Annotated in this window: 51 protein-coding genes, 1 pseudogene and 1 other annotated feature (1 of these 53 running past the window's edge); of the genes and pseudogenes, 40 read left to right on the top strand and 12 right to left on the bottom strand. The window is 47.5% G+C overall.

What is annotated here, in order from left to right; all coding sequences use genetic code 11:
• From RWO08_RS08540 to RWO08_RS08505, 8 genes are all read left to right on the top strand, one after another.
• Positions 1-660, top strand: partial view of an ABC transporter permease gene (locus RWO08_RS08540; protein WP_070756093.1) — the 3' portion only. The gene continues 324 nt to the left of window position 1, outside the view; only the last 660 of its 984 coding nucleotides appear in the window; the start codon falls outside the window, past its left edge; the stop codon is at positions 658-660.
• A 95-nt stretch (positions 661-755) separates the two neighbouring features.
• Positions 756-1817, top strand: coding sequence for an ABC transporter substrate-binding protein (locus RWO08_RS08535; protein WP_070756092.1), 1062 nt, complete (start codon positions 756-758; stop codon positions 1815-1817).
• 34 nt (positions 1818-1851) lie between these two features.
• Positions 1852-3342, top strand: coding sequence for a rhamnulokinase family protein (locus RWO08_RS08530; RefSeq protein WP_314211804.1), 1491 nt, complete (start codon positions 1852-1854; stop codon positions 3340-3342).
• Positions 3343-3771, top strand: coding sequence for an RbsD/FucU domain-containing protein (locus RWO08_RS08525; RefSeq protein ID WP_314211803.1), 429 nt, complete (start codon positions 3343-3345; stop codon positions 3769-3771).
• 33 nt (positions 3772-3804) lie between these two features.
• Positions 3805-4956, top strand: coding sequence for an iron-containing alcohol dehydrogenase (locus tag RWO08_RS08520; protein WP_306486543.1), 1152 nt, complete (start codon positions 3805-3807; stop codon positions 4954-4956).
• A gap of 160 nt (positions 4957-5116) precedes the next feature.
• Positions 5117-5344, top strand: a binding site (T-box leader).
• Positions 5345-5410: 66 nt separating this feature from the next.
• Complete coding sequence (locus tag RWO08_RS08515) at positions 5411-6265, top strand: MetQ/NlpA family ABC transporter substrate-binding protein (protein WP_291454005.1); 855 nt, start codon at positions 5411-5413, stop codon at positions 6263-6265.
• Positions 6265-6978: a 5'-methylthioadenosine/S-adenosylhomocysteine nucleosidase gene (gene mtnN, locus RWO08_RS08510; protein ID WP_291427569.1), complete on the top strand. Its 714-nt coding sequence runs from the start codon at positions 6265-6267 to the stop codon at positions 6976-6978. Before RWO08_RS08515 ends, mtnN begins: the two co-directional genes overlap by 1 nt.
• Positions 6979-7293: 315 nt before the next feature.
• Complete coding sequence (locus RWO08_RS08505; protein WP_314211802.1) at positions 7294-14724, top strand: Cna B-type domain-containing protein; 7431 nt, start codon at positions 7294-7296, stop codon at positions 14722-14724.
• A gap of 198 nt (positions 14725-14922) precedes the next feature.
• Here RWO08_RS08505 and RWO08_RS08500 read toward each other — a convergent pair whose 3' ends face one another.
• Complete coding sequence (locus RWO08_RS08500) at positions 14923-15405, bottom strand: low molecular weight protein-tyrosine-phosphatase (RefSeq protein WP_291454002.1); 483 nt, start codon at positions 15403-15405, stop codon at positions 14923-14925.
• A 12-nt stretch (positions 15406-15417) separates the two neighbouring features.
• Positions 15418-16278, bottom strand: a complete 861-nt coding sequence (locus RWO08_RS08495; protein ID WP_291454001.1) for a patatin family protein — start codon at positions 16276-16278, stop codon at positions 15418-15420.
• A gap of 284 nt (positions 16279-16562) precedes the next feature.
• On the opposite strand from RWO08_RS08495, the gene RWO08_RS08490 reads away from it, so the two are divergent.
• The 4 genes from RWO08_RS08490 to RWO08_RS08475 all read left to right on the top strand — a co-directional run bounded on the left by RWO08_RS08490 (position 16563) and on the right by RWO08_RS08475 (position 20593).
• Positions 16563-17681, top strand: a complete 1119-nt coding sequence (locus RWO08_RS08490) for an AAA family ATPase (protein ID WP_314211801.1) — start codon at positions 16563-16565, stop codon at positions 17679-17681.
• 3 nt (positions 17682-17684) lie between these two features.
• Positions 17685-18521 (top strand): nicotinamide riboside transporter PnuC, encoded by an 837-nt coding sequence (gene pnuC / locus RWO08_RS08485; RefSeq protein ID WP_314211800.1) that lies wholly within the window; start codon positions 17685-17687, stop codon positions 18519-18521.
• 11 nt (positions 18522-18532) lie between these two features.
• The gene (locus tag RWO08_RS08480) at positions 18533-19357 is read left to right on the top strand and encodes an NUDIX hydrolase (RefSeq protein WP_314211799.1); all 825 of its coding nucleotides are present in this window, start codon (positions 18533-18535) and stop codon (positions 19355-19357) included.
• A 696-nt stretch (positions 19358-20053) separates the two neighbouring features.
• Positions 20054-20593 (top strand): hypothetical protein, encoded by a 540-nt coding sequence (locus RWO08_RS08475; protein ID WP_314211798.1) that lies wholly within the window; start codon positions 20054-20056, stop codon positions 20591-20593.
• A gap of 48 nt (positions 20594-20641) precedes the next feature.
• On the opposite strand, the gene RWO08_RS08470 is transcribed toward RWO08_RS08475, so the two are convergent.
• From RWO08_RS08470 to RWO08_RS08455, 4 genes are read right to left on the bottom strand one after another with little or no spacing between them, the layout of a single operon-like run.
• On the bottom strand, positions 20642-21055 hold the full coding sequence (locus tag RWO08_RS08470) for a DUF3021 domain-containing protein (RefSeq protein WP_314211797.1): 414 nt from the start codon (positions 21053-21055) through the stop codon (positions 20642-20644).
• A 1-nt stretch (position 21056) separates the two neighbouring features.
• The gene (locus tag RWO08_RS08465) at positions 21057-21527 is read right to left on the bottom strand and encodes a LytTR family DNA-binding domain-containing protein (RefSeq protein WP_314211796.1); all 471 of its coding nucleotides are present in this window, start codon (positions 21525-21527) and stop codon (positions 21057-21059) included.
• Positions 21528-21562: 35 nt separating this feature from the next.
• Positions 21563-22432, bottom strand: coding sequence for an ABC transporter permease (locus tag RWO08_RS08460; RefSeq protein ID WP_314211795.1), 870 nt, complete (start codon positions 22430-22432; stop codon positions 21563-21565).
• Between the two features lies 1 nt (position 22433).
• Positions 22434-23321 (bottom strand): ABC transporter ATP-binding protein, encoded by an 888-nt coding sequence (locus RWO08_RS08455; protein WP_314211794.1) that lies wholly within the window; start codon positions 23319-23321, stop codon positions 22434-22436.
• Positions 23322-23662: 341 nt separating this feature from the next.
• On the opposite strand from RWO08_RS08455, the gene RWO08_RS08450 reads away from it, so the two are divergent.
• The 8 genes from RWO08_RS08450 (at position 23663) to RWO08_RS08415 (ending at position 31024) form a co-directional block, all read left to right on the top strand.
• Entirely contained in the window at positions 23663-24319 is a 657-nt protein-coding gene (locus RWO08_RS08450) for a CpXC domain-containing protein (protein WP_314211793.1), read from the top strand.
• Between the two features lie 9 nt (positions 24320-24328).
• Positions 24329-24664, top strand: coding sequence for a nucleotide pyrophosphohydrolase (locus tag RWO08_RS08445; protein WP_070756074.1), 336 nt, complete (start codon positions 24329-24331; stop codon positions 24662-24664).
• A 144-nt stretch (positions 24665-24808) separates the two neighbouring features.
• Complete coding sequence (gene dltA / locus RWO08_RS08440) at positions 24809-26317, top strand: D-alanine--poly(phosphoribitol) ligase subunit DltA (RefSeq protein ID WP_314211792.1); 1509 nt, start codon at positions 24809-24811, stop codon at positions 26315-26317.
• Positions 26314-27468: a D-alanyl-lipoteichoic acid biosynthesis protein DltB gene (gene dltB / locus RWO08_RS08435; RefSeq protein ID WP_314211791.1), complete on the top strand. Its 1155-nt coding sequence runs from the start codon at positions 26314-26316 to the stop codon at positions 27466-27468. Before dltA ends, dltB begins: the two co-directional genes overlap by 4 nt.
• Before the next feature lie 10 nt (positions 27469-27478).
• Entirely contained in the window at positions 27479-27718 is a 240-nt protein-coding gene (gene dltC, locus RWO08_RS08430; protein ID WP_070756071.1) for a D-alanine--poly(phosphoribitol) ligase subunit 2, read from the top strand.
• Complete coding sequence (dltD, locus tag RWO08_RS08425) at positions 27715-28875, top strand: D-alanyl-lipoteichoic acid biosynthesis protein DltD (RefSeq protein ID WP_314211790.1); 1161 nt, start codon at positions 27715-27717, stop codon at positions 28873-28875. Before dltC ends, dltD begins: the two co-directional genes overlap by 4 nt.
• Positions 28859-29002 carry a hypothetical protein gene (locus RWO08_RS08420; protein ID WP_314211789.1) on the top strand — a complete coding sequence of 48 codons (144 nt, stop codon included), beginning with the start codon at positions 28859-28861 and terminating at the stop codon, positions 29000-29002. The genes dltD and RWO08_RS08420 overlap by 17 nt, the downstream gene beginning before the upstream one ends.
• Before the next feature lie 117 nt (positions 29003-29119).
• On the top strand, positions 29120-31024 hold the full coding sequence (locus RWO08_RS08415; RefSeq protein WP_314211788.1) for a M13 family metallopeptidase: 1905 nt from the start codon (positions 29120-29122) through the stop codon (positions 31022-31024).
• Positions 31025-31087: 63 nt separating this feature from the next.
• On the opposite strand, the gene RWO08_RS08410 is transcribed toward RWO08_RS08415, so the two are convergent.
• From RWO08_RS08410 to RWO08_RS08400, 3 genes are read right to left on the bottom strand one after another with little or no spacing between them, the layout of a single operon-like run.
• The gene (locus RWO08_RS08410) at positions 31088-32086 is read right to left on the bottom strand and encodes a nucleoid-associated protein (protein ID WP_291453960.1); all 999 of its coding nucleotides are present in this window, start codon (positions 32084-32086) and stop codon (positions 31088-31090) included.
• Between the two features lie 60 nt (positions 32087-32146).
• Complete coding sequence (locus tag RWO08_RS08405; protein ID WP_314211787.1) at positions 32147-33313, bottom strand: carbamoyl phosphate synthase large subunit; 1167 nt, start codon at positions 33311-33313, stop codon at positions 32147-32149.
• A gap of 40 nt (positions 33314-33353) precedes the next feature.
• Complete coding sequence (locus RWO08_RS08400) at positions 33354-34184, bottom strand: alpha/beta hydrolase (RefSeq protein WP_070756066.1); 831 nt, start codon at positions 34182-34184, stop codon at positions 33354-33356.
• A gap of 268 nt (positions 34185-34452) precedes the next feature.
• Here RWO08_RS08400 and RWO08_RS08395 point away from each other — a divergent pair, with 268 nt between their 5' ends.
• The 9 genes from RWO08_RS08395 (at position 34453) to RWO08_RS08355 (ending at position 43443) form a co-directional block, all read left to right on the top strand.
• Positions 34453-35301, top strand: coding sequence for a VOC family protein (locus tag RWO08_RS08395; protein WP_314211786.1), 849 nt, complete (start codon positions 34453-34455; stop codon positions 35299-35301).
• A 55-nt stretch (positions 35302-35356) separates the two neighbouring features.
• Positions 35357-35806, top strand: coding sequence for a DUF3290 family protein (locus RWO08_RS08390; RefSeq protein WP_291427590.1), 450 nt, complete (start codon positions 35357-35359; stop codon positions 35804-35806).
• Complete coding sequence (locus RWO08_RS08385; protein WP_070756063.1) at positions 35803-36435, top strand: DUF421 domain-containing protein; 633 nt, start codon at positions 35803-35805, stop codon at positions 36433-36435. Before RWO08_RS08390 ends, RWO08_RS08385 begins: the two co-directional genes overlap by 4 nt.
• A gap of 2 nt (positions 36436-36437) precedes the next feature.
• On the top strand, positions 36438-37154 hold the full coding sequence (locus tag RWO08_RS08380) for a pseudouridine synthase (protein ID WP_311466557.1): 717 nt from the start codon (positions 36438-36440) through the stop codon (positions 37152-37154).
• A gap of 105 nt (positions 37155-37259) precedes the next feature.
• On the top strand, positions 37260-39260 hold the full coding sequence (locus tag RWO08_RS08375) for an NAD(P)/FAD-dependent oxidoreductase (RefSeq protein WP_314211785.1): 2001 nt from the start codon (positions 37260-37262) through the stop codon (positions 39258-39260).
• 88 nt (positions 39261-39348) lie between these two features.
• Positions 39349-40326: a polyprenyl synthetase family protein gene (locus RWO08_RS08370; protein WP_314211784.1), complete on the top strand. Its 978-nt coding sequence runs from the start codon at positions 39349-39351 to the stop codon at positions 40324-40326.
• Between the two features lie 79 nt (positions 40327-40405).
• Positions 40406-41251 (top strand): FMN-binding protein, encoded by an 846-nt coding sequence (locus RWO08_RS08365; RefSeq protein WP_268444628.1) that lies wholly within the window; start codon positions 40406-40408, stop codon positions 41249-41251.
• Positions 41252-41381: 130 nt separating this feature from the next.
• Complete coding sequence (locus RWO08_RS08360) at positions 41382-42506, top strand: FAD:protein FMN transferase (RefSeq protein WP_314211783.1); 1125 nt, start codon at positions 41382-41384, stop codon at positions 42504-42506.
• The gene (locus tag RWO08_RS08355; RefSeq protein ID WP_399495947.1) at positions 42478-43443 is read left to right on the top strand and encodes a UbiA family prenyltransferase; all 966 of its coding nucleotides are present in this window, start codon (positions 42478-42480) and stop codon (positions 43441-43443) included. The genes RWO08_RS08360 and RWO08_RS08355 overlap by 29 nt, the downstream gene beginning before the upstream one ends.
• A gap of 127 nt (positions 43444-43570) precedes the next feature.
• Here RWO08_RS08355 and RWO08_RS08350 read toward each other — a convergent pair whose 3' ends face one another.
• A complete protein-coding gene (locus RWO08_RS08350; RefSeq protein ID WP_314211782.1) occupies positions 43571-44308 on the bottom strand; it encodes a MerR family transcriptional regulator in 738 nt (245 codons plus the stop codon).
• Positions 44309-44471: 163 nt separating this feature from the next.
• Here RWO08_RS08350 and RWO08_RS08345 point away from each other — a divergent pair, with 163 nt between their 5' ends.
• Both RWO08_RS08345 and RWO08_RS08340 read left to right on the top strand, forming a co-directional pair.
• On the top strand, positions 44472-45362 hold the full coding sequence (locus RWO08_RS08345; RefSeq protein WP_314211781.1) for a YafY family protein: 891 nt from the start codon (positions 44472-44474) through the stop codon (positions 45360-45362).
• A 62-nt stretch (positions 45363-45424) separates the two neighbouring features.
• A complete protein-coding gene (locus RWO08_RS08340) occupies positions 45425-46060 on the top strand; it encodes a GyrI-like domain-containing protein (RefSeq protein ID WP_314211780.1) in 636 nt (211 codons plus the stop codon).
• Positions 46061-46110: 50 nt separating this feature from the next.
• Here RWO08_RS08340 and RWO08_RS08335 read toward each other — a convergent pair whose 3' ends face one another.
• Positions 46111-47037 carry a hypothetical protein gene (locus RWO08_RS08335; protein WP_314211779.1) on the bottom strand — a complete coding sequence of 309 codons (927 nt, stop codon included), beginning with the start codon at positions 47035-47037 and terminating at the stop codon, positions 46111-46113.
• 120 nt (positions 47038-47157) lie between these two features.
• Positions 47158-48057: a hypothetical protein gene (locus RWO08_RS08330; protein ID WP_314211778.1), complete on the bottom strand. Its 900-nt coding sequence runs from the start codon at positions 48055-48057 to the stop codon at positions 47158-47160.
• A 133-nt stretch (positions 48058-48190) separates the two neighbouring features.
• Here RWO08_RS08330 and murF point away from each other — a divergent pair, with 133 nt between their 5' ends.
• From murF to RWO08_RS08285, 9 genes and pseudogenes are all read left to right on the top strand, one after another.
• Positions 48191-49594, top strand: coding sequence for a UDP-N-acetylmuramoyl-tripeptide--D-alanyl-D-alanine ligase (murF, locus tag RWO08_RS08325; RefSeq protein WP_314211777.1), 1404 nt, complete (start codon positions 48191-48193; stop codon positions 49592-49594).
• A gap of 397 nt (positions 49595-49991) precedes the next feature.
• Positions 49992-51878 (top strand): hypothetical protein, encoded by a 1887-nt coding sequence (locus tag RWO08_RS08320; RefSeq protein ID WP_314211776.1) that lies wholly within the window; start codon positions 49992-49994, stop codon positions 51876-51878.
• Positions 51875-52504: an ATP-binding cassette domain-containing protein gene (locus tag RWO08_RS08315; protein ID WP_291427602.1), complete on the top strand. Its 630-nt coding sequence runs from the start codon at positions 51875-51877 to the stop codon at positions 52502-52504. The genes RWO08_RS08320 and RWO08_RS08315 overlap by 4 nt, the downstream gene beginning before the upstream one ends.
• Positions 52505-52774: 270 nt before the next feature.
• Positions 52775-54331: a DEAD/DEAH box helicase gene (locus tag RWO08_RS08310; protein ID WP_314211775.1), complete on the top strand. Its 1557-nt coding sequence runs from the start codon at positions 52775-52777 to the stop codon at positions 54329-54331.
• Positions 54332-54354: 23 nt separating this feature from the next.
• Positions 54355-54759: a holo-ACP synthase gene (gene acpS, locus RWO08_RS08305; protein ID WP_314211774.1), complete on the top strand. Its 405-nt coding sequence runs from the start codon at positions 54355-54357 to the stop codon at positions 54757-54759.
• A gap of 21 nt (positions 54760-54780) precedes the next feature.
• Positions 54781-55944 carry an alanine racemase gene (gene alr / locus RWO08_RS08300; RefSeq protein WP_314211773.1) on the top strand — a complete coding sequence of 388 codons (1164 nt, stop codon included), beginning with the start codon at positions 54781-54783 and terminating at the stop codon, positions 55942-55944.
• Between the two features lies 1 nt (position 55945).
• Positions 55946-56608, top strand: coding sequence for an MBL fold metallo-hydrolase (locus tag RWO08_RS08295; RefSeq protein WP_070756043.1), 663 nt, complete (start codon positions 55946-55948; stop codon positions 56606-56608).
• 132 nt (positions 56609-56740) lie between these two features.
• Positions 56741-57247: pseudogene (locus RWO08_RS08290) on the top strand (endonuclease); the annotation flags it as partial.
• Between the two features lie 115 nt (positions 57248-57362).
• The coding region (locus RWO08_RS08285; protein WP_314211772.1) for a CopY/TcrY family copper transport repressor at positions 57363-57671 on the top strand (309 nt) is incomplete at its 3' end.

Below are 57671 nucleotides of genomic sequence, written 5' to 3'. Positions count from 1 at the left end.
GGGGGTGTATTCGGTTTATTTAACGGGATTCTGATTGCCAAATTCGGTTTGCCACCATTTATTGCGACCTTAGGTACCATGATGATTTCACGGGGGCTTTCTTCTATCGTCTCCAACGTTCAGAGTGTGACCTTCCCATTACGGGGTACAGGCGAAGGCTGGTACAAGGACTTGTTCCGGACCAAGGAAAACTTCCCAACTGGTTTGATTGTCCTCATTATCATCGCCATCATCGCTGCCATTGTCCTTAATAAGACTAAGATTGGGCGTTATATCTTCGCCATCGGGTCTAACAAGGAAGCAACCCGCTTATCTGGGGTTAACGTCATTAAATGGGAAGCCATGGCTTATGTCATCAGTGGTCTCTTCGCAGGTCTAGCAGGGATTGCCTATGCAGCGACTTATTCTACTATCTTACCAGGTACCGGGAACGGGATGGAACTTGATGCCATCGCCGGTGTCGTGGTCGGGGGTACTTCCTTGGCCGGTGGGGTCGGGTCAGTACTTGGGACCATTATTGGGGTCTTCATTATGTCAGTCCTCAAGATTGGTTTGCCATATATCGACTTACAACCACACTACCAATTATTCATTACTGGTTTCGTCGTGATTATCGCAGTCTACTCCGATATCTTGATTCGTCAAAACAAGAAAAAATAGGATCAAGGGGTCAGATGGCTATGGCCTAGTCGTTATGAGGGATTGAGGTCATGGGTCACAACTCTAAAATACACAAAAAAAAGGAGCAACCTATTATGAAAAAGTCATTTAAACTTGCTATCGCAGCTTTTGCATCCTTATTAACCTTAGGGGGCGTTTCTAGCACTGCTTTCGTAGCACATGCTGAAGAAACCCGCGTAGAAGTTATCGCCAAAGGTTTCCAACATGACTTCTGGAAAGCTGTTAACAAAGGGGCTGAAAAAGCTGCTAGCGAATTAGGTGCTAAGATCAACTTCGTTGGGCCACAAAACGAAACAGCGATTGCAGAACAATTGGAACAATTGAACAACGCCATTAACAAGAACCCTAAAGCCATTGCTTTAGCAGCTTTGGATACAGAAGCTGAATTAGATGCTATCAACATGGCGCTCAGCAAAAACATTCCAATCATTGGGTTTGACTCTGGGGTTCCAGGGGCACCAGAAGGGGCGATTAAGGCAACTGCTTCAACTGACAACCACGCAGCAGGTGGGAATGCAGCTGAACACCTCTTCCCAATGTTAGAAGGTAAGGTCAAAGACAAACCAGTTCGTATTGGGGTTATCTCTCAAGAAGCCAACTCACTCTCTATCACGCAACGTACTTCTGGTTTCATCGACAAGATGGTCGAACTCTTTGAGAAGAAGGGTGTTAAAGTAGCCGTTGTAGGTCACGACAAGTTCAAGAACAATGTAGCGGAAGCAGATGCTAAAGTCATTATCGAAGTACGCGTGCCTGCTCAAGTAGATGATGCGGCTGGTAAGACAGAAGCGTCTACTGTCTTAGAAAAAGAAGACACTATTGCGATCTACGGTTCTAACGAATTCGCAGCTAAGGCCATCATCAACGCTAACGGTGGGTTCTCTGAATCTAAATTAGGGGCAGACAAGATCTTAGCAGTTGGTTTTGACTCTGGGGCCCTCCAACAAGATGCTATCCGTAAAGGTATCTTCGTTGGTTCTGTTACCCAAGACCCAATCCAAATCGGTTACCAAGCAGTGAAATTAGCGGTTGAAGCAGCTCAAGGTAAAGAAGTAAAAGACGTGGATACTGGGTCCAAGTGGTATGACGCTAAGAACATCGACTCTGATGAAATCAAAGCCCTCTTATATGAATAAGAAAACCATGTAAACTCTAGTGGAGGCGAATGCCATGACGCGCATGAAACTTTTGGCCATTGACCTGGGGGCGAGCTCAGGTCGCGTAATGCAAGCCATTTATGATGGACAGACCCTCCAACTCACTGAGGTGCACCGGTTCGCTAACGAACCGGTCAGCCTCAATGATGGCTTGTACTGGAATATTTTACACTTACAAAACGAAATCAAACGCGGCATCAAGAAGGCGACCCAAGTTGATGACATTCCTATTCGTTCTATTTCAGTGGATACTTGGGGTGTCGACTATGCCTACTTGGATCAAGCGGGAGATATGATTTACCTGCCACACTGCTATCGTGATAACCGCATGGGTTCCTATGAAGCAGACTTCTATCAAGCCATGGCGCCAGAAAAGCTCTTTGACTTGACGGGGGTACAGCCAGCGACCATTAACTCGGTCCTCCAACTCTATGCAGACTTGCGGGAAAAACCACATCTCAAGCAAATCGCCCAAAAGGTCCTCTTTATGCCGGATTTGATTAACTATCTACTCAGTGGAGTAGCAGCAACGGAGTATACCATTGCTAGCACCTCAGGTTTGTTATCATCCAGTCACCCGGGTAGTTTTGAAGACAAGGTCTTAGACAGCTTGGGGATTCCTAAGGAGTGGTTCGGTCAGGTGATTAAAGGCGGGCGCATCTTGCGCCAATTGTCGCCACGCATTACTCAAGAGCTCAAGATTGAGCCTTTTGACGTGATCGCAGGGGCGGGCCATGACACAGCGGCGGCTGTGCTGGCTATTCCTTATGCCAGTGACCAACCAACGGCCTTTATCTCTTGTGGGACCTGGTCCTTGGTAGGCTTGGAGTCGGATCAACCGGTCTTGAGTGAAGCTGCTTATAAAGCTGGCCTAACCAATGAAGGTTGCTTCGACGGTCGTTATCGTCTGCTTAAGAACACCACCGGCTTGTGGATTCTGCAAGAACTCCAACGTGACTGGCGCTTGCAGGGTGAGGAATTGTCCTTCGCTCAAATGGCCGAACTAGCTCAAGCAGTGACCGACAACCAAACCTGGATTAATCCAAATGATGCGATTTTTGCTTCGCCTCATGATATGGAAGCTAAGATTAAGGAACGTTGTCGTCTGACCAACCAAGCGGTTCCTCAAACCAAGGGACATGTGGTCAGAGTAGTCTTAGAAAGTTTGGCCCTTGCTTATCGGCAGACCTTGGATCAGTTGGAGCAACTGACTGGTCAAAGTATTAACGCCATTCATATGGTGGGCGGCGGGATTCAAAATCGCTTGCTCTGCCAGTTAACGGCTAACTTCTCCGGGCGTCCTGTCCGGACGGGGCCAATTGAGGGCAGTGCCTTGGGCAATATCTTAGCCCAACTCTTAACCTTGGGTGAGATTAAGACCCGCCATGAGGCCCAAACCTTAATTAAAAACAGTGAAACAACACATGATTATGAGGTAGCGGACTTGCCCAATCGTGACCAAATCTATGCTCGCTACCTGGAATTGGCGAAAGGTGGTCAATAAATGCTTAAACATATACCAGCCATTTTGAGTCCAGACTTAGTCAAATATTTGATGGAGATGGGTCATGGTGACGAATTAGTCATTGCGGACGCCAACTTCCCGGCTCATCGCTTGGGCCAGCGCGTCATTCACGCGGATGGTCATGGGGTCCCAGAACTTTTGGATGCCATTCTGACCCTCCTGCCTTTGGATCCTTACAGTGATTACCAAGCAGGTCTAATGCAGGTGGTGCCAGGGGACCCAACGGTTCCGGTCATCTGGGAGGAATACAAGGCCATCCTAGACCGTCAGACTCAAGACCAAGGCTATCAAATCAAAGAAATTGAGCGGTTTGCCTTCTATGAACAAGCCAAAGATGCTTATCTCGTGATCCAAAGCGGGGAGACCGCCCTATACGGCAATATCATTTTGAAAAAAGGCGTGCTCTAGCCACGTCATAAATTGCAATAGGAGTGAACAATTATGTCAACATTTTATGTACCAGCTATTAACTTAATCGGTAAAGGGGTGATTAATGAAGTTGGCTCTTACGTCAAAGAATTAGGCTACAAGAAAGCTCTCTTAGTAACGGATACCTTCATTGCTTCTAGCGATATCTTACCTAAGGTGACTAAACCTTTAGACGCAGAAGGAATCAACTATGTAGTCTTCTCAGATGTCGATCCTAACCCTTCATGTAAGAATGTCTTGGATGGTCTCAAGGCCTTGCAAGAAAACAACTGTGACTTCATTATTTCACTCGGTGGTGGTTCACCACAAGACGCAGCGAGCTGTATCTCGGTTATGGCAACCAATGGTGGTAAGCCTCAAGACTACGAAGGCTTGCACAAATCAGCTAAGAAAGGTTTGCCAGTTGTGGCGATCAACACAACGGCTGGGACTTCTGCTGAAATTACCATTAACTATGTCATTACCGACGAAGAACGTAAGGTTAAAATGGTCATGGTTGACAAGAATAGTTTGGCGCTGATCTCTGTTAACGACCCTGAATTAATGGTATCTAAACCAGCAGCTCTAACGGCTGCAACCGGTATGGATGCCTTAACTCACGCGGTAGAAGCCTTGGTAACACCGGGTGCTTATGGCGTCACCAAGAAACTTTCTATCGGGGCAATCGAATTGATTAAGGAATTCTTGCCACGGGCAGTGAAGGATGGGCATGATATCGAAGCTCGTGAAGGCATGGTCAATGCTATCTTCTTAGGTGGTATGTCCTTCAACAACGCTGGTTTAGGTTATGTCCACTCAATGGCTCACCAACTAGGGGCAGTCTATCATTTACCACACGGTGTCTGCTGTGCCATGTTATTACCAGTGATCGAACGTGAAAATGCTAAGCGCGTACCAGCTGCCTTCCGTGATGTGGCCAAAGCTTTAGGGTTACAAGTTGAAGGCAAGTCAGACCAAGAGTGTGCGGATTATGCCATTAGCGAAATCGAAAAATTGTCTGAAACAGTGGGTATTCCTAAGAAGTTAACCGAACTAGGTATTGAAGAAAAAGACTTCGACTTCGAATATCTATCCAAGAATGCCATGATTGATGCCTGCGCACCAGGTAACCCATTCACCCCAACCTTGGAAGAAACCATTGCCTTCTATAAGGAACTCTTCTAGGACCTAACTAAATAAAGATTGACAAGCACCCTATGGCCAAGTTGGGGTGCTTGTTTTAGTTTATGGAGCGGTTATAATTTTTTCCTATAACACATGCTAGATTTTTCGTCTAACAGCATAGCTTGACCCTGGCTTAGGACTTAGGTATAGTGAAAACATAGGAAACACGTTGAAGAGAAGAGTAGGGATGAATCCTTGTCTAGAGAGCTTGTAGCGGGTGGAAGCAAGCCTAGGAGCTCCTTACAAATGGTCTCAGAGTGGGCGCTTGGCTTAAACCAGCGCACGGGGGCACCCGTTACCATGGCAGAGTCCTTACGGACTTACAGAGGCTTTGTCGGTGACGGCAGGGTGAATGAAGGTGGTACCACGAGTGACGCTCGTCCTTTTCCCTAGGGGAGGACGGGCTTTTTTTGTCTTCTCCCGTCAAAAATCAGCCATCAAAGGAGAATCACATATGTCCATTAAAAGTTTTGCCAAGAAAGTTACCCTTACCACACTTGCTGCCCTTAGCTTATTTGGTGCGGCCCTGCCTGCATCTGCTGCGACTAAGGTCACGGTCAGCAGTATTGGCTCTGACTACGATGTTTGGAAGTTCATTGCTGAGTCAGAAGAAGCCAAGAAAGCAGGCCTAGAGATTGAGGTCAAAGAAATTGATGGGGGCTTGCCACTTAACAAGTCTGTAGCGGATGGTATCGTGGATGCCAATGCCTTCCAGTCTTTGGGCTACTTAGACGCCTTCAACAAGGAATCTGACAATGCTTTGGTACCGATTGGGACCACCTATATCGAGCCAATGGGGATTTATTCTAAGAAATACAAGAAGATTGAGGAAGTCAAGGAAGGGGCCGTGGTGGCCTTGGCTGATAACCCAGCCAACACTACTCGGGCTTTGCGCTTGCTAGAGTCTGCTGGTCTGATCAAGCTCAAACCTGACTTTGATGATGGCGTGGGGACACCCGATGATGTCATCGAAAACCCTAAGAAGCTAGAATTTAAGTTAATTGATGACACCACAGCGGTTCGTGTCTTAGACGATGTGGACCTCTCCATTATCGGTAACACCATTGCTTTGGAAGGCGGCCTTAACGTTCTCAAGGATGCCATCTACAAGGAAGAAATCAACGACTCAACCAAGTCACGCATTAACGTGATCGCCGTCAAGAAAGGCCGCGAAAAAGACGAGAATCTACTTAAACTAGTGGAACTCTACCACACGCCTAAGGTCCAAGAATTCATCAAGGAAAAATTCGAGGGTACCAAGGTAGAAGTGAAAAAAGACATTAAAGATGTCTGGAAGGAAGCTGAATAATGAAAGTAGCCATCGTAGCGGCCATGCAGGAAGAGTTGGCGCCTTTCCGCCAACATTTTGGGGCCAAGCAGCTAGTCTTTGAACAGGCTAAGACTCGCATAGAAGCGGTCAACCCACCTGAAGGGACCGGGATTAGTCAGCTCTACTTAGTAGAGTCTGGTATTGGTAAGGCTAATGCTGCCGCCTGCGCTGCCTGGCTCTTAAGCCAAGTAGGGCCAGACCTAGTCATTAATACTGGGTCGACGGGTTGCTTTGAGCCAAGCGTGGCCTTAGGTGACGTAGTCATAAGTGACCGTTTCGTTTATAGTGATGTAGATGCTACAGGCTTCAATTACGCTTGGGGGCAGGTGCCACAAATGCCAGCCCATTACCCGGTCGCAGCTGATTTGCTGACTAATCTTCTGGCTCATTTCCAAGGGGCAGGCAAGTCCTATCAGGTTCATGTGGGCACCATTGCGACGTCAGATTCATTTATGAGCGATCCTCAGAGGGTAGCGGAAATCCTGGAACGGCAACCAGGCCTCCTAGCTTCTGATATGGAAAGTGCCGCCCTAGCTCAGGTCCTAGCAAGTTCAGCTTGTCAGGTTCTCAACATTCGGGGCATCTCAGATCATGTTGGCGCCCAGGCCCCTCAACTCTTCAAGGATAGCCTGGCACTAGCTGCTCAGAACGCTTTTGATGCGGTACTGACCGTCCTTACACAAATAATTTAAGAAAAATTGCGGGGCGACTAGCCCCGTTTTTTTGTAGGCATTATTTGTATGGATAAACGCTATGTTTCTTGCTTTTATTGGGAACTATAAGAGAAAAATAACAAGAAAAAACAGTGAGTATGTGGTGTTCATTCACGATTCACTTGTCCACACTATTACTATCATCACAATATCATAACAATCCGCCAAAATTAGTAGCGAATATTGCTTTCGGAATTTTAATATAAGCTATTGGAAATGCCGTTATGATGGTGTATAATGAGTTGTCGATAGAATTTTTTGTTCGTAATGATTCTGAAAGAAAGGAAGGATTTAATGAAATTGACAAGTCAGTTCATGCGTAAGTTTTACCAACTGATGGCAGTAGTCCTCTTAGTTTTAGGCGCGCTTTTTCCAACAGTAGTTACTTATGCACAAGAAGTAAGCACTGAGGATAGCACTACGACCCCTATCGTAGCTCCAGCAAACTCAGAAGAAAGCAAAGTGGAGGAGGTGACTCCAACTCCAGCGCCAGACAAGCAAGAACCTGCAGTTTCAGCTCAGGAAGAATCCAGTCAGGAATCTAGCAGTGAGTCAGGTTCTACAAAATTGCGTTCTGCGGAAGTTAACGGTGTCTTGAAAATGACCCTTAACAACAACACAGGGACGGATGCTAAGTACACGACCAGTTCCCACGTTGGGGAAGTATCAGTCGATGGATCAGGACTCAATGATACCTTAGAGGGAGCCTTTGTTGAGATTCGCGTACCAGCCAAGTATGTTGAAACAATGGCAGCGACTGCGGGCGGTATCGCTAAAGAAGCAGGGGTCTTAACTCAAGATGGTGAGAACTATGTGTTAAAAGTTGCGCTTAATAATATTGAGCGAACTACATCAGGTTCTTTCCCCTTTAGTATTAAGTTTAAGGATCGCCTGACGCCAGATGGTTATAGCGTCCAACCGCGAGTAGCCGTTCGGCAAGCAGACAATCGAGTGGTTGCGGGCCCATCCTCTGACTTGACCTTTAATGTCAAAGCAGATAAACCGCAACTCCAAAAGTTGGTTAAAGCTAACACTTTGGACATGTTCGTCCAACAAGATATCTATGGTGGGGAAACGGATGGCGGAGACTATCTCAATGATAAAGCATCTGACGTGCCATTCTATTTCTTCCTATCACCTCAAGGCATTACCAACCAAACTATCCAAGAGTATCGGGCTAATCAGACCTACCGGTCCTACGAGACCATTGTCATCAAGGATACCTTGCCTACCTATGAGGGCGTCGGTGGTCAAACGCTGACAGCTACCTTCGACCCAGCCAAAAACCCAGGTTGGACCAACAATGGTGATGGCACGGTTTCTTATACTGTAACCAACCCAGACCCAGCTTCTGGTGGGGCAGAGACGACCTTACGGAATGTTCGTCTACGCTTGTCATTCCCTAATGCCAAGTTTAAAAATGGTAATAAGCAAATCGTCCACAGTAATAATGTAGAATTGACCATGACCCCTTACCAAAAAGGGCCGTCAGAACCCGATACTGTCTTGACAGACGATGTGCCTTTCACCTTGACCAGTGAGTTGGTTCCTGCTGGTATGTTCCGGAAGATTGCCAATAATAGTGGTCGGATTCGCTTGCAGCCTCAGGCTAACCACTTAGTGGAAGCATTCTGGAGCTTAGCCTTCCGGAATACTTCGGCTCTGCCTGTGTCGCAACTAGTAATGGAAGATACTCAATTAGATGAACGTATGTATCCATATAGCTTGACCGTTAGTGGGACTTTGAACATCCCACTAGACATTTATGCGGTGGCTGAAGATGGCAGTGAGACCTATATAGACACGCTATCTCGAACAAAACGTTCCATTGAGAACATTGATTCCCAGGCTTGGGCCCAAGTCCAAGAACAGGTAGCCAAGGTTCAAAGTGGCGAAATTGAAGATACTCAAGCCGTAGCTGCTACCCGTAAATATAAGGGGATTCGGATTAAGCTGCCTGCTGGTCAGAAACACATGCCAACCACAGGTTTTGCTTTGCAATACCGGACTCGTCTCTTAGATCCTTATAATACTAAGGCCCTGACAGAGAATAAGTTCTATAACAACGTAGCTACCCTAGATATCGCTTTAGAGACGGAAGACGGCTCTGAAGTCAAACCAAAGCAATTAAGTGCTAACGCCCGGATGATGGCTGATACATTGGAAGAAACCGTACAATTCAACAAGACCACTAAAGTTAACCAAACAGGTACGCTAGGTGAGCAAGTTGTCTACCGTCTGGTCTTCTCTAACTTCGTAGTGTCACCAGCCCGTGCCTACCGCAATGCTAAGTTCATTGATATCTTGCCTCAAGGGGTGACCTTTAAGAGTGCTACTGAAGAATTAGCGGCAGACAAGGGCAAGATTAAGAATGTTGAAGTCGTTGAAAACTATAATGGCTCAGGTCGTACCGCCGTCATTATTGACCTAGGAACTATTCCAGCCTTCTCTGATGTTAAGCCTAACTTCCCAATTTTAGTGGAAGGGACCATTAATGAAGGGGCGATTCCAACTAAAATTCAAACACCTACTAATAATGAAGATAACCACGCTTACTTTGTCTCTGATGAGTATGATCCACTTCCAGATGGGGTAAAATCAACAACATTAGTAGATAATAAGTTCAATATTCAAGTTGATGGTAAGACACCGGCTCAGTTAGTGGGGGCTACTTCACAAACTACGGTTAACCTTCCATCTGAAATTGCTTCTACCAAGTACATCCGTAAGGCAGGCGAAAGCTTCCATACAAACCCAGTCTTAACCGATTATGATGAAGCTTTTGATTATCGCTTGCAGACTCGGAACTTCTCTGTCTTACCGATGAAACACTTTGTCTTGTATGACCGTCTACCATATAGCGGGGATGTTAATACAAGTAAATTCTCTAACCTGCTAACAGGACCACTCAATGTTCCTGCCAAGTACACTGTCTACTACCATACTGCGGCTGACATGACTAAGAATGCAGCTCAAGAAGTAGGGCGTGACGGTTGGATGACAGCAGATCAGGTAGCTGATTTTACCCAAGTAACAGCTATCAAGATTGTCTTGAACCAAGGCCAAGAGGTTGAGCCAGGTGAAATCATTAACTTCGATGTGCCAATGAAGGCGCCAGCTTATACTAATGGCTACATTAATCGTGAGAAGGCAACTAACTTCTTCTCTACTAACCGGGACGCGAATGACTTGACCAGCTTTGGTGATACCAATGCGGTAGTCAACCAATTGCCTCACTATATCCCGGTTGCCAAGAAGTGGATTAATGATAAGAACCTAGACCAAGTAGTCTTTGAACTCTTCCGTAAAAGTAGCGAACGGGATGTCTTGGCTACCCTGACCCTTAATGAAGCCAATAATTGGCAAGGGGTCTTCAAACGTCTAGCAAATGGTGAGCTCTTAGACCCTGAGGTCACAGACTACGATGTCCGTGAGGTTCTACCAGAACGATATAGCCTTGACTATACTGTCATGTCAATCAATGACCCAAGCAAACCTGCTGAAGGTGAAGACGAGCATACTTACACCATTATTAATGAACGTAAGGTACGTACCTACTATGTTAGAAAGGAATGGGAAGATGATAATAACCGTCTAGGCAAACGGAAGCCAATTAAGGTGCAACTCAAGCAAGACGGCCAAAATTATCGTGACCCACTAGACATCACCGAAGATGATAAGTGGAAGATCAGCATTTCAGATGTACCTTCAGTTAATAATGGACGTCCTTATATCTATAGCGCAGACGAAGTAGAAGTGCCTGCAGGTTACTATAAGGAAGTTAAATCTGAAGGAAATACGACGGTTATTACTAACAAATTGCCAATTCCAAGTGGAAAAGATGTAACCTCTGAAGGTATTCAGGGAGCTAGCCAAACCGGCACACCGACCTACACGCCAGGGACCGTCACTATCGATGGTAGTCCCGTTACAGTCGATTTGAAGCCTAACAGTTACCGTTTAGTTGTAGGGGGTCAAGTGATTGAGCAGACGACTACACCGGCCATGAAGAATGGTCAAGAAGTCGGGACCTACACTCTTGATCAAGCAAGTGGCAAAGTAACCTTCCAACCGAAGAAAGACTTTACCGGTCAGCCTGATCCAGTAACTGTCCAGGTAGAAGATGAAAATGGTACGCCAGCCACCGCAACTTACACACCAAATGTACTAGGCGTTAAACCAAGTGCACAGGATGCTGAAACAACCGACATTCAAGGTAAAGAACAAGTAGGACAATTAACCTTTACCCCAGGGAAGACGGCGGTAGATGGCCAAGATTATACTGTGCCTATTGCGGCTAACTCTCTCCAATTCTTGGTAGATGGTCAAGCTTCAACTGAAACGACCATCCCTGCCAAAGATGCTAACGGTAAAGAAATTGGGACCTACACCCTTAACCAAAATGGTCAGGTAACCTTCCAACCTAATAAGGACTTTGTAGGTGACCCAGTACCAGTTCAAGTCCAAGCCAAGGATGAGAACGGAACGCCTGCAGTGGCAACTTACACGCCACATGTTACAGGCGTAAAACCAGTCGGGGTACCTGCGACCTCAACCGGTATTCGTGGCGCTAGCCAAAGCAAGCAAGTAACCTTCCAACCAGGCCATGCAGATGTGCCAATGGATGATCAGGTGCCTGCTAAACTTAAGAATGACCAAGGTCAATTGGTCGAAAGCCTCAAGGTAGAAAACCAAGGGACTTACACTGTGGCAGCTGATGGAACAGTTACTTTCCTTCCTGAGAAGAACTTCGTGGGTCAAGCTAAAGCCGTGACCGTCGTCCGTGTAGATAAGAACGGAACGCCAGCTGAAGCGACCTACACCCCAACCGTTGTCGATGCAACCCCAACTTCAACCAATGCTGAAACCACTGATATACAAGGTCAAGTCCAAGAAGGGACTGTAAGCTTCGCACCAGGCCAAGCACAAATTGACGGCCAAGCTGTCACGGTGCCACTGGTAGAGAACAGCCTAGTCTTTGTAGTTGATGGTCAAGTGGTTCAAGAAAAAGAAATTGATGCTAAGGATACCAATGGTAAAACTATCGGGACCTACAAGCTCAACTCTGAAACAGGTCAAGTGACCTTCACACCGCATAAGGATTATGTCGGCACTCCAGTTCCAGCTACTATCCAAGCGCATGACACCAATGAGGTAACGGTCACCGCCACTTATCAACCTCATGTAACGGGCGTGACGCCTTCTGGTAAGGACGTTAGCTCAAGTGGCCTCCAAGGGGCTAGCCAAACTGGTCAACCTGTCTTTACGCCAGGGGATACCAAGGTGCCAATCACCATTAATGATGAGCAACCTGCACAATTCTTTGTAGGTGGCCAAGCAGTGACTGAAACTAGCCTGCCAGCTATGCGAAATGGCGTGGAAGTCGGGACCTACACCTTAGATCCTAAGACAGGACAAGTAACCTTCCAACCTAAAGCGGATTTCGTAGGGACACCAGATCCTGTGACGGTTCAAGTTAAGGATGCCAACGGGACTCCGGCAAGAGCTAACTACACGCCAACCGTCTTGCCAACTAGCCGTCAAGGCCTTGATAAAGTAAGTCAAGATATCCAAGGTAAGGCTCAAACTGGCCAGCCAGAATTCACCTACAACCCAGACCCTAACAATGGTGGGGCGGATCAAGCTATCCAAGTTTCTGCACAAAACCCAGCTAAATTTGTGGTTGATGGTGCAGTCTCAGATGCTAGCCAAATCGACGCCAAGGACAAGGACGGCAAGGTCATCGGGACCTATACACTCACTCCTGAGACAGGCTTGATTACCTTCCAACCTAACAAGGACTTTGTAGGGACAGCTCAACCAGCTACTATCCAAGTACTAGACCCTAACGGGGTAGCCGTTTCTGCTACCTACACGCCAACAGTGACACCTGTTACGCCAACAGGAACTAGCGTCACTTCAGAAGGCTTGCAAGGTCAAACCCAAACAGGTACGCCAAGCTTTGAAGCGGGCCATGCAGATGTGCCAATCACCATTAATGATGAGCAACCTGCTCGCTTGGTAGATCCTACAACAGGTCAAGCAGTCAATGACACCAGCTTACCAGCTGTCAAGGACGGCAAGACCGTCGGGACCTACACTATCGATCCTAAGACTGGGACCGTCACCTTCCAACCTAACAAGGACTTTGTTGGTAGCCCAGATCCAATCCAAGTGGAGGTCAAAGACGCTAACGGCACGCCAGCCAAGGCCAGCTACACCCCAACCGTTACAGCCGTTGTACCACGTGGTGATAATCAAACCACGACCGACATTCAAGGTAAGACCCAATCTGCTACCCTCGTCTTTACGCCAGGGTCAGACAAGGTACCAATGGATGACACGGTAGCTGCTACTTTCGAAGATGGTTCTACTGAGAAGAAGGTAGAAGGGCAAGGAACTTACACGGTTGCCAAAGATGGCACTGTGACCTTCGTACCTGAAAAATCCTTCGTCGGGACAGCAGACCCAGTAACAATTAAACGTCAAGACGTCAACGGGACAGTAGCGACTGCTACTTATACCCCAATCGTAACAGCTGTTACTCCAAGTGGTAGCCCAGCAACTTCAAGTGGCTTACAAGGAGCAAGTCAAACTGGCACTCCAAGCTTCACACCAGGACACCCTGACGTGCCAATCAAGATTGATGCAGATCAACCAGCTCAATTTGTAGTAGCAGGCAAAGCAGTCACCGAAACTAGCATTCCAGCTACTAAGGATGGTCAAGAAGTCGGGACCTACACCTTGGACCCACTGACTGGTACGGTCACCTTCCAACCTAAGAAAGACTTCGTAGGAGTTCCAGATCCAGTTACTGTTCAAGCCAAGGACGCTAACGGTACCCCAGCGACTGCTACTTATACGCCAAGTGTAACGGGCGTAACGCCAAGTGGTAACCAGGTAGAGTCTTATGGTCTCAAGGGTCAGATTCAAACGGGCAAGCCAAGCTTCACACCTGGTGACAGCCAAGTGCCAATTGATATGGATGCGGACCCAACCTTCGAAGACGGCAGTAAGAGAGTGACCCTTAAGGGGCAAGGATCTTATGTCCTAGCCAATGATGGGACGGTTACCTTCTTGCCAGAACCAGAATTTGTTGGGACAGCGACCTCAATTGTAGTGGTTCGAGTTGATATCAATGGGTCTCCAGCTAAGGGGACTTACACACCACATGTCTTAGACATCGTGCCAAATCACGCCAAATCGGAAGACGTGCAAGGTAAGACTCAGTCTGCTACGGTAGGTGCGACTGACCAAACAAGTGGTCAAGACCTTGTGCCAAGTGCTAGTCGCCCAGCTCGCTTGGTAGATCCATTTACCAAAGAAGCAACAGATGCCAAAACTATTCCAGCACTAGACGATAATGGTAAAGAAATTGGTAGCTATACATTAGACCCATTAACCGGTCTTGTAACCTTCCAACCAAATAAAGATTTCGTAGGCCAACCACAAGGGGCTGCGGTAGTCTTCCAACATGAATCAGGGCTTAGCGTAATTGCGCGTTATCAACCGTATGTAACGCCAAATCCAGATTCCAATGATTCAGGCTCTAGTGTCAGCGAGCAATCTGCTGATGCAAGTCAACCAAATGAGCGCGGCAAGCGCCCAGGCAACCACTTGCCTAAGACCGGGGAAAGTAATGCTTCCTTCTGGTTAGCAACTAGCCTCGTGACATTAGCATTGACACTTGTTTTCTTTGGACGCAAGGTTAAGGCTGAAAACTAGAACTTCCAATAGGAAGTAATCAAATAGGGCGAGCCCCTTTCCTGATAGACAGGAAAGGGGCTCGCTTTTTGTTATAAAAAAGCCCTAGAAGGACTTTCTGGGCAAGCAACCAAGCGCTAGAGTGAATCTGTCGGCTTACAGAAACACCACTAGGAGGTTGACTGCCCAGGCAAGTCCTACTAGGGAAAGAAATCAATATTAAATCGAAGGCGCTTCTTGATTAAAACTATGGCGGGATTGAATGTGAGCCAAGAGTGCTTGGCAACCGCGATAGATTTCAGAAAAAGCTGTATCAAAGTCTTCAGTGTACCAAGGGTCAGCAATCTGAGTTTCTTCTCCGGCATAGTGCAAGAGCATATTGACTTCGCCACTAGGGCGAGCACCAATCAGATAATTGATGGCCCGTAAGTTAGGTTCATCCATACCAATGATATAGTCAGCCTTGATATCTTCAATATCTAGTTGTCGTGCAACGTGTTTTGGGGTAGGAATTCCTAAGGCTTGAAGACGCTCATTGGCACCTTCATGAATCGTTTTTCCAATTTCCCAAGGACTAGTTGCAGCAGAATCGATTGTTATTTGGTCGCTTAGACCGGCTTCTGCCACCAAGTGGCTGAAGATGGCTTCTGCCATTGGTGAACGGCAGATATTACCCAAGCAAACAAATATAACTTTAACCATAAATATCTCCTTTTACGTTTGTAAGTAAATTTTGAGGGGATTTATTTGGTTTTGTCCATCTTGTCGACCTAAGTTGTAGAGTGACTCTAAAACGGCGATGTCACTTTCAAATCTGCCAACTTTAAGGTGGGCAGATGGGCGGATGGCGAATAATTCGCCTTGTGCTTCCAAGCTTTCAATTTGATTCAAGGTCTGATTATAGCGGATGTTACGCTCTTTCAGGGCTTGGACAAAAGCAGGGAAGCGGTGGTAGAACATTGAATAAAATGGGTTCGAGTGAGTGGATTTGCGGTAAGAATCGGGTCTGGTAAGGACCACAATCAACTTATCAACACCCAGTTGGCGCGCATAATGGACTGGGATGCTATCACTAATACCACCGTCGAGGTAGGCGCCACCACTTAAACAAGGGCTAGCGTCTAACTGAATCATTTTAGAGACGAAGGGTAGGGCGGAACTGGCTCTTAGAACTTCCATTTGAGTAAATACGTCCTCGATTAGGGCGTATTCAGCTCTCCCACTGGCTACATGGGTGACCACTGCATGAAAACGGGCCTGGGAAGCTTTAAAGTGTTCGTTATCGAAAGGATCCAGGATCATAGGGACTTGGTAGTAGGCGAATTCCTTGTTGACATAGTTACCAGTCTTGAGCCAAGAGCTTAGACTCATATAACGTTTGTCGCCAAGATAGCGTCGATTATAACGCCATGCCCGACCAATTTGACCACTGAGATAATTAGCCCCGAAAAGGGCCCCTGCTGAAACAGCCACAATCTCATCTACTGGGATTTGGGCTGTCATTAGACTATCTAGGACACCGGCTGTGTATAAACCGCGCATCCCACCGCCTTCGAAGACCATGCCTATCCGCATACTTTGCCTCCTTTATGGGAAGGTGTCACCATCTTGATTAGGGACAAGACATGACACACCTACGAGCCTAAAGTGATTCATGTCACTATTGTATAATAAATTGATTCAGAAATAAAGCGACTTTTCTGAAAAACAGTAGACATTATGTTTCAATTGTGTTATATTTAAATTAAGTTAGCCTCTGACTTAATTAATCTTTCTTTTTAGTGCTAGTGAGGGTCTGACTTAATTTAAGCCTTTAATAAAGTTAATATCTAACTTTATAGGCCAAAAGAGGTTAGAGAATGGTAAAACGAAAGAAGTTAGAGAATGTGACGTCCCTTGGTATCGTCTTTGGGACTTTCGCCCCGCTACACGTTGGGCATATTGATATTATTAACCAGGCCAAGCGCCACAATGATGGGGTCCTAACCATCGTATCAGGTTATGACGGGGATCGAGGGGATCTAATCGGGCTGAGTCTACGCAAGAGATTCCGTTATACGCGTGAGACTTTCCGCTATGATGACTTGGTCATTGTCGATAAGCTAGACGAGAATCATATTCCGGCCTATCCTAATGGTTGGGTAGAGTGGCTAGCTAAGCTTGATGAGTCCATTGCCCAGTATGTGGTCTTTAGTGGTCAAGCTAAGATTGTGGTCTACTGTGGCGAGACAGAGTATAAGGACAAGATCAATGAATTGCGCCCTGACTGGGAAGTGGTTCTGGTAGACCGGTCTTTAATTAAGATTTCAGGGACTATGATTCGGAGTAATCCGCGGATGCACTGGCATCAGATTGCCAAACCATTCCGCCGCTTCTTCTCGACTAATGTCCTCATTGCAGGCTCAGCTTCCAACGGTAAGACAACCTTGGCGCGGGATTTATCACGCCTCTTCGGTTGCCCTTGGTCGCCAGAATATGCCCGTGAGTACCAGGAACGCTATAATGTCCTAGATGATGAATTGGACAAGAACGACTACACCTATCTCTTTACCGGCCAGTTCCGTCAGACTTCGGACTTGATTGATTCGCCAGCTAATAATGGTCTGATTATCGCCGATACCAACTCGACCATTACTATGGCCTATGCGGAGTACTACCTCAAGGACAGCCTGTCTGAGGAAGATTTCCAAGCCTTGACCGACGTTTACCAGTCCATGATTGAGAAGGAAAAGTGGGATAAGATTTTCGTTGTCCTACCACAATCTAACTATGTGGACGACGGGGTTCGGGACATGACCATGGCGGATGAAGAAACCCGTGATGCCTTCACCTCCCTAACCATCCAACTCTTTGAAGAAGCGGGATTGGCTGACAAGATTGTCTACTTGGGGAATCCTAATCCAGGCCAGACCTTCTTCGAGAGTCTCTACGAAACAGCCAAAATTGAAATTGCAAGCCTATTGAATCAGGAGGTATAGAACATGTCAATTGTTGAAAATTTTAAGACCAAGTGGACCAAGCTCCACGATTACTGCACATCAGGCTATAAGGTAACAGGGCGCAACCTCAAAACCTTGGCCGGCGACACCAAGAAATTAGGCTTTGCTGGCGTGGTTAAGGCCATCTATGAGGACCTAGTAGTGGGCCGTACCCAACTGGAATGGGCTTATTTAATCATTATGTCCATTGTGCCAATTATTGTCGCTTTGCGCGACCCAGATTCAACCTTGCTAGGCTTTATCGCTTCTATTACAGGGGTTATTAACGTTATTCTGGTAGCTGAGGGCCGCAAATCTAACTACTTCTTTGGTGTCATTACGACCAGTATTTACTTATTTTTAGCTATCGGTAATGGATTCTATGGTGAGGTTTTAACAAATGCCTACTTCGTAGTTATGCAACCGATTGGCCTTTATGTCTGGCTTATGGCAGACCGTAAGCGTCAAGAAGAAATCCATCAAGTAGAAGACACACCTACTAATGTCAAGTCCCGTCGCATGGGCTTGGTGGATTGGATTATTGCCTTAGCTCAAACCGCAATTGTTTGGCTTCTCATGGGCTTAGCCTATAAGTCTATCGGTGCTAATCGACCTTTCCGTGACTCTGTGACTGATGGGACCAATGTGGTGGGTCAGAAGTTAATGACCGAGCTCTATGCCGAACAATGGCTCTTCTGGATTGCTACCAATCTCTTCTCCATTTACCTCTGGTGGGGCACTGATGGCTCCGTCGATATTGTGGTCATGTACCTGCTCTTCACAGTAAACAGTATTGTCGGCATGTATCGTTGGATTCAACAGGCTCAGGCTAATCAATAAGGAGGGACTTCATGCCTGAATTTAAGGACCCTCAAGCCGAAAAGCACTATTATGAGACTAAGGCCAGCCAGGAAGAATTTTTGACCTGGTACCAAAAACAGGAATTTCCCAACTATCCCAAACCAGCCTTAACAGTAGACAATGTCATTTTGCGTTGGTATCAGGCCGACCCAGAGGAGGCGCCTCAACTACAATTGCTCTTAATCAAGCGCAAGGCCCATCCTTTCTTGGGTCACTATGCCTTGCCGGGTGGCTTTGTCGAGCCAGACGAAGATACCACTCAGGCTACCATTCGTGAGGTGCTAGAGGAAACCCATATTGCCTTGGATCCGCTGCGAATTGAACAGTTGGAGACCTTTGCCAGTCCAGGTCGCGATCCGCGGGCCTGGGTGGTCTCGGTGGCCCATATCGTCTACCTGCCCTATGATAGCGGCCAGGAGGCAGTGGCAGGGGATGATGCCAGCGCCATTTGCTGGGCTAATCTCTCGGTGACCGAGTCAGGAGCTCTCCTACTAGTGGACAGTGAGAGCCAAGACTTCATTCATGACTTGGCCTTCGACCACGAGCTGATTATCACCAAGGCAGTGAGACGTCTATCAAATAAACTGGAGTACCATCCGACGGTTCTATCGCTTCTGCCAAGCACTTTCACCATTAAGGATGTGCGGGCCATCTTCGATGTCTTCAATCATCCCCAATTCCGCCATGTGGGCATGACGGCCTTCCGATTGCGTCAAGAGAAGTATCTGACCTTCCTGGAATTTGGCCATGCGGGTGCCGGTAAACGGGGGCGTAGTCACAAAACCTACACCTATCAACTCAATCCATTTTATTAGCAAGAAAAGACTGCCTGAGGCGGTCTTTTTTTTGCGTCTTCTTCTTGCTAGAAAGAGGCGATTAGAGTAGAATAAGCCTATGTGAAAGGAGAGTGGAGCTTGCTATGAAGAGATTAAGCCTAGATTTGCGGGTTAGCCATATTTTTGGGGTGCGGTTTTTGTCCGTCTTGGTCTTGCTGCTAGTCTTTATGTCCTTAGTGGGCTGGGGGCTACTTTCCTTATATACGCTCTCCCCCAAAAGCTGGCAGCCAGTCTTAAGCGTATGTTTGTATCTTGCCTGGCCCTTTATAGCGGCTCCTCTGGTTCGGTGGTCCTATGACAAAATCTGGCTCCGACCGGTTACCATACGCGATATCGGCAGTCAAATTGCCATTAAGGTTGGCCACCGAGAGAAGTGTCATGATTGGGCCGACCTGCGCAAGGTCAAGGTGTCGACTGAAGGGCAAAGTAGATACTATGCTTCCCCCATCATGAGTCTAAATCTGGTGCTGATTTTCAAAGGACGGACTTATCGCCTAGGGACGGATGATCATATAGAAGACTTGAGAAGCCTAGAACGGTACTGCCAGAGTAAAATAAGGAATAGACGCAAAAAGTCTAAGAAGGCCAAATAGACATTTGGAAGCAAGTCAGCCACTTGCTTCAAAGATTGAACTAGAGTAGAATAAGCCTAGATGAAAGGACGGCGACTCAGACATGGAGACAAATCAAGAAAACAAAGAGCTAGCATTCAGCAAGGTCTTGCGGGTTAGCCATGTCTATGGCGTGCGTTTTTGGTCCATTGTGGGGCTGATTCTGGTCTTTATGTCCTTGCTAGGCTGGGGGCTACTTTCCCTACTCGATTGGCTCTGGCAAAGGACGCCAGAAGGCGCTCATGAAGCCTTATTGCTATTAGTCTTCGTCATTTGGCTTTTAGGCTCATCTGCTTTAGTTCAGTGGGCCTATGAGAAAATCTGGCGCCGTCCAGTTGTCATACGAGACTTGGGTAGCCAAGTTGCCATTAGCGTGGGGGAGCGCGAGGATCGTCATTCCTGGTCGGATTTAGTCAAGGTCAAGATGCACCGTTATCGTGTGGGCCGCACAGGCCAGACGCGGGTCAAGAGCTTGAATTTGGTCCTGACCTTCCAAGGCAGAAGCTACCGCCTAGGGACGGATGAGCATCAACGCCAGCTAGAGAATTTGCAAAATTATTGCCAGCGCAAAATCTTGCAAAATGGCTCCGACTACTATCAATAAAAAAACAAGCCCTCCTTAGGATTTCCTAGGGAGGGCTTATTTTACTAGCTAGTGAGACTTTTGACGTCGTTTTTGAATCAGATGGTTGGTGGCCGCCACATCCAAGCGACGATGCCAAATCATACCTTGCCAGATTAGGATGTAGATGACTAGGACCACCCCTACAAAAGGAAGTAAATCCTGCCAAGAAAAGCTAATCCAGCCATTGTAGAGGGCCGTGATACCGACAATGATTAGGATAGAAGCGAAATGAAGAAGCAAGGCCAAGGTCAGGTTATGATCTTCTTCCCACTCCCGATAGTGGAGGGTGACAAGGCCGATGAGACCACTCATCATGAGCACGGTGACGACTTCGGCAGGTCTAATGGCGCTGGTCCGAAGGAAGACCAAGGTACAGAGCAGATAGGTGAGTGAGCCAATCAGAAGGCCATTGACGAAGGCTAAGGTATGTGTTTTTAACATCTTATATCCCTCCCATGCCTAGCGTTTGCTTGAGTGCTGGCAGGTATTTGCGGCTAACGCCAAGTTTGATTTTGTGGGTCAGGATGGCCACCATATTGCCAGAAAAACCCATTTCAAGCGTGTGCAGATGGTTGATATTGAGCAGGGCGCTCTTAGATACTTGGACAAAGTCTCGCCCGTCTAAACGTTCCAACATCTTATTGAGCTGGCCTTTGACTAGGTAAGTAGCCTCCTGGGTATAGACGGTCAACTCATTCTGATAGACTTCCATAGCAATCAAATCTTGACTAGCCACCATGATGGTCTTGTCATCGACTAGGAGCGGAAGCCGAGTGAGGCCAGAAGAGGCATTTTGATTTTCTTCCAAAAGCTGCAGGACTTGCAGAGCCTCCGCGTTAAGATTAGCCGCTTCCACCGTCACATTGACCGTATCAGGGGCGAGTTGGGGATTGGGCTCAAATCGTATATTCACAGGGACTTCCTCCTAAAACAGTGTCTTCCCCCTTATTATAGACTATGTAAGGCTAGTTTGCGACTGAATTTGCCTAAGATTGGCATGAGAATGAGGAAGAGGAGGCCAAAGCCTAAGAGAATGAGGACTTCCTGGCTAGCGCTGGTTAAGAAACCAACATCCAAGCCGACACCGGTATGGCGCAAGATTTGTTGTAACATGAAGTCAGGCACTTGCTGGGTCATGGCTTCTTGCGTTGGTGCTAGGAGAATGTGACGGAAAAGGGAGGAGAAGTAAGGGGCGGGTGTGACTTGAATGACCCAACGACTTGCTTGTGGTAAGAGACCTAGCGGTAGGTAGACGCCAGCGAAGAAGCCAAGGGAAGTGGATAGTAATAACATGACATGGCCGAAGCTGGTCACACTTCTGACAAAGCCAAAGAGTAAGACATTGAAGCTAGTCCAAACCAGGGCTGACAAGACCATAGCGCCCAAGAGTTGAAGTAATTGCAGGCCTGATAGGGTCATGCCCGCCGTTAGCGCGTAGTAGGTAAATAATAAGCTTAGGGAAAGAACCTGCATAATCAAACTGATTAGGGCACTGGCTAGGAAGTAGCCAAATTGCATTTGATTATAACTTAAATCGGTCAGGAGGAAGTCGGCTAGGACGCCTTTTTCTTTATCTTCAACCATTGGGCTAAGACCTGCTGCGCTAGTAGTAGCCCCGACGATGGCTAAGATTCCTCCTAAGAGCCAGTAATCCAAGAAGGTATTAACGCCAGGTAATTGTGGCCATGAAGAAGCCATGTTGTCCTTGAGGAAGGCTAGGTAGAGAATGAAGGTGATGAGGGCACCTAAGAGTGAGAAGAAGACACGACTCTTTTGGATGAAGTAGAGGCGTAGGCAACGAAGTGTGAAGTGTAACATATTAGCGGATCTCCCTTCCGGTTAAATTAATAAAGAGGTCATCGACACTACCGCGATGGTATTCAAAGTGCTTAATGAGTGGGCGGTAACGATCTAAGAGGGGCCAGACGGATTGTTCAGGCTTGAGGTCAACCTTCAAGAGCGGACCATCTAGGCGGACTTGGTAGTCGGGGGCAAGTTCTTGGGCCAAGGCTTGTGGATCTTCAAGATCTAAGCTTAAGGTGTCATAGGCATATTGAGCCTTAAGCTGGCTAACCGTGTCGGCTGCAATCAAGTGACCGTGGTCAATAATGTAGACATAGTCGGCATTTTCTACTTCTTCTAAGTAGTGGGTGGTTAAGAGGATGGTCAGGCCTTGTTCTTGGCGCAGACGCAAGAGGGCATCCCAGATGACATTACGGGTTTGGATATCTAAACCGGTTGAGGGCTCATCCAGAATCAAGAATTTAGGCTGGTGGACTAGTGCCCGAGCAATGTCGACACGACGGCGTTGGCCACCAGATAAGGTGCCATAGCTTTGCTTCAAGATTGACTCGAGTTCAAAGACTTGGATTAGGAAGTCCAGCTGGCTGGCCTCAAAGTTACGGTAGCATTTGGCCCGATTTAAGAGGTTTTGGCCAACGGTTAGGTCCTGGTCTAAAATACTGTCCTGGAAGACCACACCCAGTTGGCGTTGATAGTCTGAGCGGGAGAGTTGCTGACCTTGGAAGATAATAGAACCCTCGCTTGGGGACAAGAGGCCTGTTAGCATCTTAATAGTGGTGGATTTACCGGCACCATTGGGACCTAAGAGGGCTACTAATTGACCTTGAGGGATGGATAGGTTGAGTTGCTGTACGACCGTTTTATCGCCGTAGCGTTTGGTTAGGTTTTGGGTTTGAATTAACATGGGGGTGTCCTCCTTTACTACAGGCTTATCTTACCATGATGTTTGGCCCTTGCCTTGATAAAAAAGCTAAGTGGTCAAAATTGGGGCTTAAGTGGTTAGGGAGGGGGGCCAAAATGCAAGAAGTGGGAAATGAAGGAGTTTAGGAGGGGGCTATCTGGCAAAAAATACTCAAGCAGTCGGTCATTTTTTTGATTATCTTTTGGATGGCTTGTTTACTTAAAATGATAGCGAACAATCTAATAAAGAGAGCGCTTTTACAGGGTGCTAGGCTTTCTTTTAACGAGCCAAGTCCAGCCTAATATGTTATAATAGGGTCAAGAAATTTAAAAGGAAGTGCCCTAATGTCTCAATATGATGTGAAGCAAGTGGCTTGCCACCAATGTCAGGCACCAATCGACGTCAAGGTCTATGGAACAATCGATGTCACTGACCAGTCACCGGAACGTGAAGCCATTCTGTCTGGGGAATTTTTCAAAGTAAAATGTCCTGAGTGTGGCTATGAGGGCATGGCGGATTACGGCTTCCTCTATCAAGATTTACAAAAGGGCCTTGTCCTCTTCTACGAACCAGATCCTAGTTTTTTTGAAGAAGATGTGCAAGTATTGAAGGACACCTTCACCCCTGAACAGATGGCTGTGGCTACCATCCGGATTGTGCACGGCTTGCCTAATCTCTGGGAGAAGATTCAAATTCTTGAAGCAGGCCTAGATGACCGCATCGTAGAGTTACAAAAATATTTGGTTTTTGCTGGTTTCCACCAACAAATGCCAGACCAGCCTATTAAGCATATTCTTTATCAAGTGGCCAAGGAAGGTAAAGCTCAATTTCTGCTGGGGGATGACCGAGAATTGGTCGCGACGGTAGCCTTTGACCAGGGCCAGTATGACCTAACCAAGGACAGTTTTGCCCAGGAGCTAGCCCGCTATGGGGGTGGATTCTTCATCAATCAGCAATGGGCAGAATGGCTCATGGCCCAACTAGAGCAAGACCAAGACTAGGTGATGAGCATGAATCAACAAAGTTCAGAAACCATGGCGGCCATCAATCGTTTCCGCGATGAACGTCATTGGCGACCTTATCATAATGAGAAGGATTTGGCTATGTCTATTGCGATTGAAGCCGCGGAGTTGATGGAAATCTATCAATGGCGGACGCCTGAGGAAGCTAATAGTCAAGATTTAGAACATATTAAAGAAGAAGTAGCAGATGTTTTAATCTATACTTATATGCTGGCAGATAATTTAGGCCTGGATATTGACGACATTATTGCGGATAAACTGCGTAAGAATGCCATCAAGTACCCAGCCCCGCCAACAGAATTAGATGGAGCTGCTAGTGAGTAGCTTCTTTTATATTTAAAATCACATCTTCGCAGAATGTGGTGGAGTTTTTCATATCTTTTTCATATACGTGGTGTAAACTATGAATTGTAGAAAAGTAATCACTAGTTCTAATAGGGAACAAGGAAATGTTTGGAGTGAGTGAGTATGTTGAAATTTATGCAAGCAATCCAAGCCCATCGTAACTCACAGGTCCTGGCTTGCCAATTGAATCGTTTGAATCAGGATGCCCAAACACTCACCTATCAGGACATGTGGCTAGCCGTTGACCAATTAGCAGGCTGGTTGCATGAGACCTTAGGCCAGGACCGTTCACCCCTAGTCGTCTACGGACATAAGCATCCCTACATGTTGGTTTATTTCTTGGCTTGCCTCAAATCAGGTCATGCATACTGTCCCATTGATTTGTCCATGCCGCTGGATCGGGTGGCCGCGATTATTGAGAAGTTGGCGCCACCTTTGGTGCTTACGACCGAAGACTTGCCACTAGATTGCCGGCAAGTCACTTTAGCCCAAGCTCAAGCCCTTGTGCAGGCGGGGAGCTATGATGCGCCAGCTGATGACGTGGCGGTTAAGGGTTTTGAGACAGCCTACATTATCTATACCTCTGGCTCTACTGGCCAACCTAAAGGAGTCTGTGTCTCAGCCGAGAACCTGGACAATTTCTTGACTTGGTATCTGCCACTGATTCCAGCCCGGCCAGGAGAGAGCCCTGTATTCATCGGCCAACCACCTTATTCCTTCGACCTGTCGGTCATGAGTGTCTATCCTGCCCTCTGCATGGGCGCCACCTTATACCAATTGGACAAGGGCTTGTTAAGCAATTATGGGGCTTTGTTCGACTGCCTCAAGCAGTCGGGCATTTCCACTTGGGTGTCCACACCGTCCTTTGTTGATACTTGCTTGGCTGATCCGCAATTCAATCAAGAACTGCTGCCCCAAGTCAGACGTTTCGCCTTCTGCGGTGAGAAGCTTCAGACTCGTACGGCTCAGGCCCTCTTGGATCGTTTCCCGCTGGCCAAGGTCTATAATTCCTATGGCCCAACTGAATCGACAGTTATGATGACCTGGGTGGATATCGACCAAGCCCTGATAGATGCCTATCCGGACAATTTACCGGTTGGACGTGTCCGTCCTGGTAGTCAGGTCAAGTTGCTACCCCTAGAAGAGGCAGAAGAAGGCCAAGGCGAAATCCAAATCATTGGGGATACAGTCGCTCAAGGCTACTATGGTCAACCTGAATTGACCGCTCAGAAATTTGGTCAAGTTGGTGGGCAACCTGCCTATAAGACAGGGGACGTGGGTTACTTTGAAGAAGACTTGCTCTTCTGTAATGGTCGGATTGACTTTCAGATTAAGTGGCATGGCTACCGGATTGAACTGGAGGACATTGATGCTAACCTAATCAAGCATCCTCTGGTCAGCCAAGCCATCACCCTACCTAAGTACGAAGGCGATACGGTTAGAAGTTTAGTCAGCTTTGTGATTTATGATCAGGTCATCCAGCAACGTTTCCAAACGGTGCGTGAACTCAAGGCGCATTTGAAGCAGACCTTGCCAGACTACATGATTCCTAAGAAAATCGTCTTTCTAGATAGCCTACCACTCAATCAAAATGGTAAGGTTGACCGGAAGGCCTTAGGAGGGCTCTTATGACCTACTTTGGTGATGAAAAGTTTGCTCTGATAGCAGCGATTTTCTGCCTAGGCGGACTGGTAATTCGTTGGCGCCAATGGCCAATCAAATATTGGCTGGCCCTAGGCTCCTTGATTATCTATGCGGGTGTCTTCGGCGCAGATTTCCAACATTTGCTTGTCTCACTGGTCTTCTTAGCCTTTCAATATGGTTTGATTCAATATCAATTTCGTCATCCCGAGTTTAAGTGGACGGTCTACCTGTCCTTTCTGCCCTTGGTTTTGGCCAAGTTACATGAAATTTGGACCATCTACAGCTTTGGCTTTGTCGGCATCTCCTATCTGTCTTTTAAGGTGGTGCAGATTCTGCTAGAGACCCAGGACGGCCTCATTAAGGAAATGTCCTTGGTCGATTACCTGAGCTTCCTGCTCTTCTTCCCAGTTGTCAGTGCCGGCCCTATTGACCGCTCCAAGCGCTTTGTGGCAGATACGGAGAAGATTCTGGACTGGAAAGACTATTGGGAACTGCTGGGCCTGGGGAGTTATCGCCTCTTACTCGGGGCTGTCTACAAATTTGTCATTGCTGCCGTCATTTTCAAGTGGCTGTCGGCATTACAGGTTGGCAATTATTTTTACTATTTGATTAAATACGCCTACGGCTATACCTTCTATTTATTCTTTGACTTTGCTGGATATAGCCTCATGGCAGTAGGGCTCAGTAACCTCTTAGGGATTGAGACCCCAATGAACTTTAAGCAACCATTCTTGGCCATCGATATCAAGGATTTCTGGAATCGTTGGCACATTAGCTTATCCCAATGGCTGCGGGACTTCGTCTTCTCGCGCGTCATGATGAATTTTATTCGTCATAAGCGTTTCAAGACCCGGCTTAATCGGGCCATGGCAGCCTATATGGCCAATATGCTATTCATGGGCTTTTGGCATGGTTTCTCCTTCCATTATATCCTCTATGGTTGTTACCACGGGGTTTTAATGGCTGGCTTTGAAGCCTATCAGAAGAAATCAAAATTTTATAAGAAATACAAAAACCACTCCCTCTACAAGCTAGTAAGCTGGGCAGTGACTTTGCAATTGGTTGTCTTGGGGATGTTCATCTTCTCCAATAAATTTCCAGAAGTCGTAGGGAAGTGGCTAGGATTTGGACAAGGTTAGGAGTGAGAGTATGGAAGAACAAGTATTAAGCCTTTTAGAAGAATTGTGTGAAGATGAAGTGGTGCGTGAGGATTTAGATATCAATCTCCGTGACGAAGGGCTCCTGGATTCCTTAGGTTTCGTTGAGATGCTAGTGCGGATGGAAGAAGTCTTCGGTTTTGCAACGGCACCAACGGAGGTCACCTATGAAGAGATTGATACGCCACGTCGGGTCATAGCCTACGTTAAGAAACGAGTGGCTGCTCTATGATTAAAATGAAGGCCTTAGTCTATGCCATTTGCTTAGCGCTTGTCAGCATGATTGGCCTCAATGCTTCCTTGTCCGGGGCCTACCAGGTGCCAGATAACAGTATACGTTACGGCCGACAAGTGGAGAAGAACCAGAGTAAGGATATTTTGACTCAGAATATGGACGCCCAGACCTTAACAGTCTTCGGTTCCTCGGAGTTGGTCCAAACCTTCAAGGAAAACTTCGACCCTAGCGTGGTCTTCAACTACAAGGACTTTCACCTGATGGAAATTGGCCGTGGGAATTATCGCAACCTTACCTTGGCCTCCATCTTGGGTTCTGTAGGGGATAATTTACCTCAACAAAAAGCGGTCTTATTGGAATCCCTACAATGGTTTACCAAAGAAGGAGTACCACCTAACGCTTTACTCTATCGTCTGTCTTTTGAGCATGTTTATAATACCTTAAGTAATCCTAAGGTGACGGAAGAACACAAACGTGCCTTTATTGATCGTCTGCTAGAAGCCTCGACTCAGCATCCCCAAGTGCACGATGCCTTGGCTCGCTATAAGAAGGCTTTGCTAGACGAGCCAGATAATTGGTTTGAGAACCAGTGGGCGCGGGCTCATTACCAGCTCGATGTCTTCAAGAACAAGATTCGCTATGCCCTAGCTGACAAGGACCCTCTGCCAATGGCGGGTGACAAGACGCCGGACTATGATTGGGATCAACGTTATAAGACCATTGCTGAGCAAGAAGGGGCAGCAGACAAGACCAACAATAATGAATTTCAGGTTGAAAATCATTATTACACCAATGAAATTGGTCAAGATTTAGAGAAGTTTAAGAACAGTGATGTAGGAAAATACGTCACCGATTCACCAGAAATGAAAGACTTGAACATATTCCTCGACATCGCTCAAGACTTGGGCGTGGATGTCCGTGTCGTCCTCCTACCCGTTAATGGTAAGTGGTATGACTACACCGGCTTCCCTAAGGAAGACCGCCGGGCTATCTATGAGGCAATCAAGCAAGTGCTGGATCAACGTGGTATCAAGTATTATGATTACCAGGATGATGATTATGAGCCTTATGTCATGCAGGATATGTTGCACTTAGGATGGAAAGGATGGACTCGCCTTGAAAAAGATCTTTATGAATATGGTAAACAAGATTAAATCCTCCAAAATTCTCCAACTCATTCTGTGGATTGCGATTTTCTACGTATTAATCATGATCCTCGTCATCTACGGATTGGCTAAGGATACTGGAGGCGTGCAGCCTTACATTTATAGTAGTTTCTAAGAATTAAGGACTAGGTCAGCTGACCTAGTCCATTTTTTATGCTTTAATCGTTTGAGTGGTCCTAACAAGTCAAAAAGACTATAATAGAGCTAAGAAAATAAGAAAAGGGGAAGTGCTATGACACATAAAGTAGAACGTGACCTGATTAAGACAGACCTCTTCCAGGCAGTCAATGGGGCCTGGTTAGAAACGGCTGTAATCCCGGATGATAAGCCAACAACGGGTGGCTTCTCAGATTTGGCCGACAAGGTAGAAGCCGATCTGATGAAGGATTTGGCCGACTTGATTGATCAGCCTGACTCACTGACCAAGATGCAAAAGGAAATGGTGGCTTACTATCAGTTAGCCTTGGATAAGGAAGGGCGTGCTGCTCTAGGTATGAGTCCCTTGCGTCCTTATATCGACCGCATCCAAGCACTGACCTCAGTAGCTGACCTGACTGAGTGGGCTAAGACCGGTATTTTAGAAGGCCTACCAGGCCCCTTCGGCTTAGGTGTGGTCCAAGATATGGCGGATTCCAATCGTTATGTGGTGCATTTGGGTCGCCCAGGCTTGATTTTGCCTGACCGGACCTACTATGAGCCTGATCATGCGCAAGGCCAGCAATTGTTGGCAGTCTACCGCCAAGTGGCCTTAGACTTACTGGCCTTATTAGGCTTGGACGTTAAGGAAGCTATGGAATTAGTGACAGCCGGCATGGCCTTGGATGCTCGCCTAGCCCCTTATACCTTGTCTAAGGAAGAAGCGGCAGAATATGTGGTCTTCCACAACCCTCGCAAGTTGGATCAAGTAGCGGCTTACTCTGACCAAATCGATTTCAAGGCAGTACTAGAGTCCGTCTTAGGTGGTTTGCCTGAGACCCTAAACGTAGGCGAACCTAAATTCTTCGAGGCCTTCAAGGAACTTGTGGATCAAGCTGATTTGACTGAGCTTAAGGCCTGGTTGACCTTGCGTCTGGTTACGGGTGCGACCAGCTATCTGTCTGAAGAAGCACGGGCTATCAGCCACCGTATGACCCAGGCCTTGACTGGCAACCCAGCCATGAGACCTTTTGAAAAATTGGCCTACAGCCATGTCAATCAAGCATTCGACCAAGTCTTAGGGGACTTCTATGCCCAACGCTACTTTGGCCCTGAAGCCAAGGAAGACGTGACTCAAATGGTCAAGAACATGATTGCCATCTACCAAAAACGCCTAGAAACCAAGGAATGGCTTAGCCCTGCCACTCGCGAAAAGGCCATTCTCAAGCTACAGAAAATGGACCTCTTAGTGGGCTATCCTGACAAGATTCCGCCAGTCTATGAGGAGTTAGTTGTCGGCGACCGCAACTTCTTCCAGGCTTCTATCTTCTTCACCCAAGTAGCAACTCGCTACAACCTCAGCAAGTGGAACAAGCCAGTGGACCGTGATCTCTGGGAAATTAGTGCCAACACGGTCAATGCCTACTATGATCCATCTAATAACTTAATCTGCTTCCCAGCGGCTATTCTGCAGGCGCCATTCTATAGCCTGCAACAATCAGCTAGCGCCAACTATGGGGGGATTGGGGCCGTGATTGCCCATGAAATTTCCCATGCCTTTGACAATAATGGCGCCCAGTTTGATGAGACCGGTAGCTTGTCTAACTGGTGGACGGAAGAGGACTTGGCTCACTTCAACAGCCTGGCCGATAAGATGATCAAGCTCTGGGATGGGATTCCGTTTGGTGACGGCAAGATTAATGGGACCTTGACCGTCTCTGAAAATATTGCGGATGCGGGCGGTCTAAGCTGTGCCCTTGAAGCAGCTCAAGCTCTGCCGGATGCTGACTTGGAAGACTTCTTCTTCAACTGGGCCCGCGTCTGGTGTCGCAAAGCACGACCAGAGTATGTCAACCTGCTTCTCAACATTGACGTTCACTCGCCAGGTGAGTTACGAGCCAACATGGCACCTAAGAATTTGGCGGCCTTCTATGAAACCTTCGGGATTGAGCCCGGCGACGCCATGTATTTGGCACCTGAAGAACGGGTAACGATTTGGTAATCTCAAGATAATAAAAAAGCCCCTGACCGATGGCATTGGAGCCATCAGCCAGAGGCTTTTTTCTTAGCCGTTAAAGGCATTGACAATGGTTTCGACATTTTTAATCATAACGGAAATAGAGCCGTCTGGATTGTTAATGAACTCAATGACTTCAGGGTCATCATAGAGCTCAGTTGGCACCATGAGCTCGATGCCATTGGCCAGCTTGAATTTTTGCTTGGCGTACTTCTTCTCATACTTGGGCACGTTGTTGACTGCAATGTTGGTTGGGACTTCTCTTTTGACTAGGGCCTCGCGCGCCGCGTCCTGGGCGCCTAGATTGCCCTTGAAGACCTGACGGGTGATTTCTTCCGCATTAATGACATGGTCCTCTTCTAACTGTTGCAGAATAACCTTTTGAGTAGTTGCCAGGGCCTGATAAGGTTCTTGGTCAAATTGCTTGGCGGTGTCGGCGACCGCCTTTTTGATTTGCTTGATTTGCTGCGGCGCTGCTTGAGGTGGGGCGATTTCCAAAATGCGTTCGGATAGGTAGAGGCAGCGTTTGCCTTCGATGACATATTGCTTCTCTAGAATTTGGTAGTCACCAGTGGCCAAGTTCAGCAAGAAGAATTCCGATGGCGTCTGGGTGGGGCTTGGGAGAATGGCGTGGTGCATGACCAGTTGATTGACTAATTGCGATTCGGCCGAGAGGAAATGCGTCACCTGACTAGAGTAGTCCAGGCGTATCAGGCCGAAATAGCGCTGTTCATGGTCATCACTAGCCTCGAAGAAGAGATAGTCGGCAGCAGCGATTTCTTCCGCTGGCCCAATCAAGTCAAAGAGTTTATCGGCCAGACTGCTAGATTTGTCAATCAGGCTGGTTTGGTCATCCTTGAGACTAGCCCAGAGGGCGTTGTCCGCTTCTAGCTTAGCGCGTTTGGGTTCTGCCTTTTGGACCTTGGTCAGGAGCTTATCCAGGTAGGTCCGAATCAGGGGCGAGGATAAGTCCATGGCTTCCTGGGATAGGAAGAGATTACCAGCATCCTTATCCAGGATGTGGAGAATGGCATGGTGAATGTACATGTTGAGGAATCCTTTCTAGTGAAGAAAAAGGGGGCAGGAGCCCCCTAATATTTGAGATGCTTAGACGCGTTGGCCGACAAAATGGACCATATCATCAACAACTTGACGGGAAGGGGTCGTCATGACATAGAGACTGTCCCCAAGTAAATCAGCGAAAGCCTGCGGAATGCGGGCAGTCATCTTGATCTGGTCAGCGAATCGATCCAGGATGTCTTGGTGGCTGGCCACATAAGTATGCTCATCGCGACGAGCAACAGCTAGGCAGTAGCGACCATGGGCGGTCTGCTTAGGCAGCTCTTGGCCTGTCACTAGCTTAGCCCAATAATCGTAGAGGTCAATATCATGGGCATAGTTGTAGATGTCGATACAGAAGCCGCCGGCTGGGCGGTTATTGTATTCAATGGCGATAAAGTCATCGTCCGGCGTCCGGAAGAATTCGATATGGAAGAAGCGCTCCTTCATGCCAAAGGACTTGATGATGGCATGGCCATATTCACGCAATTTAGGATGGACTTCCTTCTCAATATAGAAGGCGTTGTCCTTACGATCCAAGACTAATTCCAGTGGTGGGTAGTAGTAGGTCAGACCGGTTTCGAAGACAATCTTGCCCTCAGCATCAATCAGACCATCAAAAGTGGTTACCGTTGGGTAGGAGACAAATTGCTCCAGGAAGTAAGGAGTAGACTCCCCCCAAGTTGCCTTGAATTGGGCCACATCCTCTGGCGTCATGAGCTTGTAGGTAGCGGCAGCCCCCACGCCATTATCGGGTTTAGCAATCAGTGGCAGGCCTAATTCTTGGATGGCGGCCTCAATTTCTGAAGTCTGGCTGACCACGCGTCCGTCCACGACCGGCACACCGGCCTTGCGGAAGTATTCCTTCATGACGGATTTGTACTTGGTCTTGGCCAAATCTTGGGGTTTGACGCCAAAGATATTGAACTGCTGACGCAAGCCAGCATCTAGTTCCAGCCAGTATTCATTGTGGGACTCAATGCGGTCGATGGGTCCATATTTGTGGAAGAAGAAGGCGACTGCTCGAGTGACTTGGTCTAGGTCTTCCAGATTATCCACCCGGAAATATTCAGTCAGAGTCGCTTTGAGCTCATCGTTGAGTTGGTCATAAGGTTCCTGGCCAATCCCTAGGACATTGACGCCATATTGACGTAACTTATAGGAAAAGGGCTGGAAGTTAGCAGGGTAGTAGGGAGAAATAACAATATAGTTCATAGGGAATCCATCCTTTCTGCTAGGGTCAGGGGCATTTAGCCTACCACTCTTCGCTTAGGAAACGTAGGCAATCGGGTAGATAGGTTGCCCAAGCTTCTTCACTGTGGGTAGCGTCAGCCGCAATAATTAGCTGGAGTCGGTCCTGAGGCATGCCACCAGCCAGTAATTGTTGATAGTAGCTGAGGGAGGCGTTGATGTAGATTTGCTTCATGTTACCGTGGGTCAGGTCGCGGTCGGTGTCGTCTCCTTCCTGGGTCCCCACTTGGATAAAGATGCGTTGGCTAGGGTCTAGCTTTTGACGGCTAATGTAGCGGTTGAAGGCTTCCACGGTTAACCAGGAGGCACTAGAGAAGACCCCTAGGTTACCAATCTGGTCCGCATATTCCAAGCCCATAAATTGGGTGATATTACCGCCCAAGGAAGAGCCGGCCATGGCGGTGTGGCGTTTGTCAGGCTTGGTCCGGTAGTGGCTATCGATGAAAGGTTTGACCACATTCATCACGAAGTCAGCATAATTCAAGCCCTTGCCCCCAAGGCGCATTCCTTCAGGAATCGGGGTGTTGGTGAAAGGCCAAGGTGAATATTCGTTGAGGCGGTTTTCGTTATCATTGTCGATCCCGACTACAATCATTTGGGGGATGTCAGGATTCTTCTTGATGGCTGGAATTATTTTCCAGGAGTGGCCACTGAATGATTCGCGGCTGTAGAAGACATTCTGGCCGTCATGGAAGTAGAGAACAGGGTAGGACTTGTTCTCGTTCTTCTGGTAATCCTTAGGTAGGAGGACCCGAATACGGCGAGGCTTGTTGGTGTATGGGACAGTTAGTTCATGGGTATGCATTTCTAGGTAAAAATAGGCTGCGTGATGCATGGCAGGGCTCCTTTCTTAGTCCTCCATATTTTAACATGAAGCCAGGGCCTAGGCTAGGAATTTTTGGTCAGAATCAGCCTTGAGAATATAAAGAAAGTGTGAAGAAGGTTAGAAAGTTCTAGGACGAGGCCAAAACGTAGGCTTATAGGGACTTAATTCTATCCCAAAAGATAGTAAGTCTGTAAGAAGTGCCTACTAGTTTTTAATAGGGTGAGCTTTTTATAATATAGATGTCTTTATCTCTCTATCCCAAGGAAAGGAGTTTATGATGTATCAAGAAACTTTTGATTTAGAATCTGTTACGCTCAATGTGCTTAATTTGCCCTACATGGTGGCCTTCTACAAGCAGGCTTTAGGGATGGCTATCTTAGAAGAAAGCCCTGAGCGCGTAGGTTTAGGCGTCCAAGGCAGTGACCGGCCCTTGCTCTACCTAGAAGCAGTGGCCGCGCCACAGGAAAGCCAAGCCCGTTATGGTCTTTATCATGTAGCCTATCTTCTGCCAAGCCGGGAGGACTTGGGGACTTTCCTAGTCCATGCTATCAAGCAGTCCCTGCCACTGATTGGGGCTTCAGACCATGGCTACTCTGAGGCCATTTACCTAGAGGACCCGGAAGGCAATGGCATTGAAGTTTATCGCGATAAGCCAATCAGCCAATGGGACATTGAGCCGGATGGTCGCATCCCAGGCGTGACCCTAGAAATGGATGGCCAAGGCGTCTATGACAGTGCCAAGCCCCTAGATGGGCCCTATCAAATGCCTGAGGGGTCGCGCATTGGCCATATTCACCTCAGTGTCCAAGACAGTAAGCGAGCGGCTGTCTGGTGGAACCAAGTGCTAGGCATGGAGACCAAATTCCAGATGTCTTCAGCGGCTTGGATGTCCTCAGGGACCTATCACCACCAATTAGCTGCTAACCAATGGGCAGGTAGCCGTCTAGCGCCACAAGAACCAGATCAAGCAGGACTTAAGCATTTTAGTATTGTCGCTGGCTCGCCTCAAGAAGAGGCCGCCATCGTCAAGCGAGCCCAAGACTTGGGAGCTAAAGTTCAAGGCCTAGAAGGGGGCTGGCAAGTAACCGATAGCAATGGGATTAGCCTAGTTTTACGGAGTTTGTAAGCTTGTCCATACCTTTGCTTTACGCTATAATAGTGTAGCGTAAGGAGGTTATGGCATGAAATTCTATTCTTATGACTATATGAAGAGTCGAATTAATATAACGGACTGGCTCCAATTGACCATTTTCGTTGGCTTGGCTATCTTAATTGGCTTGGCTATATGGTTTTACTACCATCGCAACAAGGATTCTAAGTACCGTGAATTAGCTATTATTGGCATTATCTGCTTCTTTATTTTAGCTGGGACTCGTTGGCAAGATGCGCAAGCTAAGCAAGCAGCCCTTAGCCAATATTCAGGGGCTAGTCACTTGATGGAACAGGTGGCTGAAGATTTGGGGACTAAGCCCGAATTGCTCTATCTTAATACGGAAGCAGCGGCCGACGGAGGCATTATCAAATCCGGTGACCGCTACTATCGGACTATCATCGATAGAGAAGGACACTATATCCTTGAGGAAATGGCAGTTCAGCTGCCTAAGATCGAATTGGTGGAGGTAAAGCCATGACATTAAATTTTTTAGATATCGCCATTAAGCTAGCCTTAGGCGTGTTGGCCTTGGTTGTAGTCATTAATTTGACAGGTAAGGGCAATTTGGCGCCGGCTTCGGCCAGTGACCAGGTCCAAAACTATGTCCTAGGGGGCATTATTGGTGGGGTTATTTATAACCCTGGTATTTCTATCCTGCAATTTTTAATTATTCTCATGATTTGGTTAGTGCTAGTTCTAAGCTTCAAATGGCTGAAAACCCACAACCAACTTCTTAAGAAGACCATTGATGGGGAACCAACGGACTTGATTAGCCGTGGCGTCATCGATGTGGAAGCGACACGAGCAGCAGGTCTAACGGCTCAAGATTTGGCTTTCAAATTGCGTAGTCAGAATATCTACTCTATCAAGAAGGTTAAGCGGGCAGTGATCGAACAAAATGGTAGCCTTAATATTGTGGTTTACGGTGAGGAAAATCCTAAGTATCCTCTAATTACAGACGGGCATATTCAATATAAAACCTTGGATTCGATTGACAAGACCGAAGAATGGCTCATGCAAGCTATTGCCGAGGCAGGGCAAGAAGATGTGGCCAAGATTTTCTTGGCAGAATATATTGATGGTAACATCACCATAGTGGAATACTAGCCATGCGTCTGGATCAAGTCATGAATCAGGCGGGCCTGGGTTCCCGGAATCAAGTTAAGCGTCTACTTAAAAGTTGCCAGGTGCAAGTCGATGGCCAAGTGGAGCGTCGCCCCAACCGTAATGTGGATCCTGGTTTGCAAGAAATCAAGGTCCAGGGGCAGACCTTGACCCAGCCGGCTGAGACCTATTGGCTATTACATAAGCCTCAGGGAGTCTTAACGGCAGTCAAGGATGACCGCTTCACCACGGTCGTTGACTGTCTAGCCCCTCAAGACCAGGCGCCAGGTCTTTACCCGGTAGGGCGTTTGGATCGTTCTACCACTGGCCTGGTCTTTCTGACCACCAACGGTCCTTTGGGTTATCGCATGTTGCATCCCCAATACCATGTGGAGAAGGAATACCAGGTGGTGGTCAATGGTCCGCTGACCCAGGACCATGTGGCTAGTTTTGCCCAAGGCATTCTGATTGACCAGAATCGTCCCTGTGCGCCAGCCCACTTGGTAATTGAGGCCTCTGGTCCGCAAGAAAGTCGGGCTCGCCTGACTATTCGTGAGGGCAAGTTCCACCAAGTCAAGAAGATGTTCCTGTCGGTGGGTGTCAAGGTGACGCAGCTTCACCGTCTGCGCATGGGCCATCTGGTCTTAGACCAGGACCTAGCCCCTGGTGCCTATCGGCCACTTAAGCCAGAAGAACTGGAACAATTGAAGCACTATCTTTAAGGATAGTAATGGGAAATATTTAGCAAAAAGTCAATAATCGTTGAGAAAATAGGCTTTTAGCCGTATAATGTATAGTATCAAAAAATAGAGTGAGGAGTGTTGAGCGTGAAAGAAATCGTCATTGTCGGTGCCGGTTATGCCGGTATCTCGGCCGCCCGTAAGTTGGGTAAGACCTTCAAGAATGACGCGGATGTTAAGATTACTTTGGTAGATAAGCATGCCTACCATACCTACATGACTGAATTGCATGAGGTAGCGGGGGGACGTGTGGAAGCTAACGCGGTCAAGTATGACTTGCAACGTATCTTCAACAAATACAAAAAAGTACAATTAGTAACAGACACTGTGGTCGGGATTGATGAAGCCACTAAGACAGTCCAAGGTGAAAGCTACAGCTATCATTATGATTATTTGATTTTAGCCATGGGTGGCGAAGCTAACGACTTCGGCGTCGCAGGTGTTAAGGAAAATGGCTTTACCCTCTGGTCACTGGCGGCAGCAGAGCGCATTCGAGCTCACATCAAGGAATGCTGTGCCAAGGCCGAACACGAACCTAACCAAGCTAAACGTCGTGCCTTACTCAGCTTCATCGTCTGCGGTGCAGGCTTTACTGGGGTTGAAATGGTCGGTGAGCTGATCGAATGGGTACCTCGCCTAGCGAAGGATTACCACTTAGATGAAGAAGAATTCTCTGTTCACTTGGTAGAAGCTGCGCCAAAAATCTTGGCTATGGTGACTGAAAAGGAACAAGACAAGGCCATGCGTTACATGACCAAAGTTGGTATCAAAGTCTCAACTGGTGACGGGATTCAAGCCGTTAACAAGCATAACGTAGAGTTGGCCTCAGGCAAGACCATCGACAGCTACACCACAATCTGGACTGCCGGGGTGCAAGGTAATACCGAAGCCAAGGTCTTTGGTTTAGAGACTGGCCGGGCTAACCGTCTGGTGGCTGACCAATACATGGAAGCTAAGGACCACCCAGGTATCTATGTGGTAGGGGACTTGGTTTACTATGAAGATCCAAATGAAGGCGGTCGTCCAACGCCTCAAATCGTCCAGGCAGCTGAACAAACTGGGGAAACCGCGGCCCACAACATCATTGCCGATATCAAAGGAACTGAGAAACACGCCTACAAGGGTAAATACGATGGCTTTATGGTCTCTATTGGCTCCCGTTACGGGGTGGCCTTCCTCATGGGCAAATGGCATTTGACTGGCTTCTTCGCGATGTTGATGAAGCACTTAGTCAATGTGCTCTACTTCTTCACCATTCGTTCCTTCTACTACATGTGGACCTATGTCCGTCATGAGTTCTTCAAGATTAAGGACAAACGTAACATTTTCCGCGGGCATTTAGCGGCTCACGGTAACATCCTCTGGTCCGTACCACTGCGTTTCTTCTATGGGTCTGTCTGGCTCTTAGAAGGGCTTAAGAAGGCCTTCGGCCTCTGGGGGACTACTAACTGGTTTGGGGACAAGGTTGTCTTCCCATTTGCCTGGTTACAAGAAACTGCAAATGCTGCAGCATCAGCTGTGACTTCTGGGGCCTCTGAGGCAGCTAGCTCTATGTCATCTGTTGTGACTTCTGGCGCTTCTGAAGCAATGAGCTCCGTATCTTCAGCTGTTACTAGTGGTACTTCTGAAGCGATGAGCTCTGCAGCTAGCTCTGCCGGCGGGGCAGTCGCTCAAGCCAGCCATGCTGTCTTTGGCCTCAGCTACGCTTATGGGGAAAGTCCAAAACCTGTCTTAGATGGTATGCCAGATTGGTTCGCGGCTATTATGCGCTTCTTCGTGCCTAACCGCGATATGGCCCTATTCATGCAAAAATTCATGACCGTTATGGAAATCTTAATCGGCTTGGCCCTCATTGCAGGTCTCTTCGTCTGGTTAATCAACGCCGGGACTGTGGTCTTGGTTACGATGTTCTGCCTCTCAGGTATGTTCTACTGGGTTAACATCTGGTTTATTCCAGTTGCCATCGCCCTTATGAATGGCTCTGGTCGGGCCTTTGGTCTGGACTACTGGGTAATGCCTTGGTTAGGTAAGAAGCTGGATCGATGGCTCTATGGCCGAACTAGTCACCATTATGGGCCACCAGCCTAAATAATAAAGTAATAAGGAGGCCCCCGCGTGGGGCCTTGCTTTGTAAGAGGAGCTAGTATCTGCTTACTAACTAGAAAGGAGGCCACCCATGGTTCACCCGATATGGGAGTCTTTACCACTTATTCAAGAGGAACTCGTGGCGGTCAAAGCTCTGATGAAGTCAGAGCTCCAGCTTAAAATCCCGGATGTTCGGGAGAAAATTTTGGCCTATATGGATGCCCCAGGCAAGTACCTGCGAGCTGGACTCTGTCTGGCTATGGCCCAGCTGAGCCCAGAGGGCATCACCCAGTCCAAACGCTATATTGCGGCAGCCATTGAGGTCCTGCATTTGGCCACGCTCATTCATGACGATGTCATTGATGAGGCGGATACTCGCCGGGGCATTGAGGCCCTTCATATTCAAAAGTCTAACCGCCTGGCCATCTATGCGGGCGACTATCTGATGACCTATGCGGCTCGCTTGATTCAAAAGAGCCAACAGGAATTTGACCGTAGTCCTCTGGATGCCTGGGTGATGGAGGGGATTCTGATTGGGGAGCTGAACCAACTTGCCAACCAATACCGTCAGGGGATGACCATGTATGATTACCTACGACAGATTCGAGGCAAGACGGCCCTCTTATTTGCAGCCGCGACTTTCTTCGGCTACTATAGCCTGAGCCAGTCAGCCCTGCAGAATCGCCAGGCCTTCTATCTGGGCCAAGCCATTGGCATGGCCTTTCAGCTCAGAGATGACCTAATTGACTACCAGGTGGATGCCAAGGTCAGTGGCAAACCCCGTATGCAGGATGTCCAAAATGGTATCTATACGGCGCCCCTAATTTTAGGCTTGCAGGAGGATCCAAGTTTGCGCCAGCAACTTAAGAAGCGGGGCCAGCCTTGGAGCCAGCAGGAGCTAGACCGGCTCTATCAAGCCCTAGTCGACTTAGGGACTTTGACAGAGACGGAGCGCCTGGTAGACAACTATCTAACCAAGGCTGAGAAACGCCTGAGAGGACTCGGGGGCAAGCAAGAGAGCCAGGCACTAGTCAACTTGCTCAAGCAAGTTATGAAAGGACACTATTAAGAGGGGCTTGTCATGGACATGAGACTCAAATTGCGTTAAACTATAGGATGTAAACATATACAGTAAAGGGGTATTTGGAATGAAAAAATCATTGTTAAAATCTACTATGCTTTTAGCAGCCGTTTTATCTTTGGGGACTAGCTTATCTAGCGTAGTTTTAGCGGAAGATGCTAAACCAGCTGCAACCACTACTTTCGAAGTCAAAGACTTGAAAGACGGCGAATACACGGCTGTTTCTGACGCTGACGAACGTGGCTGGAAACTCCACCACACCATCGTAGTTAAAGACGGTAAAGTCGCTTCTTCTAACTACGACTATGTCAACGACAAGGGCGAGAAGAAGTCTGAAAACGCTGAGTACAACGACAAAATGAAAGAAAAAACTAAAGTTTCTGCGGCTGAAGCCATGAAGAAATTAGACGAAAGCCTGGTAAAAGACGGCAAGGCTGACGTAGTGACCGGCGCAAGCCACACTAGCGAAGTGTTCTTCTTCTCTACTAAGGTGCTCTTGAAACAAGCCAAAGAAGGTAAGACTGGCGAAGTCAACATCTCTAAATTACCACTTCAAGATGGCGAATACACTTTGGAAGCACCAGCTGACCAACGTGGCTGGACTACCAAGTTCGTCCTCACTGTCAAAGACGGTAAAGTAGAAAAAGCAGACTACGACATGTACAAAGACGGCAAACGTAAGTCTGAAGATGCTGACTACAACAAGATGATGGCTGATAAGACTAAAGTTTCTTACGCAGATGCAGTCAAGCAATTGAACGAAGCCTTAGTTAAGTCTAGCAATGCCAATGTAGATGTTGTGACTGGGGCAACCAATACAACTAACGCCTTCAAGACCTATGCTAAACAATTGTTAGAAGCAGCCGCTTTAGGTGAAAAAGAAGTCATCAAAGCAGCCGTTGTTGGCGAATAATAAGAAGTGAAGGGAGGCTGGGATTGTTCCCGGCCTCTATTTTTATGGCTCCAAGCAGAGCCGGCCTGATCTATCAGGCAAGACTAGCTAGGTGGCAAGCCAGATAGGGAGCCACCAAAAAGGAGTAAGTATGAAGAAAACAACGATAATGCAAGGCGTGGCTTTGGGCTTCTTAATCTTAGGCTCCTTGAGTCCCGTTTGGGTCAGTGCTGAGGAGACCAGTAGTAGCACCAGCCAGTCTGCTAGCAGCACCAGTTCTGAAGCGAGCCCTGAGCCCTTACCAGTGGTGACCACGCCCCTCATGCGAGCTGAGACCAAGCTCCATACGGCCGTTACCCTGCAAATTTTCCATGAGGGCTCAGAGGCCGAAGCAGCTATGACCGAAGCTTACGACTACATGGATCGCATGGAGCAACTGCTATCCACCAACAAGGAAGGGTCGGATGTCTACCGCATTAACCAGGCGGCAGGCCATGAGGCGGTCAAGGTTGATCCAGCCACCCTGACCATTATTAAGCAGGGCCTAGAAACGGCAGAAGTATCAGTGGGTCGCTTCGATATTTCCATCGGGGCTGTGTCCAATCTCTGGAAAATTGGCGATGTAGATGCGCGCAAGCCTAGCGACCAAGAAATTCAGGCAGCCCTGCCTAAGATTGACTACCACAAGATCACTCTAGATGAAGCAGCCCAAACGGTGCGCCTAGAAGAAGAGGGCATGGCCCTAGAATTGGGTGGGATTTCCAAGGGCTATATTGCCGACGGCATTCGCAATATCTTCGCCAAACATGGGGTCAATACGGCCATTATCAACCTAGGCGGTAATGTCATTGTCATGGGCACCTCGCCATCCAGTCCTGAGGGGTGGAATGTTGGGGTCCAAGATCCCGATGAGGTCCGAGGGCAAGTCGTGGGAACCAAGCGGGTCATTGACGGGACAGTCGTGACTTCTGGAATCTATGAACGTTATGTGGAAGTGGACGGCGTCCGCTATCACCATATCCTGGATCCTAAGACGGGCTACCCGGTGGATAATGACCTGTCGGGGGCGACAATTTTTACCAAAGTATCGCTCAAGGCCGATGCCCTGTCGACCACTCTCTTCCTCTTGGGGACTAAGGATGGTCTGGCCTTTATTGAGAGCCTAGATGGGGTTGAAGCGGTGCTGATTGATAAGGATCACGGGGTTCACGTGACCTCTGGCCTCAAGGATAGCTTCCAACTAACGAATGAGGGGTATCATCTTGTTGAAGATTAAGCAAAAGCTAGCGATTTTCTTTGAATTTGTTGAGCTCAGGACCAAGGTGGCCAGCGTCTTTCCCATGCTGGCAGGTTTCTTGTGGACCTATTATCGCTTGGGGCGCTTCAATTGGGTTAATGCCAGCCTCTTCGCCTTGGCGGTGTTGAGCTTCGATATGTGTACGACGGCCATTAATAATGCCGTTGATTACCACAAGGCCGTGGACCTGGATTACAAGACCAGCGAAAATGTCATTGGGGTCCATCAATTAGATTTTGGGCAAATGGTCCGAATTATTTTTGGCCTCTTGGCCTTCTCGGTTATTGTCTCCCTAGTCATCGTCAGTCGGACGGATGCCCTCTTGCTAGTGCTAGGTGGCCTCTGCTTCCTAATAGGGATTGGTTATACCTATGGGCCTATGCCCTTGTCACGTTTGCCACTAGGGGAAGTCTTCTCGGGCCTTACCATGGGCTTTGGCATCTTCTTTCTAGCCGTCTACATGACTGCCTACGACCAGCTCTTGTGGAGCCAGTGGACAGGCGGGATGGTGACCATTGGCTGGAACTGGGCCCTGACCTTGGAGCTCTTCTGCTACAGTCTGCCCCTGGTCAGCCTAATTGCCGGCATTATGCTAGCCAATAATACTTGTGACTTGGAAGTGGATATCCGTAACCAACGATTCACCCTAGTTTATTACCTAGGCAAAGCCCGGGCCGTGGCGCTCTATACTGGCTTGCAAGTTCTGCCCTGGCTAGTCTTATTGGGCCTGGCTTTGACAGGACGACTGCCAGTCTGGGGTTTGGTAACTTTTGTTGGCTTGGCTCTCCACTGGCCTAAGGTCCTGGCCTTCCGCGCCAAACAAGTTAAGCGCGAAACCTTCGTCTTGTCAGTCCAATCCTTTGTCTTGGTGGCCAGCTTGTATTGTGCATGGTTGCTGCTAGGCATTTTCCTATAAAGTATGCGAGCCACTATCCCTTTCTACCAAATGGGATAGTGGCTCTTTTGATATGGGGGAGCAATCAGGGATGATGGCTTGCGGAAGACAAAAAACAGTAAGCCATTTGGCTTACTGTCTGGCTAGCTTATTGCTGTTCTTTTACATATTGCTGGATGGCATCGCAGACATATTGGGCGGTGCCAGCTCCGAACTTATCGATATTTTGTTTGAAGTCTGGATTCTGTACGTAGCCTTTACCAATACTTGCGAACACCTCAAGCGGACAGTCAAAGGCGTATTGGCACAAATGTTGATGCAGTTTTTCGGCTAAAGCGACATTCTCTTGAGCCGTGGCACTGATACCGTTTGCCAGGTTGTCAGCAAAGGCAAAGAAACAATGATTGAAGCCATCTGCAATTTCTTGTTCTTTTCCTTTTTGTTTTTCGATTGCGGCCTCAATGACTTCCTTACCATACTTGTCCTTGGCTGCTTGCTCGTATTGTTGATTTTCATGGTAGGTGAATCCCTTAAATTTCTCTTGTGTTGACATTGTAATACTCCTTTCTTGAGACTCGATGGTCTTTTCCAATGTTTCAATCAGTGTCAGGAGTTTTTGTTTTTCTATCTGCATTAAATCCAGTTGCCGTCTAAGGTGATAGAGGACCTCGCTATCCTCTTCTTGCAGCAGTCCCTTGATCTTCTTCAGCGAAAATCCCAGGTGCTTATAGAATAGAATCATCTGTAAAAGTGAGAGATCGTCCTCAGAATAGTACCGGTAGCCGTTCTCTCTCTTTTGAGGAGACAGTAGGCCAATCTCATCATAGTGGTGTAAGGTGCGCACTGAAACCCCACTTATTTTGCTCACTTCTTTAATCAAATACATGGACTTACCTCCTAACACACATTAATCATACACCCTAACCTTACGTCAGGGTCAACACCTTTTAAAAAATTTTTTTATCCCTAGCTTGGATGACAAGTCCAAGTTAGGGAGGCTTTTTTGGGTATTAGAGCCTATGCTATAATAGGATAAAAGGGGTGATAGGATGAAAGCAGGACGCCTTTTAGGAATTTTGCATTATTTGTTGGCTCATGGCCGGACTCCTGCCCGAGTCTTGGCCCAGCGTTTTGAGGTGACCGAGCGGACCATTTTGCGGGATATGGATGATCTATCGGAATTTGGCGTGCCGGTTTATGCCATTCAGGGCCAAGGGGGAGGCTGGAAAATTGACCGGCGCTATGTCTTGCCGGCTGGACTGCTCCAAGAGCAAGAACAGAGCCAGATTCTGGCCGCACTAGAAGCAAGTCAGGCTGATGATGGACTCTTAGATAAGTTGCGGGCCCACTTCAAAGGCAGTCAAAAAGCCGACCACTGGCTCTTGGTGGACCAAACTACTTGGCATCAAAGCCCCCATCTATCTCATGACTTTGACCTGCTCAAGCAGGCTATTTTGGAGCGTCACTTGGTGACCTTCCGCTACTGTTCCAATCAGGGTAACTGGAGTCAGCGACAGGTGGAGCCTGCTCGGCTAGTGCTCAAGCACTATCGCTGGTATCTCTATGCCTGGTGCCGGGAACGGCAAGACTTTCGCTATTTTAAGTTAAGTCGTATACAGGACCTCCAAGTCTTCGCGCAAGACTTTGATTCGGATTATAGCCACTTGGACTTGCCCCAGACCATGTCAGAGTCAGACTTAACTCCTGTCAGTCTACGCTTTGATGACCAGGTGGCCTATCGGGTCTATGATGATTTTGCTGGACTAGCGGTCAAGGATGACCAAGGCGGCCTCCTAGTTGAGACCCAGCTGCCAATTAGTCAGGACCTGGTGGCCTACCTCTTATCTTACGGAGCCCATGTTCAAGTCCTAGCTCCTCAGTCGCTAGCCCAAGCATTCCAGCATCAAATAAAAGAAATGTGGCAAAAAACTCAACCCTGACAGAAGATGTCGGGGTTAGCTTGCTATACTAGACTTATCAAAGAGTTAAAGGAGGAAGTATCATGACCTACGATGTCAAAAAAGCCGATCCCCTCTACAAGGCCAAGGAGACGCCGGCCCTAGTGACTGTGACTAGTCAACGCTTCTTAGAGATGACGGGGCAGGGTGACCCCAATGAGGAAGGGGGTGCCTACAGTCATGCGCTGGCCATTCTCTACGGTGTAGCTTACGCCCTCAAGATGTCCTACAAGACTGACTATGTCATTCCCAACTTCCAGCAATATGTGGTCGCTCCCCTAGAAGGCCTCTGGTGGCAAGAAGACCAGCTTCAAGGGCAAGTCGACTATAGTCACAAGACTAATTTTCATTGGCGGGCCTTAATTCGGGTGCCCGACTTCATCCGGCCAGAGGATGTAGCATGGGCCAAGGCGCAAGTTAAAGCCAAGAAAGGTCTGGACTGTCAGGCGCTCACACTGGCTAGCTTGGACGAAGGCCTCTGTGTCCAGTGCCTGCACCTGGGGAGCTATGATAAGGAGCCTGCCACCATGGCTAAGATCCATGCCTTCATTGAGGCTTCAGGCTATGAGTTAGACTTCCAAGAGGGCCGGCACCACCATGAAATCTACCTATCCGATCCCCGGCGGGTGGCGCCGGACAAGCTCAAGACGATTTTGCGGGTGCCGGTTAAACCATTTTAAAAGACATCAAAAAACGAGACTGGGTCTGCGATTCAGCCTCGTTTTTTTGATTATATTTCTTTATGGCTTTCATTTGCGGCAGGTTCACTAGCATCGGACTGATCTGAGATTGGCGCATCCTGATAGCCTTCTTTCTTCATAAGACGCCGCCAGTCACTGGTCTTGACTTGCGTGATTGCCAGTAAGGTATCATCGGTCAAAGTGATGCGACCAGACGCATCGTAGTGGAAGACTAGGGTCAGAGGCCGTCTCGGTTCATAACCATCTAAGTAGGCGACACGAACTAATTGCTTACTATGCTTGATGGCGTATGTTTTCATAAGGCTGCCTAGCAGCCAGCGATCAAAGCGATTCTTTTTCGTTTTGGTACTTAGGCTGAGACTTAGGTCATTTATAAAGGGTCTAATCTCTGATTCGAAGTTGTCCAAGGATTGCAATTCGCGATTGTAATGGTCCTCGTCTATGCTACGTACCAGCACTTGAGCAGTCACGGTATCACCCTGTATGTCTAGGGAGACAATCTCATAGGCGTTAGCGAACTGCAAGGATTTCATGGTGAGTTTCAACAAATCCTCGACAATTTTATTGGCGCTATAGGTCTCGGCGAGGAATGTCACTTGATAGTCCTCCGGAAAATCCCATGAGATGGCATCACGGTAGGCTTGAAGGGTTAAGTTTGCAATCTTTTGTTGCAGTTTGTAATCATCCATCTGAAAGAGGTCCATACGCTTGTTTGCACCATTTTCATAGTAGAAGGCCTGAAGGACAAAATTAAGATCATCGCGAACTTGTTCTTGGGAGCGCGGCGCAGGATGAAGCGTGAGAGACTTTGACTCAATGGCGTTATCTGGCTCTGAGCGATAGTAAAAGTCTCCATTATAACGATCTGGCTTATCTGTAGCCGAAACAGATAGAGTTATCAAGAAATGCGTGCTAAATAAGACTAGGGCTAAGAGGATTAATTTAAAGCGTTTCATCGAATCACTTCCTTCTAAAAATAGTTGCCTTAATTACAAGATATAAAGCTAAGGCATCTATGTCGTTTTTTTTTTGCAACGAGGCATAGGATAAAGGCTCTTTTTCTATAAATCGATTTTCTATCGACTTTCGCTAGAGCTATCTGATGAATCACTGGCTTGGTCAGAGGATGGGGAGTCGGATGGTTTCTTCCAGTCGCGGTTTTTGATTTGGGTGATGGCTAGCAGGGTCTTATCGGGAAGGGTTAGGCGACCTTGAGCATCGTAAACGAAGGTTAGTTTAATCTCGTGGACGCGGGTTGGATATTCTAGGGGAACCCGGTGATTGCCGTCGATATTTACCTCATTGATAGCATAATTCTTGAGCGCTCGGTTAATGAGGAGGCTGGCTGCTGGACTCTCAGGAAGGTCCTTTGTGTACTTAGCCCGCATTTTTTCAATGTAGGGCATGATCTCAGATTGGAAGTTTGGCGCATGTTGTAGCATGACTTCATACTGATATTGATCGATATAGCGAACCTCAACGGACACATTGACCGTGTCGCCGTCTATTTTGAGGTCTTTGATGGCAAATTTATTGGCAACCTGATGGGAGTCCACCATCACCTTAATGCTGTCACGAAGCTCCTTACCGAGGGTGACTGGTTTGCCTAGGAAGTCAACGCTATAGTCGGCACGGATAATGTCGCCGTATGGCTCTTTCAAGGCGGCAATACTAAGTTCAGTCAACTTATCATATAAGGCTTCATCATCCATTTGCACTAAATCAGCCCGTTTAGGGGCACCAGAATTATAGTAAAAGGCTTGGAGGGCGAAGGTAACATCTTCACGTACCTGGTCTTCAGTTCTTGGCGCCGGATGGAGGGTAAGGGTGGTGGCAGGAATGGCATCGAGGGGTTCTTCAATATTGGTGAAGTCTTTATCACGGATATTGATGATTCGAGGCGCTGCTTGGACCATAGGACCGGCTAGGCAGGTTAAGGCTAAGCTAGCTAGCAGGACTTTTTTGAGTGCTTTCATAGAATCACTTCCTCTGTAATAAATATATTAGGATAATGATACCATAATAGGATGGGCTTGTCTTCCTTTCAGTGCAATTTGTGGCGAAATGGTGTAAACTAGTAGGTGATAAGACAAGAATGGAAGTGACTGTATGAAAGCAATCCGTCTCATGGACGTTGTAAAATATACCAAGGCCATCGACTATACGGCCAAAGATCGTCAGATTTCAATCACCAGCGTCGAATTTGATGCCCGCAAGGTGACGCCTGGCTCTCTATTCGTTCCGCTAGTAGGGGGAGCGACAGACGGCCATTCCTATATTCAACAAGCCCTTGATAATGGGGCCGTGGCCACCCTATGGTCCGCAGACCCAGCTCAGGCGCCGAGTGATGACCTAGCAGTGGTCTTCGTAGATGATACCCTCCAGGCTTTCCAAGACTTGGCTAACTTCTATCGTCGGGACCTTAATCCTATTGTGGTAGGGGTAACGGGTTCAAACGGCAAGACCACGACCAAGGACATGACCGCCATGGTTCTCCAAGCCAAGTACCGGGTTCACAAGACTCAGGGTAACTACAACAATGAGATTGGCTTGCCTTATACCTTACTTCAGATGCCAGAAGACACCCAAGTGGCGGTCATCGAGATGGGCATGTCCGACTTCGGTGAAATTAAGCAACTAAGTGAAATTGCCCAGCCTGATATTGCGGCCATCACTCTGATTGGTGAGAGCCACCTGGAATTCTTGGGTTCCCGTGCTGGGATTGCCCAGGCTAAGTTGGAGATTCTATACGGCCTCAAGCCAAATGGCGTCTTGCTTTATCCTGCAAATGAGCCATTGATTGAGTCCGAAATGCCTGAAATTGATCAGCCAATTTACCTACGTTCTTTTGGCTTCACAGACCATGCGGATGCCTTCGCCTATGACATGGTGGAGGAAGTGGACCGGACCTACTTCAAGACCAATCTGGAACCTAATGTCACTTGCACCATTCCAGTCCTAGGGGCCTACAATGTCAGCAATGCCCTGATTGCCCTTAGCGTGGCGGAACTATTAGATGTGCCACTAGAACAGGCAATCTTCCAATTAGCTAACTTCCAGTTGACGGCTAACCGCCTAGAATGGTTGACCACCCACCAAGGGGCGCGCCTACTTAATGATGCCTACAATGCTAGCCCAACCTCTGTCTTAGCCGTGCTTAAGAGCTTGGCTGCCCTTAACTTGGCGCCTGGCCAACGCCGAATTGCTGTCTTAGGAGATGTCCGCGAACTAGGTGAAGCCAGTGCCCAACTGCACCGTTCCCTAGCCCAAGGCCTAGCGCCAGAGAGCTTCGAGCGGGTTTACCTCTTCGGTCCAGAAATTGCTAGCCTCTATGAGGCCTTGCAAGACTGCTATGAAGCCAGTCAACTCTTCTACGAGCCAGCTGACCACAGCCGCTTAATTGCGCAATTGCAGGCTGATTTGACAGATAAGGACCTAGTCCTAGTCAAGTCCAGCTTCGGAACAGACCTCTTGCAGGTAGTCACTGCCTTAACTGGCAAGGAGACACACTAGAAGAAAAGAAGAGCGACAAGCAGGAGATAGCTTGTCGCTTTTTTGCATAGGATTAAGGTGGATAGGGGGCCAGTGGCTACGCTAGCACTTTCTGGGGCTTAGCAATCCTATTGCATATAGGAAAGTAAAGTTGTACAATTATGGTAGCGTAACCATTTCTTGTCTAACTTGGATTTATGGGATGTAGGTGCTATGAAAAATGAAAAATATTATCAAGTGGAATCTCCTATTATTTTTCTCAATATTAACCTGTTTTTCATCATATACAATGGTGCAGTGGGAGCAAGATGCTCACCTGCGACAACTCTTCTTGCTCCCTGATTCCTATCAACAATTCAGGGTGCCAAGCTATATCAAAGAGCCGGAAAAAAGAGCGCGACTAAAGCAAAAATTAGTGATGCTGAGCCAAGAATTTGATGTCAATCTTGTGGTCAGAATCACTAATTTTAGTGGTACTTCATTTCAAGAAAGTTATCAGCAAAGAGATAGCTCGCGGAAGAACATTGATTATTTCATAACAAAATTGAATCGAAGTCAACTCTTAGAGCACCTAGAAATGAAGCCTCAAGCAGATGAGAGCTCGGGTCTTATCGCGTCAAGGGTATATAACCATGGGTATTTCTCTGTCTATCAGTTTGATCAATTAGAAGACCATTTTTATAGTCTGTTTCTTGAGACGGATAATCCCCAAACCTATTCAGCTTTCCTCAAGCAATTTCAATTAGCCTACAATGAGGTAATGGGGACAAACTATGGCTTGCAAGCCTTCCAATATAAGGGTGCCAAAGAAACTCTCCTAAGTAGTGACTTCAAACCTGCCTTCAATAGTATGATTTATGGTGCCGTTATTTGGCTCTTACTCCTGATGGTCTGGCTACTCAGTAAGTCGAAGGAATTGGCTGTACTGAGACTGCATGGCTATAGCAGCCTTCATGCTTTGTGCCATCTTTGCCTTGATCGCGTAAGCCTTGGTTTTTTAATGACCAATTTGGCAGTTAATCTCTGGTTGATAAAAGATTTGAGTCGCTTAAATTTCCTATGGATAGGGCTGATTTACCTAGCTATCGCTTTGTTAGCTTGGTTGGTTATTGGCCTGCTCTCTTGGCTACCTATAAATTCTCTCTTGGGGCAATTGAAATTTAATCACTACTTTTTAATGCCTGTCATTGCCACTAAACTATTTGGTTTCTTTATTTGCTTTAGCCTGCTATTGCCAATTACGGGTTTGATGGCGGTCTATCGGGGAGGCGAGCATGACCCGTCTCTCAATAATTATGGAGTCCTCTATCCAGGGTTTCCTGGCAAGGACTTCTTTGCTGCGCGAGACGGGGACGACATCTACCGTGGCTTTTCTTTAGTTCCTTTATTTAAATATCTGGATCGCTTTAATTTAATTATCTTTGATACCAGTCAATTGGCTAGGCCTGGTTTTAATCAAGAAAAGCCATTCAAGTATCGTGTCATGGTAAATGAATATTACCTTCATAAGTATCCTTTGCTGACGACAAAAGGGCAGCCGATAAAAGTAGATACAGAGTCGCCTAAACGTATCGTAATAGTGCCTGACACACTCTTGCCATATCTCAAAGAAATTAGGGACCATTATGCAGAAAAAAACAGAAATACGGAAGTGCTGGAACAAGATGTGGAAATCTACGTTCGCGATAGCAAGCAAGCCATTGTTGACCTCAATCATCCTGGTCGCAAGCTAGCTGGAGATGTGATTTTTCTGGTTCAGAAGTACAATGATTATGACCTCAATTGGTGGTATATAGGGGGAAATGGGCTGGAGTCTCGAGCTAAGATTGATATCTCAATGATGACTGCGCAAGACTATAGGGACCTAAAGAATCTGCTCAAGGACTTGGCCCAAGATGATAATTTTGCCTACCTCCTGCCTATCTCCAAGGTCAAGGAAGAACGCTATAAATTAATTATTGGGGAAAGTGTGGTCTATCTAAGTCAAATTGGCTTTGCTGTCTACTTGTTGTTTGGTATCACGCTACTGACAGTCTTGTTATACACTAAAGTCTATGCTAATAAGATCGCCGTAAAATACCTTCATGGCTATTCCTTATCCCATTCCTTTGCTTGGCTTTATCTCATTCTAGCGATTCAAGCCTTCATCTACGTCTTGTATATTTGGGGGAATGGCATGGCGGGTGAGTTTTATCTGGCCCTTGCCTTAATGACTTTAGGTGAGTTAGCAATGATAGGATACAGTATTCGCTCTATTGCCAGACGTCGGATTGTCGATTACATTCAAGGAGGCGAAAATACATGATACACTTAGCCCATATGGATAAAAATTTTGGCCGACACCAGGTCCTTAAGGACGTCAATCTAGATGTTCCTGCACACTCCTTTACAGTTATTCATGGCAAAAGTGGGAGCGGCAAGTCTACGCTACTCAATATTTTAGGTCTTTTGACTCATTATGATGCGGGCCAATACCAACTGTTTGGACAGCCCGCACCTGCACCCTACAGCAGTCAAGCCATGAAATTGAGACGGGAAGCAATTTCCTATGTTTTTCAAAATTTCGCCCTTATCGACAATGAAAGCATCGAGCAGAATCTTAAGCTAGCCAGTCACTATCTGCCTAAGTCTCAAGCTAGCCGACAGGCCATGCTAGCGGCTTTAGAGGCAGTGAATCTCGACTTGCCACTTAAGACCAAGGTCTACACCATGTCAGGCGGAGAGAAACAACGCCTAGCTTTGGCTCGACTCAAATTACGGGACAGTCGTCTCATTCTAGCCGATGAGCCAACAGGTTCCCTAGACGCCGAGAATAAGACGATTATCATCCAATTACTCAGATCATTTGCTGACCAAGGAAAGGCAGTGCTTGTCGTAACCCACGACCCAGATTTCTTAGAGGTAGCCGACTCAAGGATGGAGTTGAATTAGGCTAGATAAGATATGGCTTCTAAAGTCACGATTTCTAAGCAAGTCGTGATGCCATTTGCCTAGTCCTCTCAGTTGTGTTTCCCTCCTAGTCATGGTACACTAAGAGTTAGAGGTTACAACCATACAACGCCTTAACAAAGCAACATGTGTAACTTGACCGCTTGATGGCCGACGGATTCGGCATCGCCGGCGGTCAATTTTGATGTCTTGATGACAAGATGCCACTGGAATCAACCCCAAAATTTTAGATAGAAAAGAGACGATATACCTTTGAAATTTACAGAACTTAACCTGATTCAGCCCTTGCTCGACTCGCTAGCCGATATGGGCTTTGAAGAGCCAACCCCGATCCAACAACAAGCAGTGCCTGTGGCCTTAGAAGGCCAAGACTTGATTGGTCAAGCCCAAACAGGGACCGGGAAGACGGCGGCCTTTGGCTTGCCAATGCTCAATAAATTGGACAAGAACCAATCTGCCATCCAAGGCTTGGTAGTAGCCCCAACCCGGGAATTAGCCATCCAAGTACAAGAAGAACTCTACCGCTTAGGTAAGTACCAACGTGCCCGTATTTATGTGGTCTACGGGGGTTCTTCCATTGGTAAGCAAATCGAATGGATCAAGCGTAACCAACCACAAATCGTGGTCGGGACACCAGGTCGTATTCTAGACTTGATGCGTCGTAAGGCACTTAGCCTCAAGCATCTCAAGACCTTAGTCTTGGACGAAGCCGACGAAATGCTCAACATGGGCTTTATTGAAGACGTCAAGGAAATCGTGGCGACCACGCCAGCTTCACGTCAAACCCTCTTGTTCTCAGCGACCATGCCACCTGAAATCCGCAGCCTAGCAGATCAATTCCTTAAGGAACCTGCTCACGTCAAGATTGAAGCCAAGCAAATGACCGCTGACTTGATTGAACAGTTCTTCATCAAATGCCGAGATGACGAGAAGTTTGATATCTTCACTCGCTTGTTGGATGTTCAGATGCCAACACAAGCCATTGTCTTCTGCCGTACTAAGAAGCGGGTTGACGAAGTGGCACGGGGCCTCAGCCTGCGCGGTTACAATGCTGAACTCATCCACGGTGACATTCCGCAACAGAAGCGGACTAGCGTCATCAACGCCTTCCGTCAAGGTCAGGTAGAGCTCTTAGTAGCGACTGACGTGGCGGCGCGGGGCTTAGATATTTCCGGCGTGACCCACGTCTACAACTATGATATCAGTCAGGACCCAGAATCTTACGTTCACCGTATTGGCCGTACAGGCCGTGCCGGCAACGAAGGCATGTCCATCACTTTCGTGACGCCAGCGGAAATGTCTTATCTGCGTGTCATCGAAGATTTGACCCGCAAACGTATGCAACCAATGAAGCCGCCAACCTTGAAGGAGGCGCAAGCAGGTCAGGTTCAATCATTGATTGATCAATTGAATGAGACCTTGGAAGCCGGCGATGCGGATGAGCACCGCAACACGGCTAAACTCCTGCTCAACCACTATCAGCCTAACGACTTGGTAGCGGCTATGTTAGGGCAAATCCTATCTAGCAACAGCCAAGTAGAAGTTCAAATTTCACCACAAAAACCATTGCCAAATGCCCACCGCAAGTCAGGTGGTTACAAGACTGGCAAGGGCGGCGGCAACGGCCGTCGTGGTCATCACGGTAAGAAGCGGGACTTCCACAAGGACCGTGGCGACCGTCAAGACCATGGTCATAAGGAACGTTTTGACCGCAAGGACAAGCGGCCACGTTCAGCTGCTAAGCCTGTAGGCAAGCCTAAGGCGGACGGCAGTAAGAAACAATATACCATTAAAAAACGAACCAACTAACCAGAGAATAAGCCCAAAGGAGCGTGGCGATCGTGCGTATTGGAACTGACATTATTGAAATCGACCGAATTCAAGAAGCAGTGGCGCGGTCGCCACGCTTTGCGTCTAAGGTCTTAACGGCAGAGGAATTGGCTCGCTATGAGACCATGAAGGAGCACCGGGCCCTCGAATTCTTGGCCGGCCGCTTTGCCGCCAAGGAAGCCTATGTCAAGGCCTTGGGGACAGGCATTGGTCGGATTCGCTTCACCGATATGAGCATTGCCAACAAGCCATCGGGTGCGCCATATTTTGCGGTGGCCCCCCTGACGGCAGGCGTCCAGCTCAGCATCAGTCATTCGGACCACTATGCCACGGCCACCGTCCTGATTGAGCAAGACGACGTCAGCTTGCAGGCGGCTTTGGACCAGTATTTGACTAGAGAAGATTAGAGTAAAAGGTAGGAAAGTCTTATGTCACAAGCCAGTGAACACCGCCCAACAGTGGCGATAATTAATCTCAATGCAATTCAACACAATGTTAGGGAAATGAAGCGTCATCTGGAGCCAGACCAGGCCCTCTACGCCGTTGTTAAGGCTAACGCTTACGGGCACGGAGCAGTTGCCGTCGCCAAGGCAGCCCTGGCAGCTGGCGCGCAAGGCTTAGCCGTTGCCACCGTTGACGAGGGGATTGAACTCCGTCAAGCCGGCCTCCTAGCCCAGCCTATCTTAATCTTGGGCTTGGTAGACCCTCGTGCCATCGCTGAGTTGGTCTACTATCGCCTGACCGTCATTGTCTCTGACCTAATCTGGTTCCAGGAAGCCTGGGCTCAGTTAGTGTCCAACCAACAAGAAAGCCTCTTGGATGATGCCAAGCTCAAGGTGCATCTGGCCTTGGATACGGGCATGGGGCGCATCGGCCTACGGACAGTAGAAGAAGTCCAAGCCTTCGCTGAGGGCATCCAGGCCTTTCCATGGGTCAACTGGGAAGGGGTCGACACCCACTTCTCAACTGCCGGAGGGGGTGACCCTGCCTATGTGGAGACCCAGTGGGCTAAATGGCAGGAGTTACTGACCGCCGTGCCGGATTATGTCACTGTCCGTCACTATGCCAACTCCGCCATGGGCGTTTGGTTCAAGCGTCAGCCTGTTTCTTCCATTGAGCGCTTCGGCATCTCCATGTACGGTATGCATCCTAAGGATGAGCGTTCTAGCCTGCCCATTGATTTGCAGCCAGCCCTCCAATTGATTTCGGAAATTGTCTACGTCAAGCAAGTGGAAAAGGGCAGCAAGATTTCCTACGGGGCAACCTATGAAGCCCAGGAAGATGAGTGGGTTGCGACCATTCCAATCGGCTATGCAGACGGTTGGTTCCGCCACTACAAGGACATTCCTGTCTTGGTGGAAGGCCATGCCTGCCCAGTCCTTGGCGTCATCAATATGGACCAACTTATGATTCGTTTGCCGCATCAAGTGCCAGTGGGAACCACCGTTACCTTGATTGGTCAGGACCACCACTTGGAGAACCATGCAGCGGATCTGGCTCGCCTGGTTGGGACTATTTCCTATGAAATCTTCTGCGGGCTCAGCGATCGCATTCCACGGATTTACCTTCAAGATGAGGAAGGGGAGGACTAAGATGCTTACTGTTCATCAGCTGACCGTCGGGTCACTCGAGGAAAATACTTATGCAGTCGTCAATGAAGCTGGCCAGGCCCTCTTAATCGATCCAGGGGCTGACGCGCCTAAGATTCTGGACTGGATTGAGTCCAAGGGTTGGGCGCCACAGGCCATCCTTCTGACTCATGCCCACCACGATCATATCGGGGCGGTGGATGCAGTGCGGGACCGTTATGGCATTCCACTCTATATGCATCCAGTGGAGTCAGGCTTCCTCAATCAACCCGAACTCAACCTGTCGGCTTACTGGGGTCAGCCTTTTACGGCGCGTCCAGCAGAAGTCCTCTGGGAGGATCTAGGGGATAAGGAAGTGGCGGGTTTCCACTTCAAAGTGGTCTTCGTGCCAGGTCATAGCCCAGGCCATGTGGCTTATATTTTTGCTGAGGACCATTTTGTGCTATCCGGCGATACCATCTTCGCCCAAAGCATCGGGCGGACGGACCTGCCAGGTGGCTCCTACATTGAGCTGATGCAGTCCATCCACCGGGAGTTGATCCAGCTGCCAGAAGACTATGTCCTCTATCCAGGCCATGGTCCGGCTGTGACCGTGGGCGAGTCCTTGGCGACTAATCCCTATTTTGAAGTCTTTCGCAATTTGTTTAAGCATCGGTTTGAAGAATAAAATAGTTGAAGGGGTGGTTGGGACTGACCCCAAAAAGTGAGAATTTAATAAAAACACCTCCAAGTTGGATTTGGTACAATATAATCAAATGCACATGGAGGTGTTTTTATTTAATTCTCATTTACGGGGGGCAGTGCCAAAGGTTATGAAGTTTGGGCAAGAAAACACAATATCAAAACAATGGCTGATTCAATAATTAAACTTAGAGAACAAGGAATTAATTCAATTACACAACTCGATGATCTAATCAAAAAATCTGCCGATGATAGACAAGTCTTGTTAGATAAAATAAAGATAATTGAAACTGAAATGAAGAGTTTATCTCAAGATATGGAAAATATAAATACTGTAAATAAGTATCGTGAAATATATAAATACCACAAGAAAAATCATGGAGATAAGCAATTTGAAGATGAGTATTATAGTGAACTTTCCCTCTATAAAATAGCCGCAAAAGAAATTTTAGAAAACTATAAAAAGCTACCCAATAAAAAAGAAATACTATCAAGCCTCGATAAATTGCAAGAAAAAAATAACACCCTTATGCAAGAGTATTCTTTGAATAAAGAACAATTTTCTGACCTTGTTCAGTTTAGGAAAAACTATGAAAATTATTATGGGATAGAAGTGGAGAGATAAAAAGCTATAAGCGTTGCTTACATTTATTAAAAAGACTTGACATAATTCGTTTACAATGGTAAACTTATTTTGAGCATATTTGTTCACATCTGTAGACAACTAAAGGGAAAGGAGAGTGAGCACAATAGAATTTAATACTTATATCACAGATGCAGAATGGGAAGTCATGCGTGTAGTTTGGGCAAATGATCGAGTAACTAGTAAAAAAGTCATTTCCGTATTGCAAGAAAAAATGGACTGGACACAATCCACTATCAAAACGATCTTAGGTCGATTAGTTGGAAAAGGCGTACTAAATACAGAGCATGAAGGTAGAAAGTTTATTTACACTGCCAATATTGAAGAGACAGAAGCCGTAAGGGATTATGCAGAAGATATTTTTAACCGTATTTGCAATAAGAAAGTCGGAAATGTAATAGGAAGC

It is taken from the genome of uncultured Abiotrophia sp., from assembly GCF_963520105.1.
In the GTDB taxonomy this organism is placed as follows: Bacteria; Bacillota; Bacilli; order Lactobacillales; family Aerococcaceae; genus Abiotrophia.
The sequence above is the reverse complement of the archived record's forward strand: the minus strand, read 5'-3'. Positions and strand labels throughout refer to the sequence as shown.

What these genes read in the sequence shown, in the direction of transcription:
- RWO08_RS08535 (WP_070756092.1), top strand. Translation starts at nt 756, where the DNA reads ATGAAAAAGTCATTTAAACTTGCTATCGCAGCTTTTGCATCCTTATTA.
- RWO08_RS08530 (WP_314211804.1), top strand. Translation starts at nt 1,852, where the DNA reads ATGACGCGCATGAAACTTTTGGCCATTGACCTGGGGGCGAGCTCAGGT.
- RWO08_RS08525 (WP_314211803.1), top strand. Translation starts at nt 3,343, where the DNA reads ATGCTTAAACATATACCAGCCATTTTGAGTCCAGACTTAGTCAAATAT.
- RWO08_RS08520 (WP_306486543.1), top strand. Translation starts at nt 3,805, where the DNA reads ATGTCAACATTTTATGTACCAGCTATTAACTTAATCGGTAAAGGGGTG.
- RWO08_RS08515 (WP_291454005.1), top strand. Translation starts at nt 5,411, where the DNA reads ATGTCCATTAAAAGTTTTGCCAAGAAAGTTACCCTTACCACACTTGCT.
- mtnN (WP_291427569.1), top strand. Translation starts at nt 6,265, where the DNA reads ATGAAAGTAGCCATCGTAGCGGCCATGCAGGAAGAGTTGGCGCCTTTC.
- RWO08_RS08505 (WP_314211802.1), top strand. Translation starts at nt 7,294, where the DNA reads ATGAAATTGACAAGTCAGTTCATGCGTAAGTTTTACCAACTGATGGCA.
- RWO08_RS08500 (WP_291454002.1), bottom strand. Translation starts at nt 15,405, where the DNA reads ATGGTTAAAGTTATATTTGTTTGCTTGGGTAATATCTGCCGTTCACCA.
- RWO08_RS08495 (WP_291454001.1), bottom strand. Translation starts at nt 16,278, where the DNA reads ATGCGGATAGGCATGGTCTTCGAAGGCGGTGGGATGCGCGGTTTATAC.
- RWO08_RS08490 (WP_314211801.1), top strand. Translation starts at nt 16,563, where the DNA reads ATGGTAAAACGAAAGAAGTTAGAGAATGTGACGTCCCTTGGTATCGTC.
- pnuC (WP_314211800.1), top strand. Translation starts at nt 17,685, where the DNA reads ATGTCAATTGTTGAAAATTTTAAGACCAAGTGGACCAAGCTCCACGAT.
- RWO08_RS08480 (WP_314211799.1), top strand. Translation starts at nt 18,533, where the DNA reads ATGCCTGAATTTAAGGACCCTCAAGCCGAAAAGCACTATTATGAGACT.
- RWO08_RS08475 (WP_314211798.1), top strand. Translation starts at nt 20,054, where the DNA reads ATGGAGACAAATCAAGAAAACAAAGAGCTAGCATTCAGCAAGGTCTTG.
- RWO08_RS08470 (WP_314211797.1), bottom strand. Translation starts at nt 21,055, where the DNA reads ATGTTAAAAACACATACCTTAGCCTTCGTCAATGGCCTTCTGATTGGC.
- RWO08_RS08460 (WP_314211795.1), bottom strand. Translation starts at nt 22,432, where the DNA reads ATGTTACACTTCACACTTCGTTGCCTACGCCTCTACTTCATCCAAAAG.
- RWO08_RS08455 (WP_314211794.1), bottom strand. Translation starts at nt 23,321, where the DNA reads ATGTTAATTCAAACCCAAAACCTAACCAAACGCTACGGCGATAAAACG.
- RWO08_RS08450 (WP_314211793.1), top strand. Translation starts at nt 23,663, where the DNA reads ATGTCTCAATATGATGTGAAGCAAGTGGCTTGCCACCAATGTCAGGCA.
- RWO08_RS08445 (WP_070756074.1), top strand. Translation starts at nt 24,329, where the DNA reads ATGAATCAACAAAGTTCAGAAACCATGGCGGCCATCAATCGTTTCCGC.
- dltA (WP_314211792.1), top strand. Translation starts at nt 24,809, where the DNA reads ATGTTGAAATTTATGCAAGCAATCCAAGCCCATCGTAACTCACAGGTC.
- dltB (WP_314211791.1), top strand. Translation starts at nt 26,314, where the DNA reads ATGACCTACTTTGGTGATGAAAAGTTTGCTCTGATAGCAGCGATTTTC.
- dltC (WP_070756071.1), top strand. Translation starts at nt 27,479, where the DNA reads ATGGAAGAACAAGTATTAAGCCTTTTAGAAGAATTGTGTGAAGATGAA.
- dltD (WP_314211790.1), top strand. Translation starts at nt 27,715, where the DNA reads ATGATTAAAATGAAGGCCTTAGTCTATGCCATTTGCTTAGCGCTTGTC.
- RWO08_RS08420 (WP_314211789.1), top strand. Translation starts at nt 28,859, where the DNA reads ATGGTAAACAAGATTAAATCCTCCAAAATTCTCCAACTCATTCTGTGG.
- RWO08_RS08415 (WP_314211788.1), top strand. Translation starts at nt 29,120, where the DNA reads ATGACACATAAAGTAGAACGTGACCTGATTAAGACAGACCTCTTCCAG.
- RWO08_RS08410 (WP_291453960.1), bottom strand. Translation starts at nt 32,086, where the DNA reads ATGTACATTCACCATGCCATTCTCCACATCCTGGATAAGGATGCTGGT.
- RWO08_RS08405 (WP_314211787.1), bottom strand. Translation starts at nt 33,313, where the DNA reads ATGAACTATATTGTTATTTCTCCCTACTACCCTGCTAACTTCCAGCCC.
- RWO08_RS08400 (WP_070756066.1), bottom strand. Translation starts at nt 34,184, where the DNA reads ATGCATCACGCAGCCTATTTTTACCTAGAAATGCATACCCATGAACTA.
- RWO08_RS08395 (WP_314211786.1), top strand. Translation starts at nt 34,453, where the DNA reads ATGTATCAAGAAACTTTTGATTTAGAATCTGTTACGCTCAATGTGCTT.
- RWO08_RS08390 (WP_291427590.1), top strand. Translation starts at nt 35,357, where the DNA reads ATGAAATTCTATTCTTATGACTATATGAAGAGTCGAATTAATATAACG.
- RWO08_RS08385 (WP_070756063.1), top strand. Translation starts at nt 35,803, where the DNA reads ATGACATTAAATTTTTTAGATATCGCCATTAAGCTAGCCTTAGGCGTG.
- RWO08_RS08380 (WP_311466557.1), top strand. Translation starts at nt 36,438, where the DNA reads ATGCGTCTGGATCAAGTCATGAATCAGGCGGGCCTGGGTTCCCGGAAT.
- RWO08_RS08370 (WP_314211784.1), top strand. Translation starts at nt 39,349, where the DNA reads ATGGTTCACCCGATATGGGAGTCTTTACCACTTATTCAAGAGGAACTC.
- RWO08_RS08365 (WP_268444628.1), top strand. Translation starts at nt 40,406, where the DNA reads ATGAAAAAATCATTGTTAAAATCTACTATGCTTTTAGCAGCCGTTTTA.
- RWO08_RS08360 (WP_314211783.1), top strand. Translation starts at nt 41,382, where the DNA reads ATGAAGAAAACAACGATAATGCAAGGCGTGGCTTTGGGCTTCTTAATC.
- RWO08_RS08355 (WP_399495947.1), top strand. Translation starts at nt 42,478, where the DNA reads ATGAGGGGTATCATCTTGTTGAAGATTAAGCAAAAGCTAGCGATTTTC.
- RWO08_RS08350 (WP_314211782.1), bottom strand. Translation starts at nt 44,308, where the DNA reads ATGTATTTGATTAAAGAAGTGAGCAAAATAAGTGGGGTTTCAGTGCGC.
- RWO08_RS08345 (WP_314211781.1), top strand. Translation starts at nt 44,472, where the DNA reads ATGAAAGCAGGACGCCTTTTAGGAATTTTGCATTATTTGTTGGCTCAT.
- RWO08_RS08340 (WP_314211780.1), top strand. Translation starts at nt 45,425, where the DNA reads ATGACCTACGATGTCAAAAAAGCCGATCCCCTCTACAAGGCCAAGGAG.
- RWO08_RS08335 (WP_314211779.1), bottom strand. Translation starts at nt 47,037, where the DNA reads ATGAAACGCTTTAAATTAATCCTCTTAGCCCTAGTCTTATTTAGCACG.
- RWO08_RS08330 (WP_314211778.1), bottom strand. Translation starts at nt 48,057, where the DNA reads ATGAAAGCACTCAAAAAAGTCCTGCTAGCTAGCTTAGCCTTAACCTGC.
- murF (WP_314211777.1), top strand. Translation starts at nt 48,191, where the DNA reads ATGAAAGCAATCCGTCTCATGGACGTTGTAAAATATACCAAGGCCATC.
- RWO08_RS08320 (WP_314211776.1), top strand. Translation starts at nt 49,992, where the DNA reads ATGCTGAGCCAAGAATTTGATGTCAATCTTGTGGTCAGAATCACTAAT.
- RWO08_RS08315 (WP_291427602.1), top strand. Translation starts at nt 51,875, where the DNA reads ATGATACACTTAGCCCATATGGATAAAAATTTTGGCCGACACCAGGTC.
- alr (WP_314211773.1), top strand. Translation starts at nt 54,781, where the DNA reads ATGTCACAAGCCAGTGAACACCGCCCAACAGTGGCGATAATTAATCTC.
- RWO08_RS08295 (WP_070756043.1), top strand. Translation starts at nt 55,946, where the DNA reads ATGCTTACTGTTCATCAGCTGACCGTCGGGTCACTCGAGGAAAATACT.